The following is a 53,305-nucleotide window of genomic DNA, read 5'->3' as shown; positions in this document are numbered from 1 at the left end:
GACGACACCCGCAACCTGATCGCGCAGCCGGAGCTGATGGCGATGAAGCCGGGCGCGGTGCTGGTCAATACCGCGCGTGGCGGGCTGGTGGACGAGGAGGCGCTGGTGGCGGCGCTGAAATTCGGCCAGCTCGGTGGCGCCGGCTTCGACGTGTTGTCGGTGGAGCCGCCGCGCGACGGCAACCCGCTGCTGAAGGCGCGCCTGCCGCACCTGATCGTGACGCCGCACGTCGGCTGGGCCAGCGGCGAGGCGATGGCCAGGCTGGCGGCGCAGCTGGTCAGCAATATCGAGGCCTGGCAGCGCGGCGAAAGGCAGAACCGGCTGGACTGAAACCGTGTGCTTGTGATGGACAAAGCCTGACTATGTCAGGCTTTTTTGTTGAACTTTCCATTTTTGTACAGGACAAACATTTGACAAAATAAAGTAATTGATCGATAACGCAGTATCGATAAGGGACTGACCTCATGAAAATTGCGGTGGTGGGTGCCGGCATTGCCGGCTTGTCCTCGGCCTGGCTGCTGAGCCGGGCCGGACACCAGGTGGTGCTGTTCGAGGCCGCGGCCTACGCCGGCGGCCACAGCAATACCGTCGACGTCGAGCTGGAAGGCATCCGCGCGCCGGTGGACACCGGTTTCCTGGTGCACAACGACCGCACCTATCCCAACCTGATCCGCCTGTTTGCGCTGCTGGGGGTGCCGGTGAGGGCCAGCGAGATGACCTTTTCGGTGGTGCTGGAGCAGGAAAACGTGGAGTGGGCCGGCAGCAGCATCGCCACCCTGTTCGCGCAGAAGCGTAACCTGCTGCGGCCAACCTTCTGGCGCATGGTCGGCGACATCCTGCGCCTGCACCGGCTGGCGCCACGCTTGCAGCGGGAAAGCCGCGACAGCGGCGAGACGCTGGGGCAGATCCTCGACCGCTACCGCTTCAGCGCGGCGCTGCGCGACTGGTATCTGCTGCCGATGGGGGCGGCGATCTGGTCCAGCTCCACCCGCGACATGGCCGCTTTCCCGGCGGCCACCTTCTTCGATTTCTGCGCCAACCACGGCCTGATGCAGATACTGGACCGGCCGCAGTGGAAAACGGTGCAGGGTGGCTCACGCGAGTACGTGCGGCGCATGGTGGCCGGCATCGGCGAGGTGCGGCTGTCGTCGCCGGTGCGCAAGGTGCGCCGCGACGAGCGCGGCGTGACGCTGTGCAGCCGCCATGGCGAGGAGCACTTCGAGCAGCTGGTGCTGGCCTGCCACAGCGACCAGGCGCTGGCGCTGCTCGGCGACGCCAGCGAGGCGGAACGGGCGCTCTTGTCGCAGCTGCGTTACCAGCCCAACCGCGCGGTGCTGCACACCGACGCCTCTTTCCTGCCGGCGCGGCGCCAGGCGTGGGCGGCATGGAATTACCGCATGGGCGCGGGCGGGCCGTCGGCGCAGCCGGTGATGGTCAGCTATCTGCTCAACCAGCTGCAGGGGCTGCCCTTCCGCCGCCCGGTGATCGTGACGCTGAACCCCTACCGCGAGCCGCAGGGCAAGCTGGCGGAGTTCGACTACGCCCACCCGCTGTTCGACCGCGCCGCCATCGCCGCGCAGCAGTCGCTGGCGACGATCCAGGGCCGCCAGCGTACCTGGTTTGCCGGCGCCTGGGCCGGCTACGGCTTCCACGAGGACGGCCTCAAGGCCGGCATGGGGGTGGCGCAGGCGCTCGGCGCGACTATCCCGTGGGACATCGGCGTGCCGCTGGCTGCACACCCGCGGCAACCGCAACCGGCGGTGGTCGCGCCATGACCACGTTCAGCGTCTACCGTGGCCGCGTCTGGCACGGCCGCCGCGCGCCGACCCGCCACCAGTTCAGCTACCGCCACGCCTGGCTGGCGCTGACGCTGCTGCCGGGGCAACCGGAGCCGGCCAGCATCCGCCTGGCGCCGGGGGTGAGCTGGCAGCGCCGCCGTCACGGCCCGCGCGACGACTCGCCACTGCTGCCGTGGCTGACTGCCAAGTTGGCCGCAAGCGGGGTGCACGACATCGCGCGCATCGAGCTGCACACCCTGCCCAGCCTGTGCGGCTACGTGTTCAACCCGGTCAGCTTCTACCTGGTGTTCGATGCCGCCGCCACGCTGCGTGCGGTATGGGTCGAGGTCAGCAATACCTTCGGCCAGCATCACGACTACTGCCTGCACCACCCCGACCATCGCGCCATCGGCAGCCGCGACCTGCTGAGCACCGGCAAGGCACTGCAGGTGTCGCCGTTCTTCCAGGTGGAAGGCAGCTACCGCTTCCGCTTCCTGCGCGCGGCGGACGGCCGCTTCGCGGTGCGCATCGAGTACCGCCGCGACGACGAGCACAACGACTTCGTCGCCACTCAGCAGGGCACGCCGGTGCCGTATTCGCCGGCGCGGCTGTGGCAGCTGCTGCTGGCCACCGGCCTGCTCGCCGTGGCGGTGTGGCTGCGCATCCACTGGCAGGCGCTGCGGCTGTGGCGCAAGAAAGTCCCGTTTTTCGGTAAAGATGGCCACGCGGCCAGCTCGGTTTCTCCCGGAGAGTTGTCATGAATGCATCCTCGCGTACCCTCGCTTCCCCGTTGCCCTCGCGCGTGCCGCTGCTGGTGCGCCCGCTGCTGCAGGCACTGTCGCGCCTGCAGTACGGCGAGCTGACGCTGATCACCCCCGACGGCGACAGCTACCAGTTCCGTGGCGCTCATCCCGGCCCGCAGGCACAGCTGCAGGTCTACGACTGGCGCGCGCTGCGTCGCATCGTGCTGGCCGGCGACATTGGCCTGGCCGAGGCCTGGCGCGACGGCTGGCTGACGGCGCCGGACTGGACGTCGCTGCTGCAGCTGGCGCTGGCCAACGAGGCCGCCTTCGAGCAGGCGATCCACGGCAGCTGGCTGGGCACCGCTGGCTACTGGCTGAAGCACCTGACGCGCGCCAATACCCGCCGTGGCAGCCGCCGCAACATCCACGCCCACTACGACATCGGCAACGACTTCTACCGGCTGTGGCTGGACCCGGGCATGAGCTATTCCGCCGCCATCTTCAGCGGTGAGGCCGGGCAAACCTTGGCCGCAGCGCAGGAGGCCAAGTACGAACGCATCCTGGCGCGGCTGGGTGCGCAGCCGGGGCAGCGCATCCTGGAGATCGGCTGCGGCTGGGGTGGCTTTGCCGAGTACGCGATCCGCAGTCGCGGCGTGCACGTCACCGGCGTGACCCTGTCGCCGTCGCAGCTGGAGTGGGCGCAGCAAAGGTTGGCCGCAGCCGGACTCGCGCAGCAGGCCGATCTGCGGTTGCAGGACTACCGCGACATCGACGGCCAGTTCGACCACATCGTGTCGATCGAGATGCTGGAGGCGGTCGGCGAACGCTGGTGGCCGCGCTACTTCCGCACCCTGCACGACCGTCTCAAGCCCGGCGGCCGGGCGATGGTGCAGGTGATCACCATCGGTGACGACCATTTCGCGCGCTACCGGCGCGGCACCGACTTCATCCAGCAGTTCATCTTCCCCGGCGGCATGCTGCCGTCGCCGGCGACGCTGGACCGCGACATCGCCGGCGCCGGGCTGCAACTGGCCGAGCGCTACACCTTTGGCCGCGACTACGCCGAGACACTGCGGCGCTGGTTGCATGATTTCAACGCCGCGTTGCCGCAGGTGTATGGCCAGGGCTTCGATCAGGCCTTCGTGCGCCTGTGGCAGTTCTACCTGCACTACTGCATCGCCGGTTTCGACGCGGGACGCACCGATGTCTGCCAACTGGAAATCCGTCGCCGCTAGCGTGGCGCTGCTCATGACTCAGATGGGGAATGCCATGGCACTGCCGGCAGAACTGAACGGTTTGCAACTGCGCGGCCAGGGCACGCTGCGCTGGTTCGGCTTCAAGCTTTACGACTCGGCGCTGTACACCCCGGCGGCGCAGCCCTTCCAGTGGGCGCGGCCGTTCGCGCTGGAGATCCGCTACGCGCGCAGCATTGCCGGCGCCAAGCTGGTGGAAACCAGCCTCGAGGAAATGCTGCGCTACGGCATGCCGGAGCGTTCGCGCGCGGCGTGGGCTGAGCACATGCGGCGCGCCTTTCCCGATGTGCAGGAGGGCGACGTGCTGCTCGGCGCCATGGACGGCGCGGTGGTGCGCTTCTGGCTCAACGGCCGCCTGACCCACCGCATCGACGACCCGCTGTTCGGGCAGCTGTTCTTCCGCATCTGGCTGGATCCGGCATCGCGGGCGCCGGCGGTGCGCGAGCAGCTGCTGGGTGGCCGCGGATGAATGCGCTGAGCACGCGCCAGCTGGCACTGAGCGGCCTCGGCGGCCTGCCGCTGGCGATGGTGGCGCTGCCGCTGTACGTGCACACCCCGGCGCTGTACGCCGCCGATTTCGGCGTGGCGCTGGCCAGCCTCGGCTGGGTGCTGTTGCTGGCGCGGCTGTTCGATACCGCCATCGACCCGCTGCTCGGGCTGTGGCAGGACAGGCTGTCGCCGCCCCGGGCGCGTGCGCTGTTGCTGCTGGCCGGCGGCGGCGGGCTGGCCGGTTTCGGCTGGCTGGTGATGCCGCAGCGCGACTGGCCGTTGCTGCCGCAGCTGGCCGCCGCGCTGGGGCTGGTGTATCTGGCGCACGGCTGGCTCAGCATCGCGCTGCTGCGCTACGGCGCGGCGCTGTGGCCCAGCGTGCATGGCCGCTCGCGGGTGGCGGCGTGGCGCGAGGGCTGGGCGCTGCTCGGCGTGCTGCTGGCGGCGGCCCTGCCGGCAACGTTGGCCGCCCGCCACGGCCAGCAGTACGCGATGCAGGTGCTGGTGGCGCTGTTGCTGCTGTGCAGTGCCCTCTGCCTGTGGCTGCTGCGCCGCGCGCCGGCCGCATTGCCTCCGGCCGGTGAGCATGCGGCGCCGCACTGGCGCCAGCTGTGGCGTGACGCCGCTTTCCGCCGTGTGCTGCTGGTGCTGCTGCTCAACGCCACCGCGATGGCGATTCCGGCGACGCTGCTCAATTTCTACATCGCCGACCTGCTGCGCACGCCGGCGCTGGCCGGGCTGTTCCTGCTGCTGTACTTCCTCGCCGCGGTGCTGTCGCTGCCGCTGTGGGTGCGCCTTGCCGACCGCATCGGCCGCGTCGCCGCCTGGCGCGGCGGCATGCTGCTGGCGCTGCTGGTGTTCCTGCCGGTGCTGGGGCTGGGCGAGGGGCAGGGCGGGCTGTTCGCGCTGGTGTGTCTGCTGACGGGCGCGGCGTTGGGCGCCGACCTGGCCTTCGGCAGCGCGCTGGTGGCCGACGTGCTCGGCGAACGTGTCGCGGCGCAGGGCGGCGCCGCCTTCGGCGCGGTGTCGATGATGAACAAGCTGGCGCTGGCCTGTGCCGCCGGCCTCGCACTGCCGCTGGCGGCGCAGCTGGGCTACCAGCCCGGTGGCGACGCCTCGGCGCTGCCGTGGTTGTATGCCGGCCTGCCGGCGCTATTCAAGCTGGCGGCCTGCCTGGCCTTGCCGCCGGCAGCCACCTTCTCGGGAGCAAGAGCATGATCCGGATACTGAAAGCCGCCATGCTGGCGGCGTTGTGCGGGCTGCTGGCGGCGTGTTCCAGCGCCAGCATCGACGACTACCGTGGCACGCGGCCAAGCTTTGACCTGCAAACGTACTTCAACGGCCCGTTGACGGCACAGGGCCTGTTCCAGGACCGCAGCGGCAAGGTGCTGCGCCGCTTCAGCGTGCAGATGAACGGCAGCTGGCAGGGCGACCGCGGCGTGCTGGACGAGCACTTCATTTACGACGACGGCGAAAAGCAGCGCCGGGTGTGGACGCTGCAAAAGCTGCCCGATGGCCGCTACCGCGGCACCGCCAGCGACGTGGTGGGGCAGGCCAGCGGCCGCAGTGCAGGCTTTGCGCTGTTCTGGGACTACACGCTGCGCCTGCCGGTGGACGGCACGGTGTACGAGGTGCGTTTCGACGACTGGATGTACCAGCTGGACGAGCACACGGTGCTGAACCGCTCGGTGATGAGCAAGTGGGGCGTGCGACTGGGCGAAGTCACGCTGATGTTCCGCAAGGGGGCGCAGCCGTGAGCCTGAATCCCAAGCTGCAGGACTGGCACAACCGCCGCGTATGGCTGGTCGGCGCCGGCCACGGCATCGGCGCGGCGCTGGCGCGCGAGCTGCACCGCCTCGGCGCCTGGGTGGCGCTGTCCGGCCGCCACGAGGCGGCGCTGCGCGAGGTCGCCAGCGGCCACGAGCGGATGTGGCTGCTGCCGCTGGACGTGACCCGCCCCGAGGACTGGCAGCGCAGCCGCGACCAGTTGCTGCAGCAGTGGCAGGGCATCGACCTGGTGGTGATGCTGGCCGGCGACTACACCCCGCTGCGCGCCTGGCAGCTGACGCCGGAGCTGGCGCGGTGCATGGTCGACGTCAACCTGCTGGGGGTGATGTACGGCAGCGCGGCGCTGGTGCCGCAGCTGATGGCGCAGTCCGGCGGCGCCATCGCGCTGGTGGCCAGCGTCGCCGGCTGGGGCGGCATGCCCAACGGCCTGGTGTACGGCGCCACCAAGGCGGCGGTGAACCACTTCGCGCAGACGTTGTACCTCGACCTGCACCGTCACGGTATCGGCGTGCACGTGATCAATCCCGGCTTTGTCGCCACCCGCCTCACCGCGCAGAACGAGTTTGCGATGCCGGCCCTGCTGACGCCGGAGCAGGCGGCGCAGCTGATCGTGCGCGGCTTTGCCCGCGGCGAGTTCGACATCCACTTCCCGAAGCGCTTCTCGTGGCCGCTGAAGTTGGCCGCACTGTTGCCCTACCGCCTGTATTTCTGGCTCGCCCACAAGGTCACCGGACTATGAATCCCCATCTTGCCCGCCATCTGGACTGGTTTGCCTCTCTGTCGCCGCTGACGCTGGAAGACATCGACGCCGTCTACTCCGAGTCCGCCACCTTCCGCGATCCGTTCCAGGCGCTGCACGGCCGCGCCGCGATCAAGGCGCTGTACGCGCGCATGTTCCAGCGGCTGCAGGCGCCGCGCTTCGTGATCGGCACGGTGGTGGCGCAGGGCGACCAGGCCTTCGTCAGCTGGGATTTCAGCTTCGTGTTGCGGGGGCGGGCGCAGCAGCTCCACGGCGGCACGCTGCTGACCCTCGCCGCCGACGGCCGCATCGCCGCGCACCGCGACTACTGGGATGCGGCGGAAGGGGTGTACGAAAAACTGCCGCTCATCGGTGCCTTGCTGCGTGTGATCAAACGGCGCATGGCATAATGCGGGCCTTGTCGATGTCTTGTCGGGACGCCAGCTTGTACAAATGATGAACGAAGACTCTGCCATGAGCGATGGCGGCCTGCCCATCGCCGCCGTCGAACGCGAAACCGGCATCCCCAAGGACCTGTTGCGGATGTGGGAGCGCCGCTACGGCTTTCCGTTGCCGGCGCGCGATGCCGCCGGCGACCGCCTGTACAGCGCGGCGCAGGTCGGCAAGCTGAAACAGGTGCGGCGGCTGATGGATCTCGGCTTTCGCCCCGGCAAGCTGGTCGGGCAGAGCATGGCGCAGCTGGAGGCGTTGGCGCTGGCGCACACCCCGGCGCGGGTGGTGCCGGATGTCTGTGCCGGCCTGATCGACGCGCTGAGCGGCCACGACGCGCTGGCGGTGCGCGAGCTGCTGCGCCACCGCCTGTTCGAGCTCGGCCTGCGCCACTTCATCTGCGATTTTCTGGCGGCGGCCAATCAGCTGGTCGGCGAGGCGTGGATGCGCGGCGAGCTGCGCGTGCACGAGGAACACCTGTACTCGGAAGAGGTCAAGCGCGTGCTGCGCGAGACCTTGGCCGGCATCCCCGCCGGCCTGCAGTCGCCGCGGGTGATGCTGACCACCTGCCCCGGTGAGCTGCACCTGATTGGCCTGCTGATGGTGGAAGCGCTGCTGCGTCTGGCCGGCTGCGACGCCATCGCCTTCGGCGCGCAGATGCCGCTGTCCGACATCGCAAGTGCGGCGCACAAGCACCGCGTCGACGTGGTGGTGCTGTCCTTTTCCGCCTCCTACGAGGCCAGTCCGCAGGCGGATGCCGCGCTGCTGGACACGCTGCTGCCGGCCGGCGTCGAGCTGTGGCTCGGCGGTGCCGGCTGCCGCGGCCTGAGGCGGCTGCCAGCGCGTGCCACTCTGCTGACGCTGGACCAGCTCGACGCCAGCGTCAGCCGCTGGCGTGAACGGCAGTTGCCCGCAATTGCCGTTTGAAAAAGGCGGCGACCTTGGCCATAACAAAGAGGCCATCACGGCATGTTGCCGGATGGCCTTGGGGTGGTGGCAGCGCGCTCTCGCGCTGACGGCACGGTGTCAGTCGTCCATGTCTTTCAGGTTCAGGCGCGGGGTGTCCTCCGGATCCTGCCCCAGCTTGCCGCGGATACAGGACAGGTACACGTTGACATCCGGCCCGCCGCCGTAACGCTGCGCCTGCCAGATCATCTCGCCGAGGCAGTCCAGCACCTCGTGCTGCGCGTCGTGTTCTCTGCCGGTCTGCTGCAACAGCTGCTGGTACAGCGCGCGGATGCCGGGCGGCTGATCGATCGACAGCTGCTCTTCCAGCGCCAGGTGCATGCCCATGTGCAGGAAGGGATTGGTTTCGCCCTGTTCCGGCATCCATTCGCGCTCGGCGTACTGTTGCGGGCGGTTGAGCAGATCGTGGTATTCCGGATGCAGCATGATCACGCTGAACAGCAGCTTCTCCAGATCGGTCAGCGGCTGACCGGCCTGTTGCTTCTGCCAGGTATCGAAAAAGAAACGGCGGGCATCCTGTCGGCTGGGTGCGAACATCATGGTTGACTGATTTACTCGGAAAAGCAGCATTATACGGATGGAGACCCACCATGACCACGATTGCGGACTTTGCGGCCAACCTTGGCGATGGCCTGTTGCAACCCCTGGCGCAGTACCGCGGCCAGGTGCTGCTGATCGTCAACACCGCCAGCGAATGCGGATACACCCGGCAGTATGCCGGCCTGCAGGAGCTGCACAGTACCTATCAGGGACAGGGCTTCAGCGTGCTGGGCTTTCCCTGCAACCAGTTCGGCGGCCAGGAGCCGGGCGACGCCCGTGCGATCCGTGATTTCTGCGTCAGCCGCTTCGGCGTCAGCTTCCCGCTGTTCGAGAAGGGCGACGTTAACGGCGGCAACGCCAGCCCGCTGTGGCACTGGCTGACCGGCGCTGACGGCAAGCACCCGCATCCGGTGAAGTGGAACTTCACCAAGTTCCTGATCGACCGCAAGGGGCGGCTGGTGAAGCGCTACGAGCCGGCGGCGGAGCCGCACGACATCGCCGGCGATATCGAGGCGCTGCTGCAGGCCGCGAGCTGAGCCGCGGCGCCACAAAACACTGCGGCCAACCTTGAGCGCAAGGTTGGCCGCAGTGTCATGCCGGCAAGGTGCTTACTTGCGGGTAAAGATGATGTCCCACACGCCGTGGCCGAGGCGGATGCCGCGTGCCTCGAACTTGGTCAACGGGCGGTAGTCCGGACGTGGCGCGTAGCCGTCGGCGCTGTTGGCCAGATCGGCATTGGCGCTGAACACTTCCATGATCTGGATGGCGTAGTCTTCCCAGTCGGTGGCGGCGTGCAGGTAGCCGCCCGGCTTCAGCTTGCGTACCAGTTTCTCCACCAGCGGTGCCTGGATCAGGCGGCGCTTGTTGTGGCGCTTCTTGTGCCACGGGTCGGGGAAGAAAATGTGCACGCCGTCCAGCGAGCCATCCGGCAGCATGTTGTCCAGCACTTCCACCGCGTCGTGGCGGATCAGGCGCAGGTTGGACAGCTGCTGCTCGTCGATCAGCTTGAACAGGTTGCCGACGCCCGGCGAGTGCACCTCGATGCCGAGGTAGTCCTTGTCCGGATTGCCGGCGGCGATTTCAGCGGTGGCGCCGCCCATGCCGAAGCCGATTTCCAGGATTTTCGGTGCCACGCGGCCGAAGGCCTGCTGCAGGTCGAGCGGCGCCGCCTGATACTCGATGCCCCATTTCGGCATGCCTTCGTCGATGGCGCGCTGTTGCGCAGGAGACAGGTGGCCCTGACGCAACACGAAGCTGCGAATGGCGCGGTTGAAGGCCGGATTTTCCATGGTCGTCACTCAAAAACTGCAAAAAGATCGCGATGTTACCGAATCTTGGCCGCCAGTGGTAGGGCTGCGCCACCGGCCCGGCATGCGGCGCGGCAGCGTCCGGCCTTGCCCCGTGCGGGCCGCCGCCGACGGCTGCTTGGCGCAGATCAATTCCGCCACCGATTCACCTTGGCAAAGCGGCAGCATGTGCCATGCTGTGTGAGGGGAAAGCGGACGTAGTAATGGACACGGGAGGTGTCTCATGAAAGATGAACTGCACGACTTTGTAAAACTGCTGGAAGAGTACCGTGCCGAAGGGCAGGAACTGGGTACGCTGCTGCGCGTGGAGCCGGTGCGCCACCTGTCGCTGCCCTTGTGCCACGAGACCTGCGCCGAGCTGCGTGCCATGGCCGAGGTGTTCCAGTGCGACGAGGCACTGCTGGCCAGTGCCATCCTGCGCGGTGCGCTGCGCCATATGCAGCTGCACCTCAACGACGATCTTGACGCGCTGGCCGCGCTGGCCCGCGACCGGCTGTGCAGCCCGTGCGAGGACGCCAGCGAAGCGATCTGACGCGGCAGCAGTCAATAACGGAATCCCCCGCAGCGGCGCGCGCCACTGCGGGCTTTTTTATGGTGGCGGCCAGGGTTGGCCGCAAGACGGTGCTACAGCTGGCGCAGCAGCGCGTCCACCGTCGGATAGCGCAGGCAGCCGGGCAGCTCGCGCAGCAGCCGCGCGTTGCAGAGGCGCCGCGATTCGGCCATGAATGACCACAGCCCCGGTGACACCTGCTGCTGCACCACCGCCCGTGGCAGGCGCGGTGCGCGCGGGTAGCCCAGCGTGTCGGCCAGCTTGTCGTACCACTCGCCGACCGGCAGCGGCTGGCTGTCGCAGGCGTTGTAGACGCGGATGCCGCCGCGCGGCTGCTGCAGCGCGGCGACACACAGCCGCGCCAAGTCGTCGGCGTGGATGTGGTTGCTGACACTGTCCTCGGCGGCATCAATCAGCGGCGTGCCGTTGAGCAGGCGGGTGAGCGGCAGCCGCTCGGCGGCGTAGATGCCCGGTGCGCGCAGGATGGTCAGCGCGCTGCCGTGGGCGATGGCAAAGCTGCGTAGCGCGCGCTCGGCATCGACGCGGCGGCGTGCGCGCGGCGACGTTGGCCGCAGCGGCGCGCTCTCGTTCAGCCACTTGCCATCGGCATTGCCGTACACGCCGCTGGTGCTGATATAGACCAGCTGCTGTGGTAAACTCGGCGTTTTTGCCAGTCGCGACAACACCTTGCGCATTCTGGGGTCGATGCTGCCGCTGTCAGGCGGCGGCGCGGTGTACAGCACCGCGTCGGCGACACCGGCGAGGCGTTCGAGACTGCGCGCATCATCCAGATCGCCCGGCACTGGCTGGGCTCCCAGCTGTCGCCATTGCGCGGCGGTTTCCGGGCGGCGCGTCAGCGCCAGTATCCGCCAGTGCGGCAGCAGCAGGGGCAGGGCACGCCGGGCGATGTCGCCGGTGCCGATGATCAACAGGGTTCGCATGACGGCCATTTTAGCGAAGTTTAAGGGAACAAGATGACGTGTCAGGTAAAGGTGCTTCCGAGCGGCCATTCTTTTGCGGTTGAAACGCATGAAACCATTCTTGAGGCAGCTTTGCGCCAGAACGTCGGCCTGCCTTACGGCTGCCGTGACGGTGCCTGCGGCACCTGCAAGGGCAAGGTTGTCGCCGGCGAGGTAGAACACGGTGGCGCGCAGGAGAAGGCGCTGTCCGCCGCCGACCGCGCGCAGGGCATGGCGCTGTTCTGCTGTGCCAAACCGCAGGGCGACATTACCATCGAAGTGCGCGAGCTGGCCGGCATCGGCGACATCCAGATCAAGACCCTGCCGTGCCGCGTGGAGTCGATCGAGAAGATCCACGACGTGGCGGTGCTGAAGCTGAAGCTGCCGGTCTCCGAGCGCCTGCAGTTCATGGCCGGCCAGTACATCGACATTCTGATGAAGGACGGCAAGAAGCGCAGCTTCTCCATCGCCAACGCGCCGCACGACGACGCCTTCATCGAGCTGCACATCCGCAACCAGCCGGGCGGCACCTTCTCCGAGTACGTGTTCCACAGCATGAAGGAAAAGGAAATCATGCGCTTCAAGGGGCCACTGGGTTCCTTCTTCCTGCGCGAGGATTCCGACAAGCCGATCATCATGGTGGCCAGCGGTACCGGCTTTGCGCCGATCAAGGGCATCATCGAGCACGCGATCCACCACGGCATCACCCGCCCGATCGTGTTCTACTGGGGCGCGCGCACACCGCACGACCTGTACATGGCGGAGAAGGCCGGCCGGTGGCAGGCGCAAAACGCCAACATCACCTTCATTCCGGTGGTGTCGGACGCGCTGCCGGAGCACAACTGGCTTGGCCGCAGCGGTTTCGTGCACCAGGCGGTGCTGGATGACTTCGACGACCTGTCCGGCTACCAGGTGTACGCCTGCGGCGCGCCGATCATGGTCGAGGCCGCGCACAAGTCCTTCATCGGCGAGCGCAAGCTGCCGGAGGACGAGTTCTTCTCCGACGCCTTCTTCCTGTCCAAGGACATGAGCGGCGGCAAGCCGTAAGCCGGCCACTGGTCATGACAAAGCCGCCTGCTCAGGCGGCTTTTTTGCGTGCGGACGGCGGGCTCAGGGCGCCGGTCGCAGCAGCTGCTCGAAGATGCCTTGCGTCAGCTGCTGCTGGCTGAGACCCAGCTCCAGCAGCCGTGCCAGCGTCAGCGCGTAGTGGCTGTGCAGTAGCGGCGGCCGCGCGAACTCCTGTAGCAGCGCGCCCAGCTCCGGCTGGCTGTCGTCGTGCTGCGCGCGGCGGTACTGCTGCGCCAGCGCCAGCAGCTGCTGTCCCAGCTGCAGCTGGCTGGCAAAGAATGCCGCCCAGTCCGGCTGGGTCTGGCCGTGCTGCATCGCCTCGCGCAGCAGTGGGCCGTTGATGTAGAGGAAGGCGTCAAACACGCGCTGGCAGAAGCGGCCGGCGCCGCGCGGGCCGCACCACAGCCAGGCACCGGCGGCCGGGGCGAGGGCGTCCAGCAGCGGCCGCGCCTGCTCGCGCAAGGCCGGGGTGCAGCCGACGAACAGCATGAAACCGTACTGCCGCGCCGCCGGGTGCGGGGTGACCGCCAGTTCGACGTCGATGTCCGCGCTGTCGCTGCCGCCCAGGCGCAGGCCCTGCCAGCATAGCGTCGTGCCGTGGCGGCTGGCCGCCGGCTGCAGGCCGCAGTCGGCCAGTCGCTGCTGCAACGCGTCGAGGGTGGTGGCGGGAGAGGCGGGCAGGTCCATCCGGTGTTTACAGTAGTTGCCAGTCGAAGTCGCGCAAACGCTGCAGGAACCAGGCCATCGCCTGCCCTGGTTCCTTGGTTTGCCATGCGTAATATAGTGGCACGGGATCGCGCGCGTCTTCCACTGCCTTGAGCAGCAAACGGCCGTCGGCCAGCGGTTTTTGCACATGCTGCAGTGGCAAAAAACCAATACCGAGGCCGGCACACTGCATGTTGATCTTGTCGTCGAGGCTGGACACCGTCAGTCGTGCCTGGCCTTCCTGGATCGAGGCGCTGCGCGGCGTCAGCGTGCGCGAGCTGTCGGCCAGCACGATGATGCGGTGCTTGCGCAGCTCGTGCGCCGGGATCGGTTCCGCCGCCTGTGCCAGCGGGTGTGACGGCGCGACGCAAAAGCCGAAGGCGGCGCGGCCCATCTCGCGGCAGTACAGGTTGCCCTGCACCGGCATGTCCGGCGCCCCGATGGTGAGGTCGGCGCGGCCGTCGATCAGCGCATCCCACATGCCGCCAAAGTTCTCGCGCGTCAGGCGCAGTTCGGTCTGCGCGCCCAGTTCGTTGAATTCGCGCACCAGCTGGATCACGCGCACGAACGGCAGCAGCTCGGAGATGGCGATGCGCAGCTCGCCCTCCCAGCCGGTGGCGTGGGTCTTCACCCGCTGCTCCAGCATCGCCGCCGAATCCAGCAGCGTACGCCCTTCCTGCAGCAGCAGCTGCCCGGCCGAGGTCAGCTTGGCCTTGTGGCCGCTGCGGTCGAACAGCATCACGCCCAGATCCTGTTCCAGCTTCTGCACGCTGTAGGTGATGGCGGACGGCACACGGAACAGTGCTTCGGCGGCGGCGGCAAAACTGCCGCGGCGGTCGATGGCGTCCAGTACCAGCAGGGCGTCGAGTGAGAGTCGGGTCATGGTGGGGCAGCCTGAAAGCAGGATAAAAAAAGCCGGTGGCGCGTGCCACCGGCTGTGTCGGCCATCACGGGATCAACCCTGTTTGGCGCGCTCGATACCTTCTTCCAGTTCGCGGGTGGCATCTTCCAGTGTACCCCAACCCTGGATTTTGACCCATTTGCCTTTTTCCAGGTCCTTGTAGTGCTCGAAGAAGTGCACCATCTGGTCGCGCAGCAGCTGTGGCAGGTCTTCCAGCTTCTGGATGTCCTTGTACATCGGGCACAGTTTCTCTACCGGCACCGCGATCAGCTTGGCGTCGATGCCGCCGTCGTCTTCCATCTTGATCAAGCCCAGCATGCGCACGCGGATCAGCACGCCCGGCGGCAGCGGGAACGGGGTTACCACCAGCACGTCGACCGGGTCGCCGTCACCGGCGATGGTCTGCGGCACGAAGCCGTAGTTGGCCGGGTAGAACATCGAGGTGCCCATGAAACGGTCCACGCACAGCGCGCCGCTTTCCTTGTCGAATTCGTACTTGATCGGGGCGCTGTTGGCGGTGATCTCGATGACGACGTTAACGTCGTTCGGCATGTTCTTGCCCGGGCTGATGAGGTCGATATTCATGCGTGAAGGTCCTTTTCCGGTTGAGTCGTCAGGAATAAACCCGGTGATTATACCAGCAGCCCAGCCGAGGTATAATCGCGTCTATTGATGAAGGCCATAACCGCACATGATGCTAGATAACCTGATTTCCGAATTCGACCGCGGCCTGCGCACCCTGTTTGCCCCGGCCAGCAGCGCGCGCCCGCACCCCGACCGCGATGTCGCCGAGGCGGAGCTGTCCGCCGCGGACAAACGCCACGCGCTGGGGCTGATGCGCGTCAACCACTGTGGCGAAGTGTGCGCGCAGGCGCTGTACCAGGGCCAGGCGCTGACCGCGCGCGATCCGGCGGCGCGCGAGGCGCTGCGCCATGCCGCGTTCGAGGAGGTGGAGCATCTGGCGTGGACCGAGCGCCGCATCCGCGAGCTGGGCGGCCGTCCCAGCCTGTTCAACCCGCTGTGGTACACCGGCTCGCTGGCGATCGGCGTCACCGCTGGCCTGCTCGGTGACAAGTGGAACCTCGGCTTTCTGCAGGAAACCGAGCACCAGGTCGGCGCCCATCTCAACAGCCATCTCAGCGAGCTGCCGGCGCAGGACGACAAGAGCCGCGCCATTGTCAGCCAGATGCGCGACGACGAGCTGAAACACGCCGACATGGCGCAGCAGCTGGGCGCGGCCAAGCTGCCGCTGCCGGTGAAGGGCATGATGAAGCTGTCCGCCAAGCTGATGACGGTGAGCAGTTACCGGCTGTGAACGCCGGCGCATGAAAAAAGCCGCCCGAGGGCGGCTTTTTTGTTTGCGGCCAACCTTGCGCAAGGTTGGCCGCAAGGGCGGCGTCAGCGTCAGAAGAACAGCACGGTGAGCAGCAGGAAGGTCGGGATCAGGAAGGCACAGGCCCAGCCGATGTAGCCGAAGAAGCTCGGCATCACCACGCCGCGCTCTTCCGCAATCGCCTTCACCATGAAGTTGGGGGCGTTGCCGATATAGCTGTTGGCGCCCATGAACACCGCGCCCATCGAGATCGCCAGCAGGGTGTTGGCGCCGGCGCCCATCAGCTGCTGCGCGTCGCCGCCGGCCAGGTTGAAGAACACCAGATAGGTCGGCGCATTGTCGAGGAAGCTGGACAGCGCACCGGTGAGCCAGAAGTAGGCGACATTGACCGGGGTGCCGTCGGGAGCGGTCACCATGCGTACCAGGCCGGCGAAGGCGCCGTCCGGGCCGGCCTTCAGCATCGCCAGCACCGGGATCATGCTGATGAAGATGCCGGCGAACAGCTTGGCCACTTCCAGCATCGGCGCCCAGTTGAAGGCGTTGGCCTCGCGGCAGTGGCGCGGCGTCAGTCGCAGCGACAGCCCCGCCATCGCCAGCAGCAGCAGGTCGCGCACCACGTTCTGCAACTCGATGTCGAGGCCGTACACCTGCCACACCACGCCCGGCTGCCACACGCCGGACAGCAGCACCGCCACCACCACGCCGCCTAGCAGCAGGAAGTTGAGCTTGCCCTCGATGCGCAGCGGGCTGTCCGGGGTCGGGTCGCGCGCCAGCGTCTGCGCGCTTTCCTTGCGGTAGAAGTAGCTGTCCAGCACGAAGAACACCAGCAGCAGGATCAGGCTGGCGCTGAACATCGGCGCCAGCATGTGCTCGATGGTCCAGCCGAAGCCGACGCCCTTGAGGAAGCCGAGGAACAGCGGCGGATCGCCCAGCGGCGTCAGCGAGCCGCCGATATTGGCGACCAGGAAGATGAAGAACACGAACACGTGGGTCTTGTAGCGGCGGTTGTCGTTGGCGCGCAACAGCGGGCGGATCAGCAGCATCGAGGCGCCGGTGGTGCCGGTGAAGCTGGCCAGCACGGTGCCGGTGGCCAGCACGCCGCTATTGAGCAGCGGCGAGCCGTGCAGGTTGCCGTTGATGTAGATGCCGCCGGCGACGGTGAACAGCGCCACCAGCAGGATGATGAACGGCACGTACTCCAGCACCATGGTGTGCAGGATATCGTGGCTGACGCCGGCCAGGCCATGGTTGGCCGCAAACGGCAGCACGAAGGCCAGCGCCCAGCCGGCGGCGATCTTGCCGAAATGGTGGTGCCAGACGGCGGGGGCCAGCAGCGGCATCAGGGCAATGCTTAACAGCAGGCCGGCAAAGGGCACGGCCCACAGCATGGACAGTTCTGCGCCATTGACGCTGGCGTGAGCCAGCGACGGCAGCAGCGTCAGCGCCAGGGACAGCGCAGGACGTGGCAAGCGGGGTAGGGACATGTTCAACTCTGGGTTGGGCAGGGGCGCTGCGCTTCCGGTGATCGCGCGCACCCTTGATTGTTATGGCTCGTGTCGAGGCGACCGGAAAACGGCAATTGTAACCGCCGCATCCGTCGCCGCGCCATCGGGAACTGCCCGGCTCCCGGAGCGTGCAAAACAAAACGACCAGCCGCAGGGCTGGTCGTTGTGGGCTGGCGCAGCAGCAGGATTAACCGAACAGCTTGCTGACGTCCTTGGCCTCCCAGTGCGGGAAGTGCTTGCGCACCAGCGCGTTGAACTCGATCTCGAACGCGCGCAGGCGGGCGAGGTCGCTCTGGTCCTGGCTGGCGCTGTCCACCGCTACCGCGCTGCGGATCATGCCGGCACCAGCGGTGCCGTTGGACAGGCGGTCGATGACGATGAAGCTGCCGGTGGCGCGGCAGTCTTTATAGGTATCGAATACCACCGGGGCGGTGAACACGATGCGCACCAGCGCGATCTCGTTCAGCTGCAGCTTTTCCGCTTCGAAGGCGTCCAGCGTGTTGACGTCCACGCGGTGCACGATGCGCTCGACGCGGCCGGTGACGTTCTTGCCGGCCAGCTTGAAGCCGTAGTCCTTGCCCACCACCAGCGGGTTTTCGTCCATCCACACCAGGTGGGCCTCGATCGCCTGGCTGACCGTCGGTGCCGTCTCGTCGGCGCGCACGATCATGTCGCCGCGCGAGATGTCGATCTCGTCGGCCAGCGTCAGGGTAATGGCCTGGCCGCTGCGTGCCACGTCGAGGTTGCCCTCGTACACTACCACGTGTTCCACCGTGCTCTGTTTGCCGGACGGTAGCGCGACGATGCGGTCGCCGGGGCGGATCTCGCCGCTGGCCACGGTGCCGCAGAAACCGCGGAAGTCCAGATTCGGGCGGTTGACGTACTGTACCGGCAGGCGGAAGGCGTTCTGCGCCACGTCGTGGTCGATCTCGACGCTGTCGAGGATGCCCATCAGCGTCTGGCCGTCGTACCACGGCGTGCGCTCGCTGGCCGTGACCACGTTGTCGCCGCGCAGCGCCGAGATCGGCACGAAGCGGATGTCGGCGATGTCGAGGTTGGCCGCAAAGGCGAGGTATTCGTCGCGGATGCGCTTGAACACCGCCTCGTCGAAGTCGAGCAGGTCCATCTTGTTGATGGCCACCACCACGTGCTTGATGCCCAACAGGCTGACGATGTAGCTGTGACGGCGGGTCTGGGTCTGCACGCCGTAGCGGGCGTCGATCAGGATCACCGCCAGGTTGCAGGTCGAGGCGCCGGTGGCCATGTTGCGGGTGTACTGCTCGTGGCCGGGGCAGTCGGCGATGATGAACTTGCGGCGGTCGGTGCTGAAGTAGCGGTAGGCGACATCGATGGTGATGCCCTGCTCGCGCTCGGCCTGCAGGCCGTCGACCAGCAGCGCGAGGTCGATCTCTTCGTCAGTGGTGTTGTACTTTTTCGAGTCACGCTGGATCGCCGCCAGCTGGTCTTCGAAGATCAGCTTGGAGTCGTGCAGCAGGCGGCCGATCAGCGTCGATTTGCCGTCGTCGACGTTGCCGCAGGTGATGAAGCGCAGCAGGTCCTTGTTTTCGTGTTGCTTCAGGTACGCCAGGATGTCGCTGGCGATCAGGTCGGATTGGTGTGCCATGAGCGTCGTGCCTTGCATCAGCAAGGTTGGCCGCATGCGGCCAACCTTTGAACATTCGGTAGGGGAAAGAAAAGGCGTTACGGCTTAGAAATAGCCTTCCATCTTCTTCTTCTCCATCGAGCCGGAGGAGTCGTGATCGATCACACGCCCCTGGCGTTCGGAGGTCTTGGTCAGCAGCATTTCCTGGATCACTTCCGCCAGCGTGGTGGCTTCCGACTCCACCGCCCCGGTCAGCGGATAACAGCCCAGGGTGCGGAAGCGGACCTTCTTGGTCTCGATCTTCGCCTTTTCCTCGTCGCTGAGGTACTGCAGGATGCGTTCGTCGTCGATCATGATCAGCGTGCCGTCACGCTCGATCACCTTGCGCTCGGCGGCAAAGTACAGCGGCACGATCTCGATGTTCTCGAGGAAGATGTACTGCCAGATGTCCAGCTCGGTCCAGTTCGACAGCGGGAACACGCGGATCGACTCGCCCTTGTTGATCTTGGCGTTGTAGATGTTCCACAGCTCCGGGCGCTGGCTTTTCGGGTCCCAGCGGTGGTTCTTGTCGCGGAAGGAGTACACCCGCTCCTTGGCGCGCGATTTTTCCTCGTCGCGGCGGGCGCCACCGAAGGCGGCGTCGAACTTGTACTTGTTCAGCGCCTGTTTCAGGCCTTCGGTCTTCATCACGTCGGTGTGCTTGGCACTGCCGGCGGTGAACGGGTTGATGCCGGCGTCGACGCCTTCCTGGTTGACGTGGACGATCAGGTCCCAGCCGTATTCCTTCGCTTGCTTGTCGCGCAGCGCGATCATGTCCTGGAATTTCCAGGTGGTATCCACGTGCATCAGCGGGAAGGGCGGGCGGCCGGGGGCAAAGGCCTTTTGTGCCAAATGCAGCATCACCGCCGAATCCTTGCCGATGGAGTACAGCATCACCGGGTTATCAAACTCGGCGGCGACTTCACGGATGATGTGGATGGACTCGGCTTCAAGTTGCTTGAGGTGAGTCAGCCTCTCCTGACTGATATTCATCTTTGCGCTCAATTCTCTGGCTGTTGGCATCGTCGGCAGCATCTCTGCCGTGCCGGGGATTCCGACAGTTGAACTGTACCGGAGCGCGGACGCGGCCAGAAAGACTGATTTTATATATCAATATGCGATAGCGAGAGCAAAAACAATGGCAAGGCGGGAATATCGATGCGGAAACAAAAACACCACCCTAAGGTGGTGTTTTGCTTGATGCTGGCGTCCCCACGGGGAATCGAACCCCGGCCGCCGCCGTGAAAGGGCAGTGTTCTAACCGCTAAACTATAGGGACTGAATTGTGTGGTGCACCCGGAGCGATTCGAACGCCCGACCCTTTGGTTCGTAGCCAAATACTCTATCCAACTGAGCTACGGGTGCAACTTGGCGTCCCCACGGGGAATCGAACCCCGGCCGCCGCCGTGAAAGGGCAGTGTTCTAACCGCTAAACTATAGGGACGCTGTGGTGGTGCACCCGGAGCGATTCGAACGCCCGACCCTTTGGTTCGTAGCCAAATACTCTATCCAACTGAGCTACGGGTGCACTGTTCTCGTTTGCTGTTGCTTGCGAGAGACGCGAACTATACGGATGCCGCCGCCGCCTGTCAAGCCGCTGGCGGCAATTTCTTTTGCCGGCCGTGCCTTGCGCGGCGGCAATGTGTCATTGCCGTGCGGTACGGGTGTTGTCCGGTGCCACGGCGGCCGGGTCGTTGCTGCGCCACGGGTTGATGTCCAGCCCGCCGCGGCGAGTGTAGCGTGCGTACACCGTCAGCCGGCTCGGCGCGCAGGTGCGCAACACGTCGACGAAGATGCGCTCCACGCACTGTTCGTGGAACTCGTTGTGCTGGCGGAAGCCGATCAGGTAGCGCAGCAGCGTCTCGCGGTCGATCTGCGGGCCAGTGTAGCTGATCTGCACGCTGCCCCAGTCCGGCTGGCCGGTGACCAGGCAGTTGGATTTCAGCAGCTGCGAAGTGAGCGTTTCGCTGACCACGTTGGCCGCATCCGCCTTGAGCGCCTCCGGGCACGGCGCGTAGTTGTCCACTTCAATGTCCAGCTCGTCGATGCTCTCGCCGGCCAGCTCCACGATCCGTTCGTGGTCGAAGTCGGCGGGGGAGAGCAGGCTGACCTGCACCTTGCCGCCGGCGGCGTTGGACAGGTCCAGCTCCAGCTGCGCGGCCACCTGCTGCCAGCTGGCGATGCGGGTCTGGTTGTAGCTGTTGAGGTACAACTTGAACGACTTGGATTCGATCAGCCGCGGGCTGTCGGCCGGGATGCGGAAGGTGGCGATCGCCACCTGCGGCTTGCCGCGGACGTTCAGCCACGACACTTCGTAGCCGGTCCACAGGTCGACGCCGGCAAACGGCAGCGCGCCTTCGGCAACGCCGATCTCGTCGCGCTTTTGCTGGCGCGCGATCGGGAACAGCAGGCTGGCGTCGTACTGGTCCTGGTAGTCGACCTTCTTGCCCAGTGGCGAGAATTCGGGGGTGTAGCTCGGGTTCATCATGGTCTTCCTCGGCTTGCGGCCAACCTTGGGGCGGCAAGGGATTGATGTTTATATAGTCGCGAGCCGTCAGCTTTCGCGGCGCATGAACTGGCGCGGGCGCATGCCCAGCGCCAGCAGGGTGGCGAAGTAGGCGACGGCACCGGCGATGACCAGCAGCAGCAGCCACGCCGCGCGTTGCCAAGCGTGGCCGTGCCAGTCGATCGGCAGGACCTGCTGCAGCGCCAGCAGCGTTGCGGCCATCATCAGTACCGCCAGCAGCAGCTTGCCGAGGAAGCCGCCCCAGCCGCTTTGCGGCCGGTAGATGCCGTGCCGTTTCAGCTGGTGATAAAGCAGCGCGGCGTTGAGGCAGGCACCGAGGCCGATCGACAGCGCGAGGCCGGCGTGGCGGAACGGGCCGATGAAGGCCAGGTTCATCAGCTGGGTGGCGGTCAGCGTCACCAGCGCGATCTTGACCGGGGTCTTGATGTTCTGCCGCGCGTAGAAGCCGGGCGCCAGCACCTTGACCAGGATCAGCCCCAGCAGGCCGATGGCGTAGGCGATCAGCGCCTGCTGCGTCATCAGCGCATCATGGGCGTTGAACTTGCCGTACATGAACAGGGTGGCGATCAGCGGCTGCGACAACAGGGCGAGGCCGACGGTGGACGGAATTGCCAGCAGCAGCGACAGGCGGATGCCCCAGTCCAGCAGGCGGCTGAATTCCTCGCCGCTGTCGCGCGCCGCATGCTTGGACAGCGACGGCAGCAGGATGGTGCCCAGCGCCACGCCGAGGATGCCGGTCGGGAACTCCATCAGCCGGTCGGCGTAGTACATCCACGACACGCTGCCCGACACCAGGAAGGAGGCAAAGATGGTGTTGATCACCAGCGAGATCTGCGCGATCGACACGCCGAAGATCGCCGGCCCCATCTGCCGCACCACGCGCCACACCGCGGCGTCCTTCAGGTCCAGGCGCGGCCACGGCAGCATGTCCAGCTTTTTCAGGTGCGGCAGCTGGTACAGCAGTTGCGCGATGCCGCCGATGAATACCGCCCACGCCAGCACCAGCACCGGCGGGTCGAAGTAGGGCGTCAGCAGCAGCGAGCACAGGATGAAGGACACGTTCAGCAGCGTCGGCGTGAATGCCGGCACCGAGAAGCGGTTCCAGGTATTCAGCACGCTGCTGGCCAGCGACGACAGCGAGATGAACAGGATATAAGGAAAGGTGATGCGCAGCAGGTCGCTGGTCAGCGCCATCTTGTCCGGATCATGGGCAAAGCCGGGCGCCGATATCCAGATGATGGCGGGGGCGGCCAGCATGCCCAGCGCGGTGACGACCAGCAACACCAGGCTCAGGGTGCCGCTGATGTGCGACAGGAAGCGGCGGGTGGCGTCCTCGCCCTGCTGTTCCTTGTATTCCGCCAGCACCGGCACGAAGGCCTGCGAGAAGGCACCCTCGGCAAAAATGCGGCGCAGCAGATTGGGCAGCTTGAAGGCGACAAAGAAGGCGTCGGTGGCCATGCCTGCGCCGAAAACACGCGCGATGATGGCATCGCGCACGAAGCCGAGCACACGCGAAACCAGGGTCATGCTGCTGACTTTTGCCAGTGCTTTGAGTAAATTCATGCTTTACCGAACGGGTTGATAACGCTTTTATCGAGGGTCGTAGTTTACGCGGGAGGTATTGTTGTTGCAAAACGTGATCTTAGGCCTTAAAATCTGCCGTTTCAGATTCAGCTCATCAGGAGAATTCCATGGCTAATAGCGCACAAGCTCGCAAGCGTGCACGCCAGGCCCTTAAGCAGCGCGCGCACAACGCAAGCCTGCGTACGGCCTTCCGTACCGCCGTTAAGAAAGTGATCAAAGCAATCGAAGCCGGCGACAAGGCAGTAGCAAACACTGTGTTCCTCGCTTCCGTTAAAGTGATTGATCGTCTAGCTGACAAAGGCGTGTACCACAAGAACAAGGCTGCTCGCCATAAGAGCCGTCTGTCTGCTCACATCAAGGCCATGGCTGCCTGATCCGAGTTTGACGCAAGAATACGCAAAGGCTCCGCAAACGCGGAGCCTTTTGTGTTTTTGCGTGGTCTACCGTGCTTTGTTCCTGAATTGCGGGTGAGTCGATGAAGTTGTTGCCGCCAGTCCTGTTGCTGCTAGCCAGTCAAGTCCATGCCGATGAGGCGCTGTCACCGTTCAAGCACTGCCGCGGCATCCTGGTGGATGCCGAGCGCCTGGCCTGCTTCGACGCACTGCTGCCGCCGGCACCGTTGCTGCTGCCATCGGAGCTGTCGGTCGCGCCGGCACCAACGGCAGAGGCGACAACGTTGGCCGCAAACGAGTTGCCGCAACTGGCCGCCGCGCCGGTGGCGGACGATGCCGCCACGCCGCCGCTCGCGCCGCGCTTCTCCGCCTCGGGGCTGGCCCGGCAGTGGGATCTGGACGAGGACAACAAGCTGGGCACCTTCGTGCTGCGCGCGCACCAGCCGACCTACATCCTGCCGCTGTGGCAGCTGTTCTCGCCCAATTCGCAGCCGTCGTCGCCGACGCAGGAGCCGGTGCGCCTGTTCGGCACCAAGCTCAGCAATGTCGAAACCAAGTACCAGCTGTCGTTCAAGAGCAAGCTGTGGCAGAACGTGCTCGGCACGCCGGCCGACCTGTGGTTTGGCTACACCCAGCAGTCGCACTGGCAGATGTACAACAAGGGGCAGTCGTCACCGTTCCGCGAGACCGACTACGAGCCGGAAGTGATGCTGACCACGCCGCTGCCTGCGCACTGGACGTGGCAGGGCTGGCGCTTGCGCATGGCCGGTGTCGGCGTGGTGCACCAGTCCAACGGTCAGACCGATCCGCTGTCGCGCAGCTGGAACCGGGTCTATGTCATGGCCGGCGCGGAAAAGGGCAACCTCAGCCTGACCGGGCGCTGGTGGTACCGGCTGCCGGAGTCCGACACCACGGACGACAATCCCGACATCACCAAATACATGGGACGCGGCGACGTGCAGGCGGTATACCGCTGGAACGATCACACCCTCGGCGGCCGCGTGCGCTACAACCCGCTGCACGGCAAGGGCGCGCTGCAGCTGGACTGGACCTTCCCGGTGGCGGGGCGGCTGCGCGGTTATGTGCAGGGCTTTTCCGGTTACGGTGAAAGCCTGCTCGACTACAACCACCATTCGCGTGGGCTCGGTATCGGCCTGATGCTGACCGACTGGCTGGCCAACTGAGGCCACAGGCAAGAAAAAGCGGCGGGCGGCGGAGTGATCCGCCGCCCGCCGCTTTTATCTTGGTGCCGGATTACAGCTGTACGTCGCCGCTGAGCAGCGCGGCGGCCTCGCGCGCCATTTCGCCTTCCTCGTCGGTGGCGATGACATAGGCGTGGCGCGTGCTGTGCGGGGTGGTGATGCGTTGCGAGCGGGCAAGGTTGGCCGCAAGGTCGACCTCGAAGCCGAGCCAGGACAGCTGCTTCAGGATGCGGGCGCGGATCTCCGGCGAGCGCTCGCCGATGCCGGCGGTGAACACCACCGCGTCCAGTCCCTTCATCGCGGTGGCCAGCGACGCCACTTCGCGCGCGGCACGGTAGCAGAACAGCTCGATGGCCTCCTTCGCCGCCGGCTCCTTGCTGGCCAGCAGCTCGCGCATGTCGGCAGACAGACCGGACACGCCGAGCAGGCCGCTGTGCTTGTACAGCTCCTGCCGCACCTGTGCGATGTCCATGCCTTCGTGTTCTAGCCAGTACAGCACCACTTCCGGATCGAGGTTGCCGGGACGGGTGCCCATCATCAGGCCGTCGGCCGCGGAAAAGCCCATGCTGGAGGCGATGCTGCGGCCGTCGTGGATGGCGCAGGCGCTGGCGCCGCTGCCGAGATGGCAGACCACCACGCGCTGGCTGGCCAGCGCCATGTCGCCCAGCCGTCGCGCGATGGAAGCGTAGGACAGACCGTGGAAGCCGTAGCGGCGGATGCCCTGCTCATGCCAGTGGCGGGCGATGCCGAAGCGGGTGGCGACCTCGGGTTGGCCGCAATGGAAGGCGGTGTCGAAGCAGGCGATCTGGGTCAGCCTGCTGTCCAGCCGCGCAAAGGCACTCATCACGCCAAGGCTGGCCGGCTGGTGCAGCGGTGCCAGCGGGATCAGCTCCGCCAGGTGGTCGACCACTTCCGGGGTCAGCACCACCGGGCTGGTGTAGCGGTCACCGCCATGCACCACACGGTGCGCTACCGCCACCGCTTCCAGCCCCCTGTCGGCGAGGACGTTGAGCACCGCCGCCACCGCTTCGTCGCGGCCGCTGCCGGCCAGGGTCACCCGCGTCTGGCGACCGCCGTAGTCCAGCTCCAGGCTGGCGCCGGCGGCACCGAAACGGTCGACGAGGCCGCGTGCCAGCAGTTGCACGCCATCCGGCTGGTAGGCACGGAATTTCAGCGTGGCGGAACCGGCATTGATGGCGATGAGAGCCTTGCCCATTACTTATCCTTTTTTGTAGGCGGCAAAGACGTTGGCCACCGCCGCCGAGGCCAGCCGTCCGGCCGCATCATCGGCACGGCTGGTCAGCACGATCGGCACCCGGGCGCCCATCACGATGCCGGCACTGGCGGCGGCTGCCAGATAGGTCAGCTGCTTGGCCAGCATATTGCCTGATTCCAGGTCCGGCACCAACAGGATGTCCGGCTCGCCGGCCACCGACGACTCGATGCCCTTGGTGTCGGCCGCCGCGTGCGAGATGGCGTTGTCGAAGGCCAGCGGGCCGTCGAGCAGCGCGCCGCGGATCTGGCCGCGATCGGCCATCTTGCACAGTGCCGCCGCGTCCAGCGTGGCGCGCATTGCCGGATTGATGGTTTCCACCGCCGCCAGGATCGCCACCTTCGGCTGCGCCACGCCGAGGGCGTGGGTCAGGTCGATGGCGTTCTGGCAGATGTCGCGCTTGGTCATCAGGTCCGGCTCGATGTTGATGGCGGCGTCAGTGATGAACAGGTAGCGCGGGTAGCTTTCCACCTTCATCACGAACACGTGGCTGATGCGGCGGTCGGTACGGATGCCCTTGTTGCGGTCCAGCACCGCGCTCATGAACTCGTCGGTGTGCAGGCTGCCCTTCATCAGGCTGTCGGCACGGCCGTCACGCACCAGCGCCACCGCGCGCTCGGCGGCGGCGTGGCTGTGCTCGGCGTCGATCACCTCGAAGCGGGCGAGGTCGATGTCCATGCCGGCGGCCAGCTTGGCCAGCTTGGCGCGCGGGGCGATCAGAATCGGAGTGGCGATGCCGTGGTCGGCGGCCTCGACCGCACCCAGCAGCGCTTCCGGGCTGCAGGGGTGGGCCACCGCCATCGGCTGCGGGCCGTTGGCGGTGGCCTGGCTGATGATGTCGCTAAAGGCGTGTGCGTCGCGGATCATGATGTCGGTCCTCAGGCCATGATGTTGAAGCCACCATCGACATAGGTGACCTCGCCGGTCAGTGCGCGGGCGGCGTCGGAGGCGAGGAAGGCGCAGGTGTTGCCGACGTCCTCGATGTCCACCAGCCGGTTTTGCGGTGCGCGGGCGATGGCGTCGTCGATCAGCTGGTCGAAGTGGGCGATGCCGCTGGCGGCGCGGGTCTTCAGCGGTCCCGGCGAGATGGTGTGCACACGGATGCCTTTCGGGCCCAGCTCGTGCGCCATGTAGCGGGTGGTGCTTTCCAGTGCCGCCTTCACCGGCCCCATGATGTTGTAGTTCTCGACCACCTTGTCGGCGCCGTGATAGCTCATGGTGATCAGCGCGCCGCCGTTCTTCATCAGCGGCTCGGCCAGGCGCGCCATCTCGATGAAGGAGTAGCACGATACGCGCATCGCCTGCAGGAAACCGTCGCGCGAGCAGTCGGTGACACGGCCGTGCAGGTCGTCCATCGGGCAGAAGGCGATGGAGTGCACCACGAAGTCGATCTGGCCCCAGGTTTCGCCGATCGCGGCGAATACCTGTTCCAGCTGGCCGTCAGCCTGTACGTCCAGCGGCAGGATCAGCGGTGCGGCCAAGCCTTCAGCCAGCGGACGCACGAATTTTTCCGCCTTCTCGTTGAGGTAGGTGATGGCGACTTCGGCGCCCTGTTCCCGCATGATCTTGGCGCAACCGTAGGCAATGCTGTGTTCGTTGGCGATACCGACAATCAGGCCGCGTTTGCCGGCGAGGGGCAGGTGGGATGGGCTCATTGATCAACTCCTGTAGGTAAGTATGGATGACGCTGCCGGCACAGCATCGCGCAGGCGTGTTGCAATGCAGTGAAGCGAGCGTTTTCTATTGTTCTATCAGTCGGATATAATCATCCGTTTACTTGGCGAGCTACTTGATCGCCAACGGTTGTGACCCCATTATCATGCAGGGTTTAATTGCAGCAAGCTTTGATGCACTGCAATATCTGATCGCATTATGTCATCGTCTTTGTTTGTGGAGTGCTAAAACATGCCGATTTACGAATACCGTTGTGATGCCTGTGGCGTGCAGAACGAACATCTGCAGAAGATGAGCGATGCGGCGCTGACCGATTGCCCGTCCTGCGGCAGCCAGAGTTACAGCAAGGTACTGACTGCGGCCGGCTTCCAGCTCAAGGGCAGCGGCTGGTACGTTACCGATTTCAAGAACAGTGGCAGCGGTCCGGCTCGCGGTAGCGGCGGTTGCGGAAGTGGCGGATGTGCCTGAGATACCGATGAAACATATCAAAATGACGTTGCGCGGCTACCTGATCGCCGGTTTGCTGATCTGGCTGCCGATTGCCATCACGCTGTGGGTGCTGAACCTGATCATCGGCACCCTGGACCAGACCGTGAACGTGCTGCCGCAGGGCTGGCGCCCGGAAAGCCTGTTCGGCTTCGACATCCCCGGCCTCGGCGTGGTGCTGGCGTTCGCGGTGCTGCTGGGCACCGGCTTCATGGCGGCCAACGTGCTCGGCCAGCGCCTGCTCGACCTGTGGGAGCTGGTGCTGACGCGCACGCCGGTGGTGAAAACCATCTACAACAGCGTGAAGCAGGTCAGCGACACCCTGCTGTCCGACTCCGGCCAGGCCTTCCGCAAGGCGCTGCTGGTGCGCTTCCCGCACCAGAACACGTGGACCATCGCCTTCCAGACCGGCGCCCCTTCCGGCGAGGTGAAGCAGCAGCTGGGCGAGGATGACTTCATCAGCGTCTACGTGCCGACCACGCCGAACCCGACCTCCGGCTACTTCATCATCGTGCCGAAGCAGGACACGCGCGAACTGGACATGTCGGTGGACGCGGCACTGAAATACGTCATTTCCATGGGCGTTGTCGCGCCCAGTGCCCCCGATAGTGAAAAACGCAAGTAAAATGCGTTATTGAATGAACTCCGCAGAGGCCGGTCGTCCCGCCTCTGCCTTTGTTTTTATTAAAAGAATCTTCGAATTTAAGGCTAAAAGGCTTCTGCATGAGAACCGACTACTGCGGCTTGATTGATAAAAAATTCCTCGGCCAGACCGTTACGGTCAAGGGCTGGGCTCATCGTCGTCGTGACCACGGCGGCGTGATCTTCATCGACCTGCGCGACCGTGAAGGCCTGGTGCAGGTGGTGATCGATCCGGACACCCCGGACGCATTCCAGACCGCCGACAGCACCCGTAACGAATTCGTGCTGGCCATTACCGGCATCGTGCGCGAGCGTCCGGCCGGCACCGCCAACAGCAAGATGATCTCCGGCGAGATCGAAATCCTGGCGAAAAACATCGAGATACTGAACAGCGCGGCGACCCCGCCGTTCCAGATCGACGACGAAAACCTGTCCGAGAACGTGCGCCTGACCAACCGTGTCATCGACCTGCGCCGTCCGGCGATGCAGAAGAACCTGCGCCTGCGTTACCGCGTGGCGATGGGTGTGCGTAACCACCTGGACAAACAGGGCTTCATCGACATCGAAACGCCGATGCTGACCCGTTCCACCCCGGAAGGCGCCCGCGACTACCTGGTGCCGTCGCGCGTGCATCCGGGCGAATTCTTCGCGCTGCCGCAATCGCCACAGCTGTTCAAGCAGCTGCTGATGGTGGCCGGCTTCGACCGTTACTACCAGATCACCAAGTGCTTCCGTGACGAAGACCTGCGTGCCGACCGCCAGCCGGAATTCACCCAGATCGATATCGAGACCTCGTTCCTGAACGAGGACGAGATCATGGACATCACCGAAACCATGACGCAGGAGATCTTCCGCGACGTGATGGGCGTGGAGCTGGGCAAGTTCCCGCGCATGGCCTACAACGACGCGATGTTCTACTACGGTTCCGACAAGCCGGACATGCGCGTGAGCCTGAAATTCACCGAACTGACCGATCTGATGAAGACCGAAGAGTTCAAGGTGTTCCGTGGTGCCGCCGACATGGCCAATGGCCGCGTGGTCGCCCTGCGTGTGCCGGGTGGTGCCGCACTGTCGCGCAAGGACATCGACGACTACACCCAGTTCGTCGGCATCTACGGCGCCAAGGGTCTGGCCTACATCAAGGTCAACGACAAGAGCAAGATCACCAACGACGAAAGCAGCGGCCTGCAGTCGCCTATCGTCAAGTTCCTGTCGGTTAACGCGCTGAACGAAATCATGGCGCGTACCGGTGCCGACAACGGCGACATCATCTTCTTCGGCGCCGACAAGGCCAAGGTGGTGAACGAGGCGATCGGCGCGCTGCGCATCAAGATCGGCCACGAGCGTGGCGAAGCCGGCGGCTATTTCGTCAAGGAGTGGCGTCCGCTGTGGGTGGTGGACTTCCCGATGTTCGAGCACGACGAAGAAGCCGATCGCTGGACCGCCTGCCACCATCCGTTCACCAGCCCGAAACCGGGCCACGAAGACCTGATGGACACCGATCCGGGTGCCTGCATCGCGCGTGCCTACGACATGGTGTTGAACGGCTGGGAAATCGGCGGCGGTTCGGTGCGTATCCACCGTGCCGACGTGCAGGAGAAGGTGTTCGGCGCGCTGAAGATCAGCCCGGAAGAACAGCAGAACAAGTTCGGTTTCCTGCTCGACAACCTGAAGTTCGGCGCGCCGCCACACGGTGGCCTGGCCTTCGGTCTGGACCGTCTGGTGACGCTGATGTGCGGCGCCGAGTCGATCCGCGACGTGATCGCGTTCCCGAAAACGCAGCGTGCGCAGTGTCTGCTGACCAGCGCCCCGAACGCGGTGGACGAGAAGCAGCTGAAGGAACTGAACTTGCGCCTGCGCCAGAAGGCCGAGCCGGCCGCCTAAGGTTGGCCGCAAGGCAGCAACAGCAAACGGGAGCCGCGGCTCCCGTTTTTTCATGCGCAGCGCGGGTGCTTACGCCTGTACCGGGGGCTGCACGCCAGCGGCGGCCTCCTGGTCGGCGGGCGGTACCGGTTGATGCCGGCAGCCGATCACCACCAGCGAGGCGTCGTCCAGGTGCGGCTGCTGCTGCAGGTGCTGCTGCAACGCCGCGGCGATCCGCGTCGCGGTGTCGTGCCCCTGTGCCGCGCGTGCTGCCTGCAGCACGCCGTCCTCGCCAAACTGCTGCTGCGCCGCGTTGCGTGCCTCGGTGACGCCGTCGGAGCAGACGATGATCTCGCCGTCATGCAGCCAGTGGTATTGCTCTTGTTGCTGCTCGAACGCCTCCGGCGGCAGCGTGCCCAGCGGCGGGTGGGCGGAGCGGAAGGTCTTCTCCAGTTCGCCATGCCGGTTGAGGAAGCTGCAGCAGGGAATGCCGCCGTTCCATACCGTGATGCGCCGGCTGCGGTAATCGACGGCGAGCAGTGCGGCGGCGACGAAGTGGCCGGTGGGCAGGGTCTGGTACAGCTTGCGGTTGATCGACTCGGCGATCTGGCCGATACCGAAGCCGCGCCGGGTCATGGCGTGAAAGGTGTCGATCGCCGGCAGGCAGCAGATGGCCGCCACCAGCCCGTGGCCGGTGCTGTCGGCCAGCATCACGTGGTCGGTGCCGGACGGCGAGCGCGCGATGCAGATCACGTCGCCGCTGAGGTGTACCGCCGACTTCAGCCAGCTCTGGATATTGTGCTGCTGCGCATTGGCGGCGGTGTTGAAGCGCTCCAGCACGTGCTGCGCCAGGCCGTGTTCCTGCTGGGTGGTGGCGTAGTACTGCTCCAGCAGGCGGTTGCTGTCGCTAAGGCGCGCCTGCATGTCGATGACGCGCAGCAGGCTGCTGATCTTGGCCGACAGCAGCGGCAGGTTGACCGGCTTGGTCAGGTAGTCGTCGCCGCCGGCCTCCAGCCCGTGCAGGTAGTCGGCGTCTTCGTTCATCGCCGACAGAAACACGATCGGGATCCAGTGCCCGGCCAGCTGCTGGCGAATGTGGCGGGTGGCGCTGAAGCCGTCCATCACCGGCATCAGGATGTCCATCAGGATCATGTCCGGCATGCTGGCGGCACAGTACTCCACCGCCTCCAGCCCGTTGCTGGCGGTAACCGGCAGGTGTCCCAGCTCGCGGATGAAGCGTGCCAGCATGGTGCGATGCAGGCTGACGTCGTCTACCGCCAGTATGGTCAGCTGTTTGCTCATGGTCATCCCGCGCTGGGTGGTTGAAAGGGGCAGGGCGCCAGCGGCCGCTCCTGTCGTATTTTAATCCAGATTGCGGCCAACGTTATCTGCTTTGCATGGCCGGTCGACACATGGCGGGCGACGGCGCAGTGTGCGAGTACACTGGCGGCCTGGTGATTGCCCGCCTTAATGGTGGCAATTTGGATATTCAATTGGCAGCTGGCGCCGCCACTGATTTATAAACGTGCCAGTTTGCGGATCACCGTTCGCAGGATTCACACATAACCGAACTCCAAGGAGAATCACATGGCCGTACTTGTAGGCAAACAGGCACCGTTCTTTGCAGGCGAAAAAACCTTCTCCGCCGTACTGGGCGATGGTCAGATTGTTGACAACTATTCCTTCCGCCAGGCGACTGAAGGCAAATACGCCGTGGTGTTCTTCTACCCGCTGGACTTCACCTTCGTGTGCCCGTCCGAGCTGATCGCGTTTGACCACCGTCTGGCCGAGTTCAAGGCCCGCAACGTGGAAGTGATCGGCGTGTCCATCGACAGCCAGTTCTCGCACGCCGCATGGCGCAACACCCCGGTGGAAAAAGGCGGTATCGGCCCGGTTGGCTACACCTTGGTCGCCGACATCCAGCACGAGCTGTGCCAGGCGTTCGACGTGGAAGCCGACGGCGGCGTGGCTTTCCGTGGTTCCTTCCTGATCGACAAGTCCGGCGTGGTACAGCACCAGGTGGTCAACAACCTGCCGCTGGGCCGCGACGTGGACGAGATGCTGCGCATGGTCGACGCGCTGCAGTTCACCGAAGAACACGGTGAAGTGTGCCCGGCCGGCTGGAACAAGGGCAAGAAGGGCATGAAGCCGTCCGCCGAAGGCGTGGCTTCCTACCTGGCGGAAAACGCCGCCGCGCTGTAATCAGCGCCGGCCCGTGCCAACCCTGAGGTTGGCCGCAGTCACCACCCTGCATCCGCGATGCAGGGTTTTTTTATGGCGCCGGCGCCAGCATCTGGCGCAGCGCGCCAGCCTGTAACAGCACGGTCAGCAGCGCCACCCCGGCGCACAGCCACCACAGCAGCGCGCCGCCGAACTGGCCGTAGGCCCAGGTGCCGATCGCCGGCGCGTACAGGGTGCGGCCACTCCACGCCGCGGCGTAGACGCCGAGGTAACGGCCGCGCTGGCGCCCTTCCGAGCGCTGCATCACGATCACCGACCAGGTCGGCGACAGCAGCAGCTCGCCGACGGTCAGCACCAGCATCGCCAGCAGCGCCCAGCCGGCGGCGATGCCGGCATTGAGCACCAGGAAGCTCATGCCGATGCACAGCACGCCGAGGTGCGAACAGCGCTGCAGCCCCCAGCGTCCGACACGGTGGGCAATGCTGACCTGCAGCGCCACCACCATCAGCCCGTTGAGGGTGAACAGATAGCCGATCCACTCCGGCCCCAGCCGGTAGTGTTCGCGCAGGAACATGCCCAGCGTGCCGTACATCTGGTCGAATACCGCCAGGATCAGCAGCTGCCCGGCGATGAAGCGCAAAAAGGCGTGGTCCTGCCACGGCGAGCCGTCCTGCTCCACCAGCTTGGCCGCAGGCGCTTGCGTCCGGCTCGGCGGCGGCTGGCGGCGATAGGCGCTCACCAGCCACAGGCAGGCCAGCAGGCTGGCGCAACCCTGAGCCACAAACACCCACTGGTAGCCGTACACCGCCAGCAGGCCGCCGGTGATGCCGGCCAGCGAGGTGCCGAGGTTGAACGCCACCCGGTACAGCCCCTGCGCGGTGGCGCGCTGCGACGGCGCGCATGGCTCCAGCACCAGCCGCATATTGCCGGGGCGGAAGCCGCCGTCGGCGATGCCGGTCAGCAGCAGCAACGGCACGAAGCCCCACACCGGCAGCGGCAGCGCCAGTGACATGGTCAGCAGCCCGCTGGCCAGCAGCAGCGCCGCGCACAGCTTGCGGGTGTCGAGGCGGTCGCTGAGGGCGCCGCCGCCATAGGCACCCAGCACGCAGCCTAGACCGTAGCAGCCCATCAGCAGGCCGATGCTGCCGTAGGGCAGCCGGTAGCGCTCCAGAAAATAGAGCGGCAGGAACAGCTTGGCGATGCCACCCATGGTGTTGATCATGGTGGCGATGATCTGGATGTAGACGCCGGCGGGCAGGCCGCGGAACGGGGAAAGCAGTTTACGCCCGAGGGTAAGGGCGATTGCGGCCAACATGACGGTTTCCTTGTGGGAGAGGTGGGCCGGCGTGAAAGCCGGGCGGGCAATGGCGCCCACTGCAGCGTAACTGCATTGTCATGAAAATGGCAAATGTTGGCCGCAAACGTTGCGTTCTTGGCAGGAAATAGCCTGGAAATGGCGCTGCAGGGTCGCGGTGCGGGTTTGTGTTTCTTACTGACGGTGCTGAAGCTGGGGATGGTGGTCTGAAGTCATGATTTGCAGGTCAATGTGGCGTGACTCGTGCGAGGTCGCCTGCCAGTGCATGCCCTTGTGGGGCTGACGGCTCTGTCTTCCTGATGTGGTCTTGGGGAGGAGCAATGCCGGCTCAGGGTAGCAGGGCATATCGCTGTCGAAGTTGTTCCATGGCACGGACGGGGCCCTCGACGGTCAGTCCGAGATAGGTTTCTGTTTCAATGGTGAGGTAGCCATCGGGGCCGGCGAGTTTCCAGTGGCAGATCTCTTGGGAGCCCCCCAGCCCCTGCCAAGTATCTATCTGCTCATAGTTTAGCGACCGCAGTGCCTCACCCAGGCGGGAAAGGGCTTTGTCGTCATATTCTTCGCCGATTGCCCAGCAAATGGTCTGCATGGTTTGCCCTCCTGATTATTTTTTGGGTAAAAAAGGTAGCAGCGCTGGTAGCACGTTGCGCACCATGCGCGGCTGCGCCTCGGCGACCGGATGGATGCCGTCGCCCTGGAACAGCGCTAGATCCTGCTCGAAACCGGCCACCAGCAGCGGCACCAGCGTTACTTTGTGCTGGCGTGCCACTTTGTCATACACCTGCCGGAACTTGGCGCCGTAATCGGGGCCATAATTGGGGGGCAGCGCCATGCCGACCAGCAGCACCCGCGCCCCGGCGCGCTGGGCCAGGCGGACCATGGCGGACAGGTTGTCCTGCATCGCCGGCAGCGGCAGGCCGCGCAGGCCATCGTTGCCGCCCAGCTCCAGAATCAGTACCTCCGGGCGCTGTTGCCGCAGCACCGCCGGCAGCCGGGCGAGGCCGCCGGCGGTGGTTTCGCCGGACAGGCTGCTGTTGATGACCTGGTGCGTGCTGCCCAGTTGTTGTTGCAGCAGCCTGACCCAGCCTTGCTCCGGGCGCAGGCCATAGGCGGCGGACAGGCTGTCGCCGAACACCACGATACGCGCGGCGTGCGCCATGTGCGGCGCCAGCAGCAAGACACCCAGCAGAAAGCAGCGATAAAGCATGAATCCATCTCCAGAAAATAACGTGATCCTGCGCGCCGAAGCGCTGGCGCGCCAGGTCGACTATCACGGCCAGACGCTGACCATCTTGCACCAAGCCAGCTTCAGTGTCGCCGCCGGCGAGAGCGTCGCCATCGTCGGCGCCTCCGGCAGCGGCAAATCCACGCTGCTTGCCATTCTGGCAGGGCTGGACCCGGCAAGTTCCGGCGAGGTGTGGCTGGACGGCCAGGCGCTGTCGGCGCTGGACGAGGATCAGCGCGCGCTGCTGCGCCGCGACAAGGTCGGCTTCGTGTTCCAGAACTTCCAGCTGATGCCGCAATTCACCGCGCTGGAAAACGTGATGCTGCCGCTGGAGCTGGCCGGGCGCGGCGATGCCCGCGCCGCCGCCAGCGCCATGCTGCAGCGCGTCGGCCTCGGCCACCGTCTCGATCACTACCCGCGCCACCTGTCCGGCGGCGAACAGCAGCGGGTGGCGCTGGCGCGCGCCTTCGTGGTGCGGCCAACCTTGCTGTTTGCCGACGAGCCGACCGGCAACCTCGATCCGGCCACCGGGCGGCAGGTGATCGAGCTGCTGTTCCAGCTCAACGCCGAGGCCGGTACCGCGCTGGTGCTGGTCACCCATGACACCGCGCTGGCATCGCGCTGTGCCGCGGTCTACCGCCTCAACGACGGCCGCCTGCAGCGGGAGGCGACATGAGCCGGCTGTCGCTGCAGATGGGCTGGCGCCTGTTGCGGCGCGAGCTGCGCGCCGGCGAGCTGACGGTGCTGCTGCTGGCGCTGCTGGTGGCGGTGACGGCGATGAGCAGTGTCGCCTTCTTTTCCGACCGCATCGAGCAGGCGCTGACGCGGCAGGCCAGCCAGCTGCTGGCCGCCGATCTGGTGTCCAACGGCAACCGGCCGCCGCCGGACGCGTGGCGGCAGCAGGCGGCGCAGCGTGGCCTGCAGCAGGCGGAGGCGGCCACCTTCCCGTCGATGGTGTTCGCCCGCGAGCAGGCGGTGCTGGCGACGCTGAAGGCGGTCACCGCCGGCTACCCGCTGCGCGGCGAGGTGCAGCTGCGCACGCCGCAGGGGCTGAAAGAGGGCCGGCTGGCGCCGGCGCCGGGCGAGCTGTGGGCCGATACCCGGCTGCTGCAGAAGCTGGGCCTGCGCCTGGGCGACAGCGTGCGCCTCGGCAACGTCAGTTTGCGCCTGAGCGCGGAAGTGCTGCGCGAGCCGGACGGCGCGATGGACCTGTACAACTTCATTCCGCGGGCGCTGTTCAACCACGCCGATCTGGCCGCCACCGGGCTGGTCCAGGACGGCAGCCGCGTGCGCTACCGGCTGATGGTGGCCGGCGATGCCGCCAGCGTGGCCGGCTACCGGCAGTGGCTGGCGCCGCAGCTGGACCGCCGCACGCGGCTGGAGGATGTCGAGGAGGCGCGGCCGGAGGTGAAATCGGCGCTGGAACGGGCACGGCGCTTTCTCGGCCTGACCGCGCTGCTGTCGGTGCTGCTGTCGGCGGCGGCGGTGGCGCTGGCGGTGCGCCGCTATCTGGCGCGGCACTGGCAGAGCGTGGCGGTGATGCGCGCGCTGGGGCAGACCGGTGGCGAGGTGGCGCTGGTGTGGGGCAGCCTGTTCCTGTGGCTGTCACTGGTGGCCGGCGTGCTCGGCACCGTCGCCGGCTATGGCGTGCAGGCCGGCTTGCTGCTGCTGGCGCAGCAGTGGCTGGGCGCGGGGCTGCCGGCGCCGGCACTCACCGCCTGGCTGAGCGGGCCGCTGTCGGCGCTGATCCTGCTGGCCGGTTTTGCGCTGCCGCCGCTGTTGGCGCTGCGCCGCATTCCGGCGGTGGCGGTGTTGCGTGCCGACATGCCGACCTCCAGCCGTTCGCTGCTGGCGCCGCTGCTGGCCATTGTCGCACTGCTCGGGCTGGCGGCGTGGCAGGTCGGCGACAGCACGCTGGCGCTGTGGTTGCTGGGCGGGCTGGCCGGCTTCCTGCTGGCGGTCGGCCTGCTAGCCTGGGGCGTGGTGCGCCTGCTGCGCCGCGTGCCGCTGTCCGGTGCCGTCGGCTGGCGCCACGGTGCGGCCAACCTTGCGCGGCGGCCGTGGCTGGCGGTGATCCAGATCGCGGCGCTGTCGGTGAGCCTGATGGCGCTGCTGACGCTGACCGTGGTGCGCGACGACCTGATCGGCGCCTGGCAGAAGTCGCTGCCAGCCGATGCGCCGGACTCGTTCCTGATCAATCTGCAGGCACCGCAGCAGGCGACGCTGAACACGCTGTTCGCCAGGGTTGGCCGCAGCGCGCCGCAGGCGGCGCCGATGACGCGGGCGCGACTGCTGGCGATCAACGAGCGTGCGGTGAAGGGTAGCGACTATGAGGACGAACGCGCGCAGCGGCTGGCCGAGCGCGAGTTCAACCTGTCGTGGCGCGCCGCGCCGCCGCCGGGCAACGGCTTCAGCGCCGGGCAGTGGTGGCCGGCGGACAGCACGCAGCCGGCGTTCTCGGTGGAGCAGGGGCTGGCCGAAACGCTGGGCATTCGCATGGGCGACGTGCTGGTGTTCGACATCGCCGGCACCCGCTGGCAGGCGCCGGTGACCAGCCTGCGCAAGGTGGCGTGGGACAGCTTCCAGCCCAATTTCTTCGTCATCGCGCCGGCCGGCTGGATGGGCGGCGAGAGCGCCAGCTACATCACCAGCTACCGCGCGCCGGACAAGGACTTCAACAACCGGCTGGTGGCGGCGCTGCCCAATGTCACCGTGATCGACATCAGCGTCATCGTGCGCGAGGTGAAGGCGGTGATCGAGCGGCTGGCGCTGGCGGTGGAAACCATGTTCAGCCTGGCGCTGGCCGCCGGGGTGCTGGTGCTGTGGGCGGCGCTGGCCGCCACCCGCGACGAGCGGCAGTTCGATGTCGCGCTGCTGCGCGCGCTGGGTGCCTCGCGACAGCAGGTGCGCGCGGTGATCCTGGCCGAACTGGCGTGGCTGGGCGGCCTGACCGGGCTCTTGGCCGGCATCGGCGCGATGGCGATCGGTAGCCTGGTGGCGGTGCAGCTGTTCAACCTGCCGCTGGCGCCGAACCTGTGGCTGCCGCTGCTGGGCGCGCTGTGCGGCGGCGCGGTGGTCGGCCTTGCCGGCTGGCCGCTGCTGCGTAAAATCACGCGCACCCCGCCCACCGACATACTGCGCAACAGCTGAGCAGGAGCGAAAAAATGGATGCAATGGTATTGGCGGCTATCGCCAAGTGGCCGAACGTGCCGGCGGTGTTCGGCTGGCTGCGGCTGGATGCGCGCGGCCAGTGGTGGCTGCGCGAGGAGCGGCTGAACCAGGCCGCGATCGTGGATTTCTTCCGCCGCAACTACGCGCGCGACGGCGACGGCCGCTACTACGTGCAGAACGGCCCGCAAAAGGTCTACGTCGCGCTCGATGCCGCGCCCTATGTGGTGCGGCGCGGTGAGGCCGGCTGGCACTGGCTGCCGGATATCGACCCCGGCACGCCGCGGCTGGCGCTGCTGGACGAGGGCGGGCGGCTGTTTGTCGAGGCCGGCGGCGAGCTGGCGGTGGTGGACGACCGCGAGCTGCTGGCGCTGAGCGAGGTGATGCTGCGCAGCGCCGATGGCCAGCTGCCGACGGCGGCCGACTGGACGGCGTGGCAGCAGGGCACGCTGGCGCTGCAGTTGTGCCTGGCCGAGGGCAGCCTGCCGCTGCGGCCGCTGGCCGCCGCCGACGTATCGCAGCGCTACGGTGTGGTGCTGTCGCCGCAGGCTTGAACGGCGCGCCGCTTTGGCGCGGAAGGCGGCCGGCGTGCGTGGTATCATCGCGCGTTCGGCGCCAGCGTCCCTTTTTTCCCGGCGCCAGCGCGCCTTTTTACCCGGCGCCAGCGCCTCTTTTTACCTAAGTTGATGAAGTCCGTATGCACCGATTGATAGGCCGTATCCTTGCCGCGTTCGCGCTGCTGTTTGCCCTGTGGCTGGCCTGGGTGGTTGCCGTCCCGGTGACCCCGCCCGGCTCGCCCTACACCGTCAGCGTCGCCCCCAACCGCACCATGGGCCAGCTGGCGCGCACGCTGGAAGAGGATGGCGCCATCCGCAACCGCTGGGTGATGGTGGCGATCTCGCGCATGATGGGCAGCGACCGCAAGCTCAAGGCCGGGCTGTACCAGTTCTCCGGTGCCACCGCGCTGTGGCAGTACCTGTCGCGCTTCAACGACGGCCACCCGGACCAGGCCAGCGTCACCATCATCGAGGGCTGGACCTTCCGCCAGTTCCGCGCGGCACTGCGTGACGAGGAAGACCTGCGCCAGGACAGCGCTACCTGGAGCGAGCAGCGGCTGCTGGCCGAGCTGGGCATGACCGAGGGCAGTGTCGAAGGCCTGTTCTTCCCCAGTACCTACTACTACCTGCCGGGCAGCAGCGACGTGGAGCTGCTGCGCCGAGCCAACCAGACGCTGATGCAGCAGCTGCAGACGGTGTGGGAGTCGCGCGCCGCCGACCTGCCGTACCAGACCCCGTACCAGCTGCTGATCATGGCCAGCCTGATCGAGAAGGAAACCGCGCGCGAGGAAGACCGCAGCATGGTGGCCAGCGTGTTCGTCAACCGCCTGCGTATCGGCATGCGGCTACAGACCGATCCGGCGGTGATCTACGGCATGGGCGAGCGCTATCGCGGCCGCATCGGCAAGGACGCGCTGCGCCGCGACACGCCGTACAACACCTATACCCGCGCCGGGCTGACGCCGACGCCGATTGCGCTGGTCAGCCGCGCGGCACTGGACGCCGCCGCGCACCCGGCACCCAGCCGCGCGCTGTACTTCGTGTCGCGCGGTGACGGCACCACCCAATTCTCCGAAACACTGGACGAGCACAACGAAGCCGTCCGCCAATACATCCTGAAGAAAGGTTGATGATGTCCAGAGCGCGCTTCATTACGCTGGAGGGACTCGACGGTGCCGGCAAGACCACGCATTTGACCTTCATCCGCAACTGGCTGGCTGCGGCCAACGTTGACACCGTGTTCACCCGCGAGCCGGGCGGCACGCCGCTGGGCGAGAAGCTGCGCGAGCTGCTGCTCGACGTTGACACCGAGGCCACGCTGGATACCGAGACGTTGCTGATGTTCGCCAGTCGCCAGGAGCTGCTGTCGTCGGTGATCCGCCCGGCGCTGGCCATGGGACGCTGGGTAGTCAGTGACCGCTTTACCGATGCCACCTTCGCCTACCAGGGTGGTGGCCGCGGCGTGCCGGCCAAGCGCATCGCGCAGCTGGAAGAGTGGGTGCAGCAGGGCCTGCAGCCGGACCTGACCATTCTGCTCGACGTGCCGTTGCAGGTATCGCAGCAGCGCCTGAGCCAGACGCGGCTGCCGGACCGTTTCGAGCGCGAGCGCGAGGACTTCCACCAGCGCGTGCGCGACAGCTACCTTGCCCGCGCCGCCGCCTATCCGCAGCGTTTCTTCGTGGTCGACGCCACCGGTGACATCGCCGACATCCAGCAGCAGCTGGCCGGCCGTCTCTCCATGCTGAAAGCACAAGCCTGATGCGTTACCCGTGGCAAGCCGGCGACTGGCAAAGGTTGGCCGCCAACTTCGAGCGCCTGCCCAACGCCTGGCTGCTCAGCGGCCCGGCCGGCATCGGCAAGCGCGAGTTCGCACAGGAAGTGGCGCGCTCGCTGCTGTGCGAGGCGCCGCAGGCCGACCATCACGCCTGCGGTCAGTGCCAGGCCTGCCACTGGTTTGCCGCCGGCAACCATCCCGACCTGCGCGTGCTGACGCCGCACGGCGACGACGAGGAGGCGGAAGAGGGTAAGGAAGCCAAGGCGCCGAAACGCAAGCTGCCGGTGATCAAGATCGACGGCGTGCGCAACGTGATCGAATTCGCCCACCTCAGCGCCCACCGCGGCGGACGGCGGGTGGTGATCGTGGAACCGGCGGAAGCACTGAACCCGGCCGCCGCCAACGCGCTGCTGAAAGTGCTGGAAGAACCGCCGGCCGAGGTGGTGTTCCTGCTGGTGTCCGATGCGCCGCAGCGGCTGCTGCCGACCATCAAGAGCCGCTGCCGCCAGTTCCCGCTCAGCCTGCCGTCGGCGGCACAGGCACTGGCGTGGGTGAACGAGCAGGGCGTCGAGGACGCCGAGGCCGAGCTGGCGTTTCACGGCGGCATGCCGCTGTTCGAGCACGACGCGGCGGAGGCGGCGCTGCGCAAGCAGTTCGTGTCCGGGCTGACCGAGTGCAGCATGGGCAGCGTGCTGAGCCTCGCCGATGCCGTCGACAAGCAGAAAGTGGCGCTGGAGCTGCCGCTGCGCTGGCTGGGCAAATGGCTGCACGACCTGGCCGCCTTGCGGCTGGGCGGCGCGGTGCGCTACTTCCCGGCGCAGCAGGCGGCGATGCAGCGCCTGCTGCCACGGCTGAATATCCATGCTTTAATGGATTGCCAGCGCGAACTGACCGCGCTGGCGCCGTACGGCCAGCACACCCTGGTGACAAGGCTACAACTGGAAGCCCTGTTGATGAACTACCTGAAAGCCTTTGCCGGCAAGCCCACCTGACACAGGACCAGCATGGATAACGCAGTCGAGATCAAGCCCGATGCCAGCCGCCCCGGCGTGCTGTCGCTGTCGATCAAGGAACGTAGCGCGCTGTACGCGGCCTATATGCCTTTCCTGCGCAACGGCGGCATCTTCGTACCGACCAACCGCGACTACAACCTCGGCGACGAGGTGTTCCTGCTGCTGACGCTGCTGGACGACACCCAGAAGCTGGCGATCCCCGGCAAGGTGGCGTGGCTCACCCCCGCCGGCGCCAACAACAACCGCAACCAGGGCATCGGCATCGAATTCGCCGCCGACGAAACCTGCAAGCAGGCGCGGCTGAAGATCGAGAGCCTGCTCGGCGGCGCGCTGAACTCGACGCGGCCGACGCATACCATGTGATTTTTTCTTACGATTTATGCTTTTGGTTTAAGTTGTTTTGTTTTTCTCCTTTTTGAAATAATATTCATTTTGGTTTTTTTCTGTGGCAAGACAATGGCAACAGAAAAACAGGCTGAATATTGATCATGCGGGATGAACCGGTACACAAGGCCGGAAAGGGGAAAAAATGAAACGCTTCATTAGCGCGCTGGCGCTGTTGGCATTGATGGGGAGCGCGCAGGCAACGGAAGTCCGTGTCGACTTCGGTTTTTTTGACTCGGCCAAGGAGCAAGGGAATAAGTTCGTGCAAGCTCTGCCGAAAGGTACCGAGCTGAGCCGGTTGACACTGGGCAGCAAGCCGCTTGAGCTGGGCAGTTCCTGGCAGGTGCTGCATAGTGGTTATTATCTGGATACGGTCGACGAAGTCGGCTCGCCGATTTCCGGGCGGGGCGTGGCAACCGGTTATCTTTATCTCGGCAAATTCAATGCCGAGCGACTGAATGAATTCATGCGGCTTGATATCAGCCTTTACAGCCGTGTCCGCACCGAGTATCTGACCAATATTCTCCCTGTGTGCCAGAAAAGCGAAGACTATGTCTATCAGGATATTCTCGAAGCCAGAAATCAGCGCATGTCTTGCCTCGCGGTACGGGTAGCAAGCCCGGCACTGGAGTCTAAGCGTTCCGATATTTACAGCGCCGTCGAAAATGCCTATGGCGATATGCTGTTCCAGGCGGATAGCCAAGGCAGCACAAAACTGTACATTACCGAACTGTACGAAACGAAGAGCAGTAACCAGTTCCGCTTGTATCGGGTCATGCCGGCGGAAGGCAGGGCGTTGCCGCAACTGAGCGATGAGCTGGTCAGGATGCGTAGCAATCTCCAGAGCACCTTTTTCTGAGCGGCAGTAATGGAAAGCTGCTCGCTGTGAGCAGGCAAGTTCACAAGCAGTAGGCAATCTTCTACAATTTCTGCTGTCAATTTGTTGCGGCCAACGTTGGCCGCAATTTTTTTGGAAGCCCATCATGCTGGTCGATTCGCACTGCCATATCAATTTCCCCGACCTTGCCGCGCGCATGCCGGAAGTATTGGCCAATATGGCCGGCAACGGTGTCGGCCACGCGTTGGTGATCGGTGTCAGCCGCCCGAAATATCCGGAGGTGCTGGCACTGGCCGAGGCGCACGCCAACCTGTTCGCCACCGTCGGCATCCACCCGGACGACCCGGAGGCGGAGGAGTTCAGCGAGGACGAGCTGGTGGCGCACGCGGCGCACCCGAAGGTGGTCGGCATCGGCGAAACCGGCCTCGACTATCACTGGTGTCAGGGCGATCTGGCGTGGCAGCACGAGCGCTTCGGGGTGCACATCCGCGCCGCGCGTCGCACCGGCCTGCCGCTGGTGATCCACACCCGCTCCTCCGCCGCCGATACCGTGCGCATGATGCGCGAGCACGGTGCAGATCAGGCCGGCGGCGTGATGCACTGCTTCACCGAAGACTGGGACACCGCCCGTGCCGCGCTGGATCTGGGCTTCTATATCTCGCTGTCTGGCATCGTCACCTTCAAGAACGCGGCGGTGGTGAAGGAGGTGGCGCAGAAGGTGCCGCTGGAGCGCTTGCTGGTGGAAACCGACTCGCCGTACCTAGCGCCGGTGCCGTTCCGCGGCAAGACCAACGAGCCGGCCTTCGTCAAGCACGTGGCAGAGCATATCGCCGAGCTGCGCGGCCTGTCGTTCGAGGCGGTGGCGGAGGCCACCACCGACAATTTCTTCCGCCTGTTTGCCAAGGCGCAGCGCGTCGCGGGGCAGGGTTGAGACCATGGTGACGAGCAAGCTGCAGTGGACAGTACTCGGTTGCGGCTCCAGCAGCGGCACGCCGGCCATCGGTTGCGGCTGCCCTACCTGCAGCTCGACGGATACGCGCAACCGGCGCACCCGTTGCTCCGCCTATGTGCGCATCGGCGACGCCGGCGTGCTGATCGACACCGGCCCCGACCTGCGCCAGCAGGCGCTGCGCGAGGGCATCAGCCGCGTCGATGCCGTGCTCTACACCCATCCGCACGCCGATCACCTCAACGGCATCGACGACCTGCGCGCCTTTTGCTACGTGAAAAAGGGGCCGATCACGCTGTACGGCAATGCCTTCACGCTGGACAACATCCGCCGCCGCTTCGATTACGCGCTGGCGCCGCCGTCGCCGGTGTGGGACAAGCCGGTGCTGCACACCGAGCTGGTGACGGCGCCGTTGACCATCAACGGCGTGACGGTGACGCCGATCCCGCTGCAGCACGGCGGCTGGCCGTGCCTGGGCTGGCGCATCGGCGATGTGGCGTGGCTGACCGACCTGTCCGACATTCCCGACTCCAGCCTGCCGCTGCTGCAGGGGCTGGACACGTTATTCCTCGACTGTCTGCGACCGGAGCCGTACCCTTCGCACCTGCATCTGGCGGCGTCGCTGGACTGGGCACAAAGGTTGGCCGCAAGGCAGACCTTCCTGATCCACATGACGCACCAGCTGGAATACCAGGCCCTGTCGGCGCAGTGTCCGCCGGGGGTGGCGGTGGCGTACGATGGCCTGCAACTGACTTTTTAAGAGCTGACAAACAATGAGCATGCTGATTCTGGGGCTGGTCGCGCTGATCGGTCTGGTATTTTCCGTCGCCGTGGTGGTGTTCTATCTCGGCTGCCTGGGCGCGACGATGGCGGCCTTCAACCACGGCCGCATCGTGTGGGGCTCGCTGACCTTCTTCCTGCCGCCGCTGTCCTTTCTGTTCGCGCTGCGGCACCGTGCCGAGGCGGACTGGTCGTTCGGCTTCATCTGGAAGGGCGGGCTGGTGGTGCTGCTGATCGTCGGCGGCGTCTGGCTCGGCATGCAGCTGCTGCCGGAGCACGCGGCGCAGGGCGCCAGCGCGATGGGCAAGCTGCTGCCGCTACCGGCCGGCCCGGTCGCGCAGTAAGCAGGGCACGGCGCACTGCTGCGCCGTGTACCGGCAATCCCAATCATTGGCCGCACCGCCTGCCCGAAGGCGTGCGGCCAATCTTATTTCAGGCGGCTTGCCAGCCAGCTTCAGCCGCCCGACGTTGGTCGCAACACCTGTTGCGCGGCGGCAATCAGCACCTCGCTGAGTCTGGCCAGCCTCGGCGACTGTACCTGCCAGTGGTGCCAGTACAGCGCCACGTCCACCGGCTTGTCCGGCTGCAGCGGCAACAGGGTGTGCGCCTGGCCGCTGGCGGCCAGCTGCACGTCGGGTAGCATGCCCCAGCCCAGTCCCAGGCACACCGCCTGCAGGTAGGGGTCGGACGCGGGCAGGAAGTGACAGGGGTAGCTGTCGTCCGGCAGGCCGAAGTGCTGCAGCAGCCAGTCGGCCTGCAGCCTGTCCTTGCGGTTGTAGATCATCACCGGGGCGCGGCGCAGTGCGTCACGGCTGACGCCGCCGGCAAACCAGCGCGCGTGGTAGTCGGCACTGGCCAGCGCCTGGTAGCGCATCACGCCCAAGGGGCTGGCGCTGCAGCCGCGCATTGCCTGCGGCTCGGTGGACACGCAGCCCAGCGCCATGCCGGCCTGCAGCAGGGTGTAGGTGTGGTCCTGGTCGTCCACGATCGCGTCCAGCAGCACGCGTTCGCGGATCAGGAAGGGGGTGAGCGCCGGCAGGAACCAGCTGGCGATGCTGTCGGCGTTGATTGCCAGCGACACGCTGAGCATCGCGCTGTCGTCGCCGGCAAAGGTGGCGGCGAGATCGGCCTCCAGCAGCGCGGCACGCTGCAGGTGCTGGCGCAGCAGCTGCCCTTCGCGCGTGGCGCGGCAGGGGCGGCTGCGCACCAGCAGCGGTTTGCCGAGCACCTCTTCCAGCGCGCGGATGCGCTGCGAGATGGCGGACGGGGTCAGGTGCAGGTCCTGCGCGGCCTGCTCGAAGCTGCCGCTGTCCAGCGCGGCCAGAAAGGCCTCGCTGTGCCTGGGGTCGAGTTTCATGGTGAGACAATGTAAGTGAAACGAAATTAATGATAGCCAAGATAATTTAATCTTGCTGTTGTTGTGTGGCGGTCGCGGCGATACTGCGGCCAACCTTACCTCGTGGAGCACACCATGCTGACAGCAAGCTATTTCAAGGGCCTGGGTCTGGGCGCCAGCCTGATCATGGCCATCGGTTCACAGAACGCCCACGTGCTGAAGATGGGCCTGTTGCGCCAGCACGTCGGGGTGACGGTGCTGGTGTGCATGCTGTGCGACGCGGTGCTGATCGCCGCCGGCGTGGCCGGCATGGGCAGCCTGATCCAGCGCAGCCCGCTGCTGCTGGAGGTGGCGCGCTGGGGCGGTGCGGCCTTCTTGTTCTGGTACGGGCTGCGCGCGTGGCGGGCGGTGCTGGCCGACGAGAGCCTGCAGATCGCGGCCGGTGCCACGGCCATGCCGCTGAAAGCTGCGCTGCTGACGGTGCTGGCGCTGACCCTGCTGAACCCGCACGTATACCTGGATACCGTGGTGCTGCTGGGCAGTATCGGCGGCCAGGAGGCGGGCGCCGGCCGCCTGTGGTTTGCGCTGGGCGCGTGTACCGCGTCGATGCTGTGGTTTGCGGCGCTGGGCTACGGCGCGCGGCTGCTGGCGCCGCTGTTTGCGCGGCCGCTGTCGTGGCGGGTGCTGGACGGCGTGGTGGGCACGGTGATGTGGACGCTGGCCGGCGCGCTGGCCCTGTCCTGAGCGGCGCGGGCGGCATGAAAAAAGCGACACCCGTCCGGTGTCGCCTTTTTTTGTCTGGTGCGATGGGCCGCCATCGCACCGTGGAAAAGCCGGAGCCGTCGTCGTTCATGCGTGCGCCTCCCGTTCGCCGACCAGGCGCAGCCGCTCGGCGCGCTCGCTGTCGATGAAGTGGCCGATCATGGTGCGGTAGATCTTGGCGGTGAGCGCGGCGTCGGCGCCCAGCTCACCGGCGAGACGGGTGACGCGACGCATCACCTGGTCGACGCGCTTGCCGTCTTCCACTTCGGCGTCGCTGTGCTTGAAGGCGGCGGCCTGATGTACGTACAGCCCACGTTCGGCAATCAGGCTGACGATGGCGCGGTCCAGGGCATCGATCTGCGAGCGGACTTCGTCCAGGTTACGACACTGGTAAACCCATTCCATGGTGTGACTCCCGATGTCAGTGCGGCCAACGTTGCGGGTTGGCCCCAAGGTAAGCGATCTCAGTAGTAGTTCAGCCCCATCGCGGCCTTCACTTCCGCCAGCGTCTGCGCCGCCACCGTGCGTGCCTTGTAGGTGCCTTCCTTCAGCAGCGCCATCACCTGTGCCGGGTCCTGCGCGTAGTGTTCGCGGCGGGCGCGGATCGGTGCCAGCAGCGCCTGCAGCCGTTCCTCCAGCTGCTTCTTGATCACGCTGTCGCCGAGGCCTCCGCACTGGTAGCGCGCCTTGAGATCGGCCACCAGTGCGCTGTCCGGTTCGAAGGCGTCCAGATAGGCGAACACCACATTGCCCTCGACCTGGCCCGGGTCATCGACGCGCAGATGATTGGCGTCGGTGTACATCATCTTCACCGCGTGGCTGATCTCGTCCGGGCTGGCCGACAGCGGCAGCGCATTGCCCAGCGATTTCGACATCTTGGCCTTGCCGTCGATGCCGGGCAGGCGCGCGCCGGCGGTCGGCACCACCGCGCGCGCCTCGACCAGCACCTCGCGGCCAACGCTGCTATTGAAGCGGCGGGCAATCTCGTTGGTCTGCTCGATCATCGGGATCTGGTCGGCGCCGACCGGCACGATGGTGGCCTTGAACGCGGTGATGTCGGCGGCCTGGGCGGCCGGGTAGGTGAGGAAACCGGCCGGGATGTCGCGCTCGTAGCCGCGCAGCTTGATCTCGTCCTTGATGGTCGGGTTGCGTTCCAGCCGCGACACGGTGACCAGGTTGAGGTAGTAGGACGCCAGTTCCATCAGCTCCGGCACCAGGCTCTGGATGAAGATGGTGCTCTTGGCCGGGGCGATGCCGACGGCGAGGTAGTCCAGCGCCACCTGCAACACGTTGTCGCGCACCTTCAGGTAGTTGCCCATGTTGTCGGTCAGCGCTTGCGCGTCGGCCAGCAGCAGGAATTGCTGGCAGCGCTCCTGCAGGATGACGCGGTTGCGCAGCGAGCCGACGTAGTGGCCGAGGTGCAGCGGGCCGGTGGTGCGGTCACCGGTGAGGATGATGTCGTTACTGGATACGGTGCTGAGGATGTCCATGCTGATCTCCGTTATTTCGCGGAAGACCGACTTGGCGCAGGGGAGAGTAGTGCTACAAAAAACCCGGGCGCCTTGTCGGCTGCTCCCGGGTTTGCTTTACGTACGCAACCACGGTGCCGCCGTCAGAGGCGCCACCAGGTAAAAAAGAAAGCTGCGGTTGCGGGTTTGGTAGTCATGTTTTTCATCAAATCACGGCATTGCCGCAGGCGTCAAGCCGTTTTTAGAAGCGGCGGTTGAGGTGCGCCTTGTGCATGATGGTGGAGGCGATTTCCTCGATCGACTTGTGCGTAGTGCTGATGAACGGCACCGAGTGATGGCGGAACATCGACTCGGCCTCGTTCACCTCGCGGCGGCAGTTGTCCATGCTGGCGTAGCGCGAATCGGGGCGGCGCTCGGAGCGGATGTAGTGCAGTCGCGCCGGATCGATGGTCAGGCCGAACATCTTGCTGCGGTACGGCAGCAGCATTTTCGGCAGCGTCGGACTATCGAGGTCTTCCGGGGTCAGCGGATAGTTGGCCGCCTTGATGCCGTACTGCAGCGCCAGGTACAGGCAGGTCGGTGTCTTGCCGGAACGCGACACGCCGATCAGGATCACGTCGGCCTCGGCCAGATCCTTCAGCTTCACGCCGTCGTCATGGTTGAGCGAGAAGTTCACCGCCTCGATGCGGTGATCGTATTCCGCTTCGTTGCTCATGCCATGCGCCTTGCCCAGCTGTAGTGTCGCTTTTTCACCCAGCTCCCGTTCCAGCTCGCCGATGAAGGTTTCGAAAAAATCGATCACCAGCGCGTGGCTGATCTGCAGTGCGGCGCGGACATCGGCCTTGATGATGCTGGTGAAGACCAGCGGCTTGAGGTGGTCGGTGGCGCCGACTTCGTCAATCTGGCGTGTCAGCTCCTGCGCTTTCTCCACGGTATCGATAAACGGCACCGTTTCACGCTTGAACTCTTGGGCATCAAATTGCGTCAGCAGGGTGTTTCCGAGTGATTCGGCGGTGATCCCGGTACGGTCGGAAACAAAAAAAACGGAACGGCGATGCGGCATGGTGATTTCCTGCAAATGTCCAGTGGCGGTCTACAGCGGCAAGTCTGCGGGCAGGCGGCGGCGGATGCAAGCCGCAAGCGCGGCGGTTGCCGGCAGAGTGCTGTAGTTTGCCGACTACAGCGGTAGTCGGCAAAACTGCGACATTGTGGTGCAGGGTGGAACACCAGAAAGCGGCGTTGTGCCTTGAGTAAGGGCAAACCCCGTGTTGTGCAGTGCAGAAGTAGCTACGCAAACAGCGACTTGTTCGGCTAGAATGCGCTATCCCTATCGTCCAATCCACATACAGGAAGTGAAGTGATGGCAGAGAACTACGTCATCTGGTTCGAGAAGCTGCGCATGACAGACGTTGAAGAAGTAGGCGGCAAGAATGCCTCTCTCGGCGAAATGATCAGTCAGCTGGCAAACTCCGGCGTGCGAGTACCGGGAGGCTTTGCAACCACTGCAGACGCCTATCGTGACTTTTTGCAGCACAATGGCCTCGCCGACCGAATCAACCAAGCCCTTGGCAAACTCGATATCGATGATGTCACCGAACTGGCCCGCGTCGGCAAGGAAATTCGGCAATGGATTATCGACACCCCATTCCCGGCCAAGCTTGATGAAGACATCAAGACTGCCTGGGACAAAATGGTCGCCGATGCCGGTGGTGCCGATATTTCCGTCGCAGTCCGTTCCTCTGCCACCGCAGAAGACCTCCCCGATGCCTCGTTCGCAGGCCAGCAAGAAACCTTCCTGAACATTCGTGGCCTTGACAACGTCAAGGACGCCATGAAGCACGTTTTCGCTTCCCTCTATAACGACCGCGCCATCTCCTATCGCGTACACAAAGGCTTTGCCCACGATGTGGTGGCACTGTCGGCTGGTGTGCAGCGCATGGTGCGTTCCGATAGCGGCGCTGCCGGCGTGATGTTCACCATCGATACCGAATCCGGTTTCGAAGACGTGGTCTTCATCACTTCTTCCTACGGTTTGGGCGAGACAGTGGTACAAGGCGCGGTGAACCCGGATGAGTTCTATGTCCACAAGCCAACCCTGCGTGCCGGTCGTCCGGCCGTGCTGCGCAAGAACATGGGCTCCAAGCTGATCAAGATGGAGTTCACTGACGCGTCGCAAGCCGGCCGCTCGGTGAAAACCGTCGACGTGGCACCGGAACTGCAAAAACAGTTCTCGATCTCCGACGCGGAAGTGGAAGAACTGGCCCACTACGCGCTGATCATCGAAAAACACTACGGCCGCCCGATGGATATCGAGTGGGGTCGTGACGGTACCGACGGCAAGCTGTACATCTTGCAAGCGCGTCCGGAAACCGTGAAGTCGCAGGAAGACCGCAAGGACACCCTGCGCCGCTATCGCCTGAAGAACAAGTCCACCGTGCTGGCTGAAGGCCGCGCCATTGGCCAGAAGATCGGCCAGGGCACCGTGCGCATGATCAAGGACGCGTCCGAAATGGATCAGGTCAAGGCTGGCGACGTGCTGGTTACCGACATGACCGACCCGGACTGGGAACCGGTGATGAAGCGTGCCGCCGCCATCGTGACCAACCGTGGTGGCCGTACCTGCCACGCCGCGATCATCGCGCGTGAACTGGGTATTCCTGCCGTAGTCGGCTGTGGCGACGCGACCGACCTACTGCGCGACGGCATGCAGGTGACCGTGTCCTGCGCCGAGGGCGACACCGGCAACATCTACGACGGCCTGCTGGACGTGGAAATCATCGAGCTGGAGCTCGACAAGATGCCGAAGTCCCCGGTCAAGATCATGATGAACGTCGGCAACCCGGAACTGGCCTTCGACTTCGCGCAGCTGCCGAACGAAGGTGTGGGTCTGGCGCGCATGGAGTTCGTGATCAACCGCCAGATCGGTATCCATCCGAAAGCGCTGCTGGAGTTTGATACTCTGCCGGCCGACCTGAAGGCAACCATTACCGATCGCATCGCCGGTTACGCCAGCCCGGTTGACTTCTACGTCGACAAGATTGCCGAAGGCGTGTCAACGTTGGCCGCAGCGTTCTATCCGAAAAAGGTCATCGTGCGCATGTCCGACTTCAAGTCGAACGAGTACGCCAACCTGATCGGTGGCCAGCTGTACGAGCCGCACGAAGAAAACCCAATGCTGGGCTTCCGTGGTGCTGCGCGTTACGTGGCCGACAGCTTCCGTGACTGCTTCGAGCTGGAATGCCGCGCCATCAAGAAAGTGCGCGACGTGATGGGCCTCACCAACGTGGAAGTCATGATCCCGTTCGTGCGTACCCTGGCCGAAGCCGAGAAAGTGATCGAGATCCTGGCCGCCAACGGCCTGAAGCGCGGCGAAAATGGCCTGCGCCTGATCATGATGTGCGAACTGCCGACCAACGCGGTACTGGCCGAGAAGTTCCTGCAGTTCTTTGACGGCTTCTCCATCGGCTCCAACGACATGACCCAGCTCACCCTGGGCGTGGATCGCGACTCCGGTGGCCCGATCGCCACCACCTTCGACGAGCGCAACGAAGCGGTGAAAGCCATGCTGCACATGGCGATCCAGGCTTGCCGCAAGCTCGACAAGTATGTCGGTATCTGCGGTCAGGGCCCGTCCGATCACCCGGACTTTGCCAAGTGGCTGGTGGAAGAGGGCATCGAGACTATCTCGCTGAACCCGGACACCGTGGTGGAAACCTGGCTGTACCTGGCCAAGGAACTCAACACCTGAGCCTGACTGCCTGATCCTGTCAACGCCCGACTGGCGCGTGCATCGAATGTACGCGCCGCCCAGTCGGGCGTTTTTCTTTGTCAATTCATGTAGTTCGCAGGTAACACCCCCGATGGCAGAAGGGCGATGGTAAACTTTGCCCATTGCCGTTTTTCACCTACCTTGCGATACGAGGACAACGATGAGCCGTATCTCCCTTTCCCGCTTCCTGATTGAAGAACAGCGCCAGCACGGTGCACTGCCGCCGGACCTGCGTCTGCTGATTGAAACCGTGGCGCGTGCCTGCAAGGCCATTGCCCACTCCGTCAACAAGGGCGCGCTGGCTGGTGTGCTCGGCGAAGCCGGTACCGGCAACGTGCAGGGCGAAGCCCAGAAGAAACTGGACGTGATCGCCAACGACATCCTGCTGGAAGCCAACGAATGGGGCGGCAACCTCGGCGCCATGGCCTCCGAAGAGATGGAGCTGCCGCACTCGATCCCGGATCACATGCCGCGTGGTCGCTACCTGCTGCTGTTTGATCCGCTGGATGGTTCTTCCAATATCGACGTCAACATCTCGGTCGGTACCATCTTCTCGGTGCTGGAAGCGCCGGAAGGCAACGAGCAGCCAACCGAACAGGACTTCCTGCAGCCGGGTAGCCGCCAGGTTGCTGCGGGTTATGCGCTGTACGGTCCACAGAACATGCTGGTGCTGACTTTCGGCCAGGGTGTGTACGGCTTCACGCTGGACCGTGAGCTGGGTTCGTGGGTGCTGACCAACTCGCGCATGCAGGTGCCGGAAACGACCAAGGAATTCTCCATCAACATGTCCAACCAACGGCACTGGGAAGCACCGGTGCAACGCTATATCGGCGAGTTGCTGGCTGGTCAGGAAGGCCCGCTGGGCAAGGACTACAATATGCGCTGGGTAGCCTCCATGGTGGCCGAGGTGCATCGCATCCTGGTGCGTGGTGGTGTGTTCATGTATCCGAAGGATGCGCGCGACCCGGGCAAGCCGGGCAAGCTGCGGCTGATGTATGAAGGCAACCCGATGGCCCTCATCATCGAACAGGCCGGTGGTGTCGCGACCAACGGCTACCAGCGCATTCTCGATATCCAGCCCAACGGTCTGCACGAGCGAGTTGCGGTATTCCTCGGCTCCAAGGAAGAAGTGGAACGCGTCACCGCTTATCACGCGTAATTCACACGCTAGATTCAGCTACCAAAGGTTGGCCGCAGTGCTTGCGGCCAACCTTTTTCATTTTTCTTGACGGTGGGGTGCTTGTGAAATCAAGGAGTTGCCGCTTTGGTGCTGGAAAGTGCGCTTTGGGGTGTTGACGCGGGTGGCGGGCTTCGCTATAGTTCGCCTCCTCAGCTGACGCCGCAAACGAAACGCGGTTCAGCACTGCTCTTTAACAGAACGAATAACCGATAGGTGTAAGTGTCTGGCCAAGCCAAATACTTGCAC

56 protein-coding genes and 4 tRNA genes (1 of these 60 cut by a window edge) are annotated in these 53,305 nt (G+C 65.4%); 34 read left to right on the top strand and 26 right to left on the bottom strand.

Annotated elements, in window-relative coordinates:
- From PQU89_RS13840 to PQU89_RS13795, 10 genes are all read left to right on the top strand, one after another.
- Positions 1-330: the 3' portion of a D-2-hydroxyacid dehydrogenase gene (locus tag PQU89_RS13840; RefSeq protein ID WP_272766341.1), read on the top strand. Its footprint begins 621 nt before the window's first position; only the last 330 of its 951 coding nucleotides appear in the window; its start codon lies off the left edge, out of view; it ends in the stop codon at positions 328-330.
- Positions 331-464: 134 nt separating this feature from the next.
- Positions 465-1,775, top strand: a complete 1,311-nt coding sequence (locus tag PQU89_RS13835) for an NAD(P)/FAD-dependent oxidoreductase (protein WP_272766340.1) — start codon at positions 465-467, stop codon at positions 1,773-1,775.
- A complete protein-coding gene (locus PQU89_RS13830) occupies positions 1,772-2,539 on the top strand; it encodes a DUF1365 domain-containing protein (RefSeq protein WP_272766339.1) in 768 nt (255 codons plus the stop codon). The genes PQU89_RS13835 and PQU89_RS13830 overlap by 4 nt, the downstream gene beginning before the upstream one ends.
- Positions 2,536-3,756, top strand: a complete 1,221-nt coding sequence (locus tag PQU89_RS13825; RefSeq protein WP_272766338.1) for an SAM-dependent methyltransferase — start codon at positions 2,536-2,538, stop codon at positions 3,754-3,756. Before PQU89_RS13830 ends, PQU89_RS13825 begins: the two co-directional genes overlap by 4 nt.
- Entirely contained in the window at positions 3,725-4,243 is a 519-nt protein-coding gene (locus PQU89_RS13820; protein WP_272766337.1) for a chalcone isomerase family protein, read from the top strand. Before PQU89_RS13825 ends, PQU89_RS13820 begins: the two co-directional genes overlap by 32 nt.
- Positions 4,240-5,481: an MFS transporter gene (locus PQU89_RS13815; protein ID WP_272766336.1), complete on the top strand. Its 1,242-nt coding sequence runs from the start codon at positions 4,240-4,242 to the stop codon at positions 5,479-5,481. Before PQU89_RS13820 ends, PQU89_RS13815 begins: the two co-directional genes overlap by 4 nt.
- Positions 5,478-6,020 (top strand): DUF3833 domain-containing protein, encoded by a 543-nt coding sequence (locus tag PQU89_RS13810; RefSeq protein WP_272766335.1) that lies wholly within the window; start codon positions 5,478-5,480, stop codon positions 6,018-6,020. Before PQU89_RS13815 ends, PQU89_RS13810 begins: the two co-directional genes overlap by 4 nt.
- The gene (locus tag PQU89_RS13805; RefSeq protein WP_272766334.1) at positions 6,017-6,790 is read left to right on the top strand and encodes an SDR family NAD(P)-dependent oxidoreductase; all 774 of its coding nucleotides are present in this window, start codon (positions 6,017-6,019) and stop codon (positions 6,788-6,790) included. Before PQU89_RS13810 ends, PQU89_RS13805 begins: the two co-directional genes overlap by 4 nt.
- Positions 6,787-7,200, top strand: coding sequence for a nuclear transport factor 2 family protein (locus PQU89_RS13800; RefSeq protein ID WP_272766333.1), 414 nt, complete (start codon positions 6,787-6,789; stop codon positions 7,198-7,200). Before PQU89_RS13805 ends, PQU89_RS13800 begins: the two co-directional genes overlap by 4 nt.
- Positions 7,201-7,243: 43 nt before the next feature.
- Positions 7,244-8,167: a MerR family transcriptional regulator gene (locus tag PQU89_RS13795; RefSeq protein WP_272766332.1), complete on the top strand. Its 924-nt coding sequence runs from the start codon at positions 7,244-7,246 to the stop codon at positions 8,165-8,167.
- A gap of 99 nt (positions 8,168-8,266) precedes the next feature.
- Here PQU89_RS13795 and PQU89_RS13790 read toward each other — a convergent pair whose 3' ends face one another.
- Complete coding sequence (locus PQU89_RS13790) at positions 8,267-8,746, bottom strand: DUF1841 family protein (RefSeq protein ID WP_272766331.1); 480 nt, start codon at positions 8,744-8,746, stop codon at positions 8,267-8,269.
- A 50-nt stretch (positions 8,747-8,796) separates the two neighbouring features.
- Here PQU89_RS13790 and PQU89_RS13785 point away from each other — a divergent pair, with 50 nt between their 5' ends.
- Positions 8,797-9,282 (top strand): glutathione peroxidase, encoded by a 486-nt coding sequence (locus PQU89_RS13785; protein WP_272766330.1) that lies wholly within the window; start codon positions 8,797-8,799, stop codon positions 9,280-9,282.
- Between the two features lie 72 nt (positions 9,283-9,354).
- Here PQU89_RS13785 and trmB read toward each other — a convergent pair whose 3' ends face one another.
- Complete coding sequence (gene trmB, locus PQU89_RS13780) at positions 9,355-10,035, bottom strand: tRNA (guanosine(46)-N7)-methyltransferase TrmB (protein WP_272766329.1); 681 nt, start codon at positions 10,033-10,035, stop codon at positions 9,355-9,357.
- A 241-nt stretch (positions 10,036-10,276) separates the two neighbouring features.
- Here trmB and PQU89_RS13775 point away from each other — a divergent pair, with 241 nt between their 5' ends.
- Complete coding sequence (locus PQU89_RS13775; RefSeq protein WP_272766328.1) at positions 10,277-10,585, top strand: hypothetical protein; 309 nt, start codon at positions 10,277-10,279, stop codon at positions 10,583-10,585.
- Between the two features lie 92 nt (positions 10,586-10,677).
- Here the strand turns inward: PQU89_RS13775 and PQU89_RS13770 are convergent, their stop codons facing one another.
- Entirely contained in the window at positions 10,678-11,544 is an 867-nt protein-coding gene (locus PQU89_RS13770; protein ID WP_272766327.1) for an SDR family oxidoreductase, read from the bottom strand.
- Positions 11,545-11,577: 33 nt separating this feature from the next.
- Between PQU89_RS13770 and PQU89_RS13765 the strand changes: the two genes are divergently transcribed.
- Entirely contained in the window at positions 11,578-12,609 is a 1,032-nt protein-coding gene (locus tag PQU89_RS13765) for a CDP-6-deoxy-delta-3,4-glucoseen reductase (RefSeq protein WP_272766326.1), read from the top strand.
- Between the two features lie 63 nt (positions 12,610-12,672).
- Here PQU89_RS13765 and PQU89_RS13760 read toward each other — a convergent pair whose 3' ends face one another.
- The 3 genes from PQU89_RS13760 to ppa all read right to left on the bottom strand — a co-directional run bounded on the left by PQU89_RS13760 (position 12,673) and on the right by ppa (position 14,821).
- Positions 12,673-13,317: a hypothetical protein gene (locus PQU89_RS13760; protein WP_272766325.1), complete on the bottom strand. Its 645-nt coding sequence runs from the start codon at positions 13,315-13,317 to the stop codon at positions 12,673-12,675.
- Positions 13,318-13,324: 7 nt separating this feature from the next.
- Positions 13,325-14,218, bottom strand: a complete 894-nt coding sequence (locus PQU89_RS13755; RefSeq protein WP_272766324.1) for a LysR family transcriptional regulator — start codon at positions 14,216-14,218, stop codon at positions 13,325-13,327.
- Positions 14,219-14,290: 72 nt separating this feature from the next.
- Positions 14,291-14,821: an inorganic diphosphatase gene (gene ppa / locus PQU89_RS13750; protein ID WP_272758130.1), complete on the bottom strand. Its 531-nt coding sequence runs from the start codon at positions 14,819-14,821 to the stop codon at positions 14,291-14,293.
- Positions 14,822-14,930: 109 nt separating this feature from the next.
- Here ppa and coq7 point away from each other — a divergent pair, with 109 nt between their 5' ends.
- Entirely contained in the window at positions 14,931-15,551 is a 621-nt protein-coding gene (gene coq7 / locus PQU89_RS13745) for a 2-polyprenyl-3-methyl-6-methoxy-1,4-benzoquinone monooxygenase (RefSeq protein ID WP_272766488.1), read from the top strand.
- Between the two features lie 89 nt (positions 15,552-15,640).
- Here coq7 and PQU89_RS13740 read toward each other — a convergent pair whose 3' ends face one another.
- The 9 genes from PQU89_RS13740 to murJ form a co-directional block, all read right to left on the bottom strand.
- Complete coding sequence (locus tag PQU89_RS13740; RefSeq protein WP_272766323.1) at positions 15,641-17,053, bottom strand: sodium:proton antiporter; 1,413 nt, start codon at positions 17,051-17,053, stop codon at positions 15,641-15,643.
- Between the two features lie 208 nt (positions 17,054-17,261).
- The gene (gene cysN, locus PQU89_RS13735; RefSeq protein WP_272766322.1) at positions 17,262-18,698 is read right to left on the bottom strand and encodes a sulfate adenylyltransferase subunit CysN; all 1,437 of its coding nucleotides are present in this window, start codon (positions 18,696-18,698) and stop codon (positions 17,262-17,264) included.
- An 84-nt stretch (positions 18,699-18,782) separates the two neighbouring features.
- Positions 18,783-19,709, bottom strand: coding sequence for a sulfate adenylyltransferase subunit CysD (gene cysD, locus PQU89_RS13730; protein WP_272766321.1), 927 nt, complete (start codon positions 19,707-19,709; stop codon positions 18,783-18,785).
- Positions 19,710-19,920: 211 nt separating this feature from the next.
- A tRNA-Glu gene (locus PQU89_RS13725) sits at positions 19,921-19,995 on the bottom strand.
- Positions 19,996-20,004: 9 nt separating this feature from the next.
- A tRNA-Arg gene (locus tag PQU89_RS13720) sits at positions 20,005-20,081 on the bottom strand.
- A 4-nt stretch (positions 20,082-20,085) separates the two neighbouring features.
- Positions 20,086-20,160, bottom strand: a tRNA-Glu gene (locus PQU89_RS13715).
- Between the two features lie 7 nt (positions 20,161-20,167).
- Positions 20,168-20,244, bottom strand: a tRNA-Arg gene (locus PQU89_RS13710).
- 117 nt (positions 20,245-20,361) lie between these two features.
- Complete coding sequence (queF, locus tag PQU89_RS13705; RefSeq protein ID WP_502654465.1) at positions 20,362-21,201, bottom strand: NADPH-dependent 7-cyano-7-deazaguanine reductase QueF; 840 nt, start codon at positions 21,199-21,201, stop codon at positions 20,362-20,364.
- Positions 21,202-21,270: 69 nt separating this feature from the next.
- Positions 21,271-22,806, bottom strand: a complete 1,536-nt coding sequence (murJ, locus tag PQU89_RS13700) for a murein biosynthesis integral membrane protein MurJ (RefSeq protein WP_272766319.1) — start codon at positions 22,804-22,806, stop codon at positions 21,271-21,273.
- Between the two features lie 128 nt (positions 22,807-22,934).
- Between murJ and rpsT the strand changes: the two genes are divergently transcribed.
- Together rpsT and PQU89_RS13690 are read left to right on the top strand one after the other, a co-directional pair.
- Positions 22,935-23,201, top strand: a complete 267-nt coding sequence (rpsT, locus tag PQU89_RS13695; RefSeq protein ID WP_047967825.1) for a 30S ribosomal protein S20 — start codon at positions 22,935-22,937, stop codon at positions 23,199-23,201.
- Between the two features lie 101 nt (positions 23,202-23,302).
- Entirely contained in the window at positions 23,303-24,403 is a 1,101-nt protein-coding gene (locus PQU89_RS13690) for a phospholipase A (protein ID WP_272766318.1), read from the top strand.
- Positions 24,404-24,473: 70 nt separating this feature from the next.
- Here PQU89_RS13690 and PQU89_RS13685 read toward each other — a convergent pair whose 3' ends face one another.
- The 3 genes from PQU89_RS13685 to fabI are packed head-to-tail and all read right to left on the bottom strand — an operon-like array spanning position 24,474 to position 27,349.
- Entirely contained in the window at positions 24,474-25,637 is a 1,164-nt protein-coding gene (locus PQU89_RS13685; RefSeq protein WP_272766317.1) for an acetate/propionate family kinase, read from the bottom strand.
- Positions 25,638-25,640: 3 nt separating this feature from the next.
- The gene (locus tag PQU89_RS13680; RefSeq protein WP_272766316.1) at positions 25,641-26,561 is read right to left on the bottom strand and encodes a bifunctional enoyl-CoA hydratase/phosphate acetyltransferase; all 921 of its coding nucleotides are present in this window, start codon (positions 26,559-26,561) and stop codon (positions 25,641-25,643) included.
- A gap of 11 nt (positions 26,562-26,572) precedes the next feature.
- Positions 26,573-27,349, bottom strand: coding sequence for an enoyl-ACP reductase FabI (gene fabI / locus PQU89_RS13675; RefSeq protein ID WP_272758138.1), 777 nt, complete (start codon positions 27,347-27,349; stop codon positions 26,573-26,575).
- Positions 27,350-27,599: 250 nt separating this feature from the next.
- Here fabI and PQU89_RS13670 point away from each other — a divergent pair, with 250 nt between their 5' ends.
- From PQU89_RS13670 to aspS, 3 genes are all read left to right on the top strand, one after another.
- Positions 27,600-27,836: an FmdB family zinc ribbon protein gene (locus tag PQU89_RS13670; protein WP_272766315.1), complete on the top strand. Its 237-nt coding sequence runs from the start codon at positions 27,600-27,602 to the stop codon at positions 27,834-27,836.
- A 7-nt stretch (positions 27,837-27,843) separates the two neighbouring features.
- Positions 27,844-28,479 carry a DUF502 domain-containing protein gene (locus PQU89_RS13665; RefSeq protein WP_272766314.1) on the top strand — a complete coding sequence of 212 codons (636 nt, stop codon included), beginning with the start codon at positions 27,844-27,846 and terminating at the stop codon, positions 28,477-28,479.
- Between the two features lie 98 nt (positions 28,480-28,577).
- Positions 28,578-30,380 carry an aspartate--tRNA ligase gene (gene aspS, locus PQU89_RS13660; RefSeq protein WP_272766313.1) on the top strand — a complete coding sequence of 601 codons (1,803 nt, stop codon included), beginning with the start codon at positions 28,578-28,580 and terminating at the stop codon, positions 30,378-30,380.
- Positions 30,381-30,449: 69 nt separating this feature from the next.
- Here the strand turns inward: aspS and PQU89_RS13655 are convergent, their stop codons facing one another.
- Complete coding sequence (locus PQU89_RS13655) at positions 30,450-31,661, bottom strand: SpoIIE family protein phosphatase (protein ID WP_272766312.1); 1,212 nt, start codon at positions 31,659-31,661, stop codon at positions 30,450-30,452.
- Positions 31,662-31,946: 285 nt separating this feature from the next.
- Between PQU89_RS13655 and PQU89_RS13650 the strand changes: the two genes are divergently transcribed.
- Positions 31,947-32,561 (top strand): peroxiredoxin, encoded by a 615-nt coding sequence (locus tag PQU89_RS13650; protein ID WP_272766311.1) that lies wholly within the window; start codon positions 31,947-31,949, stop codon positions 32,559-32,561.
- Between the two features lie 70 nt (positions 32,562-32,631).
- Here the strand turns inward: PQU89_RS13650 and PQU89_RS13645 are convergent, their stop codons facing one another.
- From PQU89_RS13645 to PQU89_RS13635, 3 genes are all read right to left on the bottom strand, one after another.
- Positions 32,632-33,855, bottom strand: coding sequence for an MFS transporter (locus PQU89_RS13645; RefSeq protein ID WP_272766310.1), 1,224 nt, complete (start codon positions 33,853-33,855; stop codon positions 32,632-32,634).
- 328 nt (positions 33,856-34,183) lie between these two features.
- The gene (locus tag PQU89_RS13640; RefSeq protein ID WP_272766309.1) at positions 34,184-34,444 is read right to left on the bottom strand and encodes a hypothetical protein; all 261 of its coding nucleotides are present in this window, start codon (positions 34,442-34,444) and stop codon (positions 34,184-34,186) included.
- 15 nt (positions 34,445-34,459) lie between these two features.
- Positions 34,460-35,062 (bottom strand): arylesterase, encoded by a 603-nt coding sequence (locus PQU89_RS13635; protein ID WP_272766308.1) that lies wholly within the window; start codon positions 35,060-35,062, stop codon positions 34,460-34,462.
- On the opposite strand from PQU89_RS13635, the gene PQU89_RS13630 reads away from it, so the two are divergent.
- The 11 genes from PQU89_RS13630 to PQU89_RS13580 all read left to right on the top strand — a co-directional run bounded on the left by PQU89_RS13630 (position 35,061) and on the right by PQU89_RS13580 (position 44,887).
- Positions 35,061-35,756 (top strand): ABC transporter ATP-binding protein, encoded by a 696-nt coding sequence (locus PQU89_RS13630; RefSeq protein WP_120809189.1) that lies wholly within the window; start codon positions 35,061-35,063, stop codon positions 35,754-35,756. The genes PQU89_RS13635 and PQU89_RS13630 overlap by 2 nt on opposite strands.
- Positions 35,753-38,230 (top strand): ABC transporter permease, encoded by a 2,478-nt coding sequence (locus PQU89_RS13625; protein ID WP_272766307.1) that lies wholly within the window; start codon positions 35,753-35,755, stop codon positions 38,228-38,230. Before PQU89_RS13630 ends, PQU89_RS13625 begins: the two co-directional genes overlap by 4 nt.
- A gap of 14 nt (positions 38,231-38,244) precedes the next feature.
- Positions 38,245-38,802 (top strand): DUF2946 family protein, encoded by a 558-nt coding sequence (locus PQU89_RS13620; RefSeq protein WP_272766306.1) that lies wholly within the window; start codon positions 38,245-38,247, stop codon positions 38,800-38,802.
- A 143-nt stretch (positions 38,803-38,945) separates the two neighbouring features.
- Positions 38,946-39,935 carry an endolytic transglycosylase MltG gene (gene mltG / locus PQU89_RS13615; RefSeq protein ID WP_272766305.1) on the top strand — a complete coding sequence of 330 codons (990 nt, stop codon included), beginning with the start codon at positions 38,946-38,948 and terminating at the stop codon, positions 39,933-39,935.
- 2 nt (positions 39,936-39,937) lie between these two features.
- A complete protein-coding gene (gene tmk, locus PQU89_RS13610; protein ID WP_373322820.1) occupies positions 39,938-40,564 on the top strand; it encodes a dTMP kinase in 627 nt (208 codons plus the stop codon).
- Entirely contained in the window at positions 40,564-41,571 is a 1,008-nt protein-coding gene (gene holB / locus PQU89_RS13605) for a DNA polymerase III subunit delta' (RefSeq protein ID WP_272766303.1), read from the top strand. Before tmk ends, holB begins: the two co-directional genes overlap by 1 nt.
- Positions 41,572-41,583: 12 nt before the next feature.
- The gene (locus PQU89_RS13600; RefSeq protein ID WP_047967842.1) at positions 41,584-41,955 is read left to right on the top strand and encodes a PilZ domain-containing protein; all 372 of its coding nucleotides are present in this window, start codon (positions 41,584-41,586) and stop codon (positions 41,953-41,955) included.
- A gap of 166 nt (positions 41,956-42,121) precedes the next feature.
- Positions 42,122-42,835, top strand: a complete 714-nt coding sequence (locus PQU89_RS13595; protein WP_272766302.1) for a hypothetical protein — start codon at positions 42,122-42,124, stop codon at positions 42,833-42,835.
- 124 nt (positions 42,836-42,959) lie between these two features.
- A complete protein-coding gene (locus PQU89_RS13590; RefSeq protein WP_272766301.1) occupies positions 42,960-43,745 on the top strand; it encodes a TatD family hydrolase in 786 nt (261 codons plus the stop codon).
- A gap of 4 nt (positions 43,746-43,749) precedes the next feature.
- Positions 43,750-44,523, top strand: coding sequence for an MBL fold metallo-hydrolase (locus PQU89_RS13585; RefSeq protein ID WP_272766300.1), 774 nt, complete (start codon positions 43,750-43,752; stop codon positions 44,521-44,523).
- A 13-nt stretch (positions 44,524-44,536) separates the two neighbouring features.
- Positions 44,537-44,887 carry a hypothetical protein gene (locus PQU89_RS13580; protein WP_255909819.1) on the top strand — a complete coding sequence of 117 codons (351 nt, stop codon included), beginning with the start codon at positions 44,537-44,539 and terminating at the stop codon, positions 44,885-44,887.
- A 110-nt stretch (positions 44,888-44,997) separates the two neighbouring features.
- Here the strand turns inward: PQU89_RS13580 and argP are convergent, their stop codons facing one another.
- Positions 44,998-45,900 (bottom strand): HTH-type transcriptional regulator ArgP, encoded by a 903-nt coding sequence (argP, locus tag PQU89_RS13575; protein ID WP_272766299.1) that lies wholly within the window; start codon positions 45,898-45,900, stop codon positions 44,998-45,000.
- Positions 45,901-46,014: 114 nt separating this feature from the next.
- Here argP and PQU89_RS13570 point away from each other — a divergent pair, with 114 nt between their 5' ends.
- Positions 46,015-46,623, top strand: a complete 609-nt coding sequence (locus tag PQU89_RS13570) for a LysE/ArgO family amino acid transporter (protein ID WP_272766298.1) — start codon at positions 46,015-46,017, stop codon at positions 46,621-46,623.
- A 105-nt stretch (positions 46,624-46,728) separates the two neighbouring features.
- Here the strand turns inward: PQU89_RS13570 and PQU89_RS13565 are convergent, their stop codons facing one another.
- The 3 genes from PQU89_RS13565 to ppsR all read right to left on the bottom strand — a co-directional run bounded on the left by PQU89_RS13565 (position 46,729) and on the right by ppsR (position 49,173).
- Positions 46,729-47,046: a chorismate mutase gene (locus tag PQU89_RS13565; protein ID WP_189353996.1), complete on the bottom strand. Its 318-nt coding sequence runs from the start codon at positions 47,044-47,046 to the stop codon at positions 46,729-46,731.
- Between the two features lie 59 nt (positions 47,047-47,105).
- Positions 47,106-48,131, bottom strand: coding sequence for a tryptophan--tRNA ligase (trpS, locus tag PQU89_RS13560; protein ID WP_272766297.1), 1,026 nt, complete (start codon positions 48,129-48,131; stop codon positions 47,106-47,108).
- Positions 48,132-48,351: 220 nt separating this feature from the next.
- Complete coding sequence (ppsR, locus tag PQU89_RS13555; protein WP_047967859.1) at positions 48,352-49,173, bottom strand: posphoenolpyruvate synthetase regulatory kinase/phosphorylase PpsR; 822 nt, start codon at positions 49,171-49,173, stop codon at positions 48,352-48,354.
- Between the two features lie 297 nt (positions 49,174-49,470).
- Between ppsR and ppsA the strand changes: the two genes are divergently transcribed.
- On the top strand, positions 49,471-51,858 hold the full coding sequence (gene ppsA / locus PQU89_RS13550) for a phosphoenolpyruvate synthase (protein ID WP_272766296.1): 2,388 nt from the start codon (positions 49,471-49,473) through the stop codon (positions 51,856-51,858).
- Positions 51,859-52,039: 181 nt separating this feature from the next.
- Positions 52,040-53,038 (top strand): class 1 fructose-bisphosphatase, encoded by a 999-nt coding sequence (locus tag PQU89_RS13545; RefSeq protein ID WP_272766295.1) that lies wholly within the window; start codon positions 52,040-52,042, stop codon positions 53,036-53,038.
- Positions 53,039-53,305: the final 267 nt, after the last annotated feature.

It is taken from the genome of Vogesella indigofera (assembly GCF_028548395.1).
GTDB lineage: Bacteria > Pseudomonadota > Gammaproteobacteria > Burkholderiales > Chromobacteriaceae > Vogesella > Vogesella indigofera_A.
Note: the sequence above shows the minus strand (reverse complement) of the source record. Positions and strands in the feature narration are given on the sequence as shown.

What these genes read in the sequence shown, in the direction of transcription:
- PQU89_RS13835 (WP_272766340.1), top strand. Translation starts at nt 465, where the DNA reads ATGAAAATTGCGGTGGTGGGTGCCGGCATTGCCGGCTTGTCCTCGGCC.
- PQU89_RS13830 (WP_272766339.1), top strand. Translation starts at nt 1,772, where the DNA reads ATGACCACGTTCAGCGTCTACCGTGGCCGCGTCTGGCACGGCCGCCGC.
- PQU89_RS13825 (WP_272766338.1), top strand. Translation starts at nt 2,536, where the DNA reads ATGAATGCATCCTCGCGTACCCTCGCTTCCCCGTTGCCCTCGCGCGTG.
- PQU89_RS13820 (WP_272766337.1), top strand. Translation starts at nt 3,725, where the DNA reads ATGTCTGCCAACTGGAAATCCGTCGCCGCTAGCGTGGCGCTGCTCATG.
- PQU89_RS13815 (WP_272766336.1), top strand. Translation starts at nt 4,240, where the DNA reads ATGAATGCGCTGAGCACGCGCCAGCTGGCACTGAGCGGCCTCGGCGGC.
- PQU89_RS13810 (WP_272766335.1), top strand. Translation starts at nt 5,478, where the DNA reads ATGATCCGGATACTGAAAGCCGCCATGCTGGCGGCGTTGTGCGGGCTG.
- PQU89_RS13800 (WP_272766333.1), top strand. Translation starts at nt 6,787, where the DNA reads ATGAATCCCCATCTTGCCCGCCATCTGGACTGGTTTGCCTCTCTGTCG.
- PQU89_RS13795 (WP_272766332.1), top strand. Translation starts at nt 7,244, where the DNA reads ATGATGAACGAAGACTCTGCCATGAGCGATGGCGGCCTGCCCATCGCC.
- PQU89_RS13790 (WP_272766331.1), bottom strand. Translation starts at nt 8,746, where the DNA reads ATGATGTTCGCACCCAGCCGACAGGATGCCCGCCGTTTCTTTTTCGAT.
- PQU89_RS13785 (WP_272766330.1), top strand. Translation starts at nt 8,797, where the DNA reads ATGACCACGATTGCGGACTTTGCGGCCAACCTTGGCGATGGCCTGTTG.
- trmB (WP_272766329.1), bottom strand. Translation starts at nt 10,035, where the DNA reads ATGGAAAATCCGGCCTTCAACCGCGCCATTCGCAGCTTCGTGTTGCGT.
- PQU89_RS13775 (WP_272766328.1), top strand. Translation starts at nt 10,277, where the DNA reads ATGAAAGATGAACTGCACGACTTTGTAAAACTGCTGGAAGAGTACCGT.
- PQU89_RS13770 (WP_272766327.1), bottom strand. Translation starts at nt 11,544, where the DNA reads ATGCGAACCCTGTTGATCATCGGCACCGGCGACATCGCCCGGCGTGCC.
- PQU89_RS13765 (WP_272766326.1), top strand. Translation starts at nt 11,578, where the DNA reads ATGACGTGTCAGGTAAAGGTGCTTCCGAGCGGCCATTCTTTTGCGGTT.
- PQU89_RS13760 (WP_272766325.1), bottom strand. Translation starts at nt 13,317, where the DNA reads ATGGACCTGCCCGCCTCTCCCGCCACCACCCTCGACGCGTTGCAGCAG.
- PQU89_RS13755 (WP_272766324.1), bottom strand. Translation starts at nt 14,218, where the DNA reads ATGACCCGACTCTCACTCGACGCCCTGCTGGTACTGGACGCCATCGAC.
- ppa (WP_272758130.1), bottom strand. Translation starts at nt 14,821, where the DNA reads ATGAATATCGACCTCATCAGCCCGGGCAAGAACATGCCGAACGACGTT.
- coq7 (WP_272766488.1), top strand. Translation starts at nt 14,931, where the DNA reads ATGCTAGATAACCTGATTTCCGAATTCGACCGCGGCCTGCGCACCCTG.
- PQU89_RS13740 (WP_272766323.1), bottom strand. Translation starts at nt 17,053, where the DNA reads ATGTCCCTACCCCGCTTGCCACGTCCTGCGCTGTCCCTGGCGCTGACG.
- cysN (WP_272766322.1), bottom strand. Translation starts at nt 18,698, where the DNA reads ATGGCACACCAATCCGACCTGATCGCCAGCGACATCCTGGCGTACCTG.
- cysD (WP_272766321.1), bottom strand. Translation starts at nt 19,709, where the DNA reads ATGAATATCAGTCAGGAGAGGCTGACTCACCTCAAGCAACTTGAAGCC.
- queF (WP_502654465.1), bottom strand. Translation starts at nt 21,201, where the DNA reads ATGAACCCGAGCTACACCCCCGAATTCTCGCCACTGGGCAAGAAGGTC.
- murJ (WP_272766319.1), bottom strand. Translation starts at nt 22,806, where the DNA reads ATGAATTTACTCAAAGCACTGGCAAAAGTCAGCAGCATGACCCTGGTT.
- rpsT (WP_047967825.1), top strand. Translation starts at nt 22,935, where the DNA reads ATGGCTAATAGCGCACAAGCTCGCAAGCGTGCACGCCAGGCCCTTAAG.
- PQU89_RS13690 (WP_272766318.1), top strand. Translation starts at nt 23,303, where the DNA reads ATGAAGTTGTTGCCGCCAGTCCTGTTGCTGCTAGCCAGTCAAGTCCAT.
- PQU89_RS13685 (WP_272766317.1), bottom strand. Translation starts at nt 25,637, where the DNA reads ATGGGCAAGGCTCTCATCGCCATCAATGCCGGTTCCGCCACGCTGAAA.
- PQU89_RS13680 (WP_272766316.1), bottom strand. Translation starts at nt 26,561, where the DNA reads ATGATCCGCGACGCACACGCCTTTAGCGACATCATCAGCCAGGCCACC.
- fabI (WP_272758138.1), bottom strand. Translation starts at nt 27,349, where the DNA reads ATGAGCCCATCCCACCTGCCCCTCGCCGGCAAACGCGGCCTGATTGTC.
- PQU89_RS13670 (WP_272766315.1), top strand. Translation starts at nt 27,600, where the DNA reads ATGCCGATTTACGAATACCGTTGTGATGCCTGTGGCGTGCAGAACGAA.
- PQU89_RS13665 (WP_272766314.1), top strand. Translation starts at nt 27,844, where the DNA reads ATGAAACATATCAAAATGACGTTGCGCGGCTACCTGATCGCCGGTTTG.
- aspS (WP_272766313.1), top strand. Translation starts at nt 28,578, where the DNA reads ATGAGAACCGACTACTGCGGCTTGATTGATAAAAAATTCCTCGGCCAG.
- PQU89_RS13655 (WP_272766312.1), bottom strand. Translation starts at nt 31,661, where the DNA reads ATGAGCAAACAGCTGACCATACTGGCGGTAGACGACGTCAGCCTGCAT.
- PQU89_RS13650 (WP_272766311.1), top strand. Translation starts at nt 31,947, where the DNA reads ATGGCCGTACTTGTAGGCAAACAGGCACCGTTCTTTGCAGGCGAAAAA.
- PQU89_RS13645 (WP_272766310.1), bottom strand. Translation starts at nt 33,855, where the DNA reads ATGTTGGCCGCAATCGCCCTTACCCTCGGGCGTAAACTGCTTTCCCCG.
- PQU89_RS13640 (WP_272766309.1), bottom strand. Translation starts at nt 34,444, where the DNA reads ATGCAGACCATTTGCTGGGCAATCGGCGAAGAATATGACGACAAAGCC.
- PQU89_RS13630 (WP_120809189.1), top strand. Translation starts at nt 35,061, where the DNA reads ATGAATCCATCTCCAGAAAATAACGTGATCCTGCGCGCCGAAGCGCTG.
- PQU89_RS13635 (WP_272766308.1), bottom strand. Translation starts at nt 35,062, where the DNA reads ATGCTTTATCGCTGCTTTCTGCTGGGTGTCTTGCTGCTGGCGCCGCAC.
- PQU89_RS13625 (WP_272766307.1), top strand. Translation starts at nt 35,753, where the DNA reads ATGAGCCGGCTGTCGCTGCAGATGGGCTGGCGCCTGTTGCGGCGCGAG.
- PQU89_RS13620 (WP_272766306.1), top strand. Translation starts at nt 38,245, where the DNA reads ATGGATGCAATGGTATTGGCGGCTATCGCCAAGTGGCCGAACGTGCCG.
- mltG (WP_272766305.1), top strand. Translation starts at nt 38,946, where the DNA reads ATGCACCGATTGATAGGCCGTATCCTTGCCGCGTTCGCGCTGCTGTTT.
- tmk (WP_373322820.1), top strand. Translation starts at nt 39,938, where the DNA reads ATGTCCAGAGCGCGCTTCATTACGCTGGAGGGACTCGACGGTGCCGGC.
- holB (WP_272766303.1), top strand. Translation starts at nt 40,564, where the DNA reads ATGCGTTACCCGTGGCAAGCCGGCGACTGGCAAAGGTTGGCCGCCAAC.
- PQU89_RS13600 (WP_047967842.1), top strand. Translation starts at nt 41,584, where the DNA reads ATGGATAACGCAGTCGAGATCAAGCCCGATGCCAGCCGCCCCGGCGTG.
- PQU89_RS13595 (WP_272766302.1), top strand. Translation starts at nt 42,122, where the DNA reads ATGAAACGCTTCATTAGCGCGCTGGCGCTGTTGGCATTGATGGGGAGC.
- PQU89_RS13590 (WP_272766301.1), top strand. Translation starts at nt 42,960, where the DNA reads ATGCTGGTCGATTCGCACTGCCATATCAATTTCCCCGACCTTGCCGCG.
- PQU89_RS13585 (WP_272766300.1), top strand. Translation starts at nt 43,750, where the DNA reads ATGGTGACGAGCAAGCTGCAGTGGACAGTACTCGGTTGCGGCTCCAGC.
- PQU89_RS13580 (WP_255909819.1), top strand. Translation starts at nt 44,537, where the DNA reads ATGAGCATGCTGATTCTGGGGCTGGTCGCGCTGATCGGTCTGGTATTT.
- argP (WP_272766299.1), bottom strand. Translation starts at nt 45,900, where the DNA reads ATGAAACTCGACCCCAGGCACAGCGAGGCCTTTCTGGCCGCGCTGGAC.
- PQU89_RS13570 (WP_272766298.1), top strand. Translation starts at nt 46,015, where the DNA reads ATGCTGACAGCAAGCTATTTCAAGGGCCTGGGTCTGGGCGCCAGCCTG.
- PQU89_RS13565 (WP_189353996.1), bottom strand. Translation starts at nt 47,046, where the DNA reads ATGGAATGGGTTTACCAGTGTCGTAACCTGGACGAAGTCCGCTCGCAG.
- trpS (WP_272766297.1), bottom strand. Translation starts at nt 48,131, where the DNA reads ATGGACATCCTCAGCACCGTATCCAGTAACGACATCATCCTCACCGGT.
- ppsR (WP_047967859.1), bottom strand. Translation starts at nt 49,173, where the DNA reads ATGCCGCATCGCCGTTCCGTTTTTTTTGTTTCCGACCGTACCGGGATC.
- ppsA (WP_272766296.1), top strand. Translation starts at nt 49,471, where the DNA reads ATGGCAGAGAACTACGTCATCTGGTTCGAGAAGCTGCGCATGACAGAC.
- PQU89_RS13545 (WP_272766295.1), top strand. Translation starts at nt 52,040, where the DNA reads ATGAGCCGTATCTCCCTTTCCCGCTTCCTGATTGAAGAACAGCGCCAG.